45 protein-coding genes and 1 riboswitch (2 of these 46 cut by a window edge) are annotated in these 57,671 nt (G+C 58.1%); of the genes, 16 read left to right on the top strand and 29 right to left on the bottom strand.

Annotated elements, in window-relative coordinates; genetic code table 11:
* On the top strand, positions 1-1,404 hold the 3' portion of the coding sequence (locus tag FEZ62_RS09785) for an EAL domain-containing protein (RefSeq protein WP_172927519.1). It extends 666 nt beyond the left edge of the window; 1,404 of the gene's 2,070 nt are visible here — the last part of the coding sequence; the start codon falls outside the window, past its left edge; the stop codon is at positions 1,402-1,404.
* A gap of 89 nt (positions 1,405-1,493) precedes the next feature.
* On the opposite strand, the gene serB is transcribed toward FEZ62_RS09785, so the two are convergent.
* Positions 1,494-2,708, bottom strand: a complete 1,215-nt coding sequence (gene serB / locus FEZ62_RS09780) for a phosphoserine phosphatase SerB (protein WP_069898297.1) — start codon at positions 2,706-2,708, stop codon at positions 1,494-1,496.
* 304 nt (positions 2,709-3,012) lie between these two features.
* On the opposite strand from serB, the gene FEZ62_RS09775 reads away from it, so the two are divergent.
* Positions 3,013-4,584 carry a histidine kinase gene (locus FEZ62_RS09775; protein WP_069898298.1) on the top strand — a complete coding sequence of 524 codons (1,572 nt, stop codon included), beginning with the start codon at positions 3,013-3,015 and terminating at the stop codon, positions 4,582-4,584.
* Between the two features lie 62 nt (positions 4,585-4,646).
* Here the strand turns inward: FEZ62_RS09775 and FEZ62_RS09770 are convergent, their stop codons facing one another.
* The 9 genes from FEZ62_RS09770 to nudF form a co-directional block, all read right to left on the bottom strand.
* Positions 4,647-5,354 (bottom strand): ABC-type transport auxiliary lipoprotein family protein, encoded by a 708-nt coding sequence (locus FEZ62_RS09770; RefSeq protein WP_172927518.1) that lies wholly within the window; start codon positions 5,352-5,354, stop codon positions 4,647-4,649.
* 268 nt (positions 5,355-5,622) lie between these two features.
* Positions 5,623-7,887: a DNA topoisomerase IV subunit A gene (gene parC / locus FEZ62_RS09765; protein WP_172927517.1), complete on the bottom strand. Its 2,265-nt coding sequence runs from the start codon at positions 7,885-7,887 to the stop codon at positions 5,623-5,625.
* A gap of 7 nt (positions 7,888-7,894) precedes the next feature.
* A complete protein-coding gene (locus tag FEZ62_RS09760) occupies positions 7,895-8,419 on the bottom strand; it encodes a TIGR02281 family clan AA aspartic protease (RefSeq protein WP_069898301.1) in 525 nt (174 codons plus the stop codon).
* Positions 8,416-9,390, bottom strand: coding sequence for an esterase-like activity of phytase family protein (locus tag FEZ62_RS09755; RefSeq protein WP_242454936.1), 975 nt, complete (start codon positions 9,388-9,390; stop codon positions 8,416-8,418). The genes FEZ62_RS09760 and FEZ62_RS09755 overlap by 4 nt, the downstream gene beginning before the upstream one ends.
* A gap of 5 nt (positions 9,391-9,395) precedes the next feature.
* Positions 9,396-11,285 (bottom strand): DNA topoisomerase IV subunit B, encoded by a 1,890-nt coding sequence (parE, locus tag FEZ62_RS09750; RefSeq protein ID WP_172927515.1) that lies wholly within the window; start codon positions 11,283-11,285, stop codon positions 9,396-9,398.
* A gap of 80 nt (positions 11,286-11,365) precedes the next feature.
* Positions 11,366-11,992 (bottom strand): YqiA/YcfP family alpha/beta fold hydrolase, encoded by a 627-nt coding sequence (locus FEZ62_RS09745; protein WP_172927514.1) that lies wholly within the window; start codon positions 11,990-11,992, stop codon positions 11,366-11,368.
* A gap of 146 nt (positions 11,993-12,138) precedes the next feature.
* Entirely contained in the window at positions 12,139-12,954 is an 816-nt protein-coding gene (gene cpdA, locus FEZ62_RS09740) for a 3',5'-cyclic-AMP phosphodiesterase (RefSeq protein ID WP_172927513.1), read from the bottom strand.
* Between the two features lie 117 nt (positions 12,955-13,071).
* Positions 13,072-13,536 (bottom strand): DUF1249 domain-containing protein, encoded by a 465-nt coding sequence (locus FEZ62_RS09735; protein WP_069898306.1) that lies wholly within the window; start codon positions 13,534-13,536, stop codon positions 13,072-13,074.
* Positions 13,527-14,144 (bottom strand): ADP-ribose diphosphatase, encoded by a 618-nt coding sequence (nudF, locus tag FEZ62_RS09730; RefSeq protein ID WP_069898307.1) that lies wholly within the window; start codon positions 14,142-14,144, stop codon positions 13,527-13,529. Before nudF ends, FEZ62_RS09735 begins: the two co-directional genes overlap by 10 nt.
* A gap of 278 nt (positions 14,145-14,422) precedes the next feature.
* Between nudF and FEZ62_RS09725 the strand changes: the two genes are divergently transcribed.
* Positions 14,423-15,160, top strand: a complete 738-nt coding sequence (locus FEZ62_RS09725; protein WP_172927512.1) for an RsiV family protein — start codon at positions 14,423-14,425, stop codon at positions 15,158-15,160.
* Here FEZ62_RS09725 and cytX read toward each other — a convergent pair.
* Positions 15,120-16,418 carry a putative hydroxymethylpyrimidine transporter CytX gene (gene cytX, locus FEZ62_RS09720; protein ID WP_172927511.1) on the bottom strand — a complete coding sequence of 433 codons (1,299 nt, stop codon included), beginning with the start codon at positions 16,416-16,418 and terminating at the stop codon, positions 15,120-15,122. The genes FEZ62_RS09725 and cytX overlap by 41 nt on opposite strands.
* 111 nt (positions 16,419-16,529) lie before the next feature.
* The gene (thiC, locus tag FEZ62_RS09715; RefSeq protein ID WP_172927510.1) at positions 16,530-18,422 is read right to left on the bottom strand and encodes a phosphomethylpyrimidine synthase ThiC; all 1,893 of its coding nucleotides are present in this window, start codon (positions 18,420-18,422) and stop codon (positions 16,530-16,532) included.
* 99 nt (positions 18,423-18,521) lie between these two features.
* Positions 18,522-18,629, bottom strand: a riboswitch (TPP riboswitch).
* 207 nt (positions 18,630-18,836) lie between these two features.
* Between thiC and FEZ62_RS09710 the strand changes: the two genes are divergently transcribed.
* Complete coding sequence (locus tag FEZ62_RS09710) at positions 18,837-20,288, top strand: TolC family outer membrane protein (RefSeq protein WP_069898311.1); 1,452 nt, start codon at positions 18,837-18,839, stop codon at positions 20,286-20,288.
* Positions 20,289-20,350: 62 nt separating this feature from the next.
* Here FEZ62_RS09710 and waaA read toward each other — a convergent pair whose 3' ends face one another.
* Together waaA and FEZ62_RS09700 are read right to left on the bottom strand one after the other, a co-directional pair.
* On the bottom strand, positions 20,351-21,637 hold the full coding sequence (waaA, locus tag FEZ62_RS09705; protein ID WP_172927509.1) for a lipid IV(A) 3-deoxy-D-manno-octulosonic acid transferase: 1,287 nt from the start codon (positions 21,635-21,637) through the stop codon (positions 20,351-20,353).
* A gap of 33 nt (positions 21,638-21,670) precedes the next feature.
* On the bottom strand, positions 21,671-22,555 hold the full coding sequence (locus FEZ62_RS09700) for a LysR family transcriptional regulator (protein WP_172927508.1): 885 nt from the start codon (positions 22,553-22,555) through the stop codon (positions 21,671-21,673).
* 82 nt (positions 22,556-22,637) lie between these two features.
* On the opposite strand from FEZ62_RS09700, the gene FEZ62_RS09695 reads away from it, so the two are divergent.
* The 4 genes from FEZ62_RS09695 to FEZ62_RS09680 all read left to right on the top strand — a co-directional run bounded on the left by FEZ62_RS09695 (position 22,638) and on the right by FEZ62_RS09680 (position 26,058).
* Positions 22,638-22,970 (top strand): multidrug efflux SMR transporter, encoded by a 333-nt coding sequence (locus tag FEZ62_RS09695; RefSeq protein ID WP_069898314.1) that lies wholly within the window; start codon positions 22,638-22,640, stop codon positions 22,968-22,970.
* Between the two features lie 64 nt (positions 22,971-23,034).
* Positions 23,035-24,210, top strand: coding sequence for an FAD-dependent oxidoreductase (locus tag FEZ62_RS09690; RefSeq protein WP_172927507.1), 1,176 nt, complete (start codon positions 23,035-23,037; stop codon positions 24,208-24,210).
* Positions 24,207-25,016, top strand: coding sequence for an aldo/keto reductase (locus tag FEZ62_RS09685; protein WP_172927506.1), 810 nt, complete (start codon positions 24,207-24,209; stop codon positions 25,014-25,016). Before FEZ62_RS09690 ends, FEZ62_RS09685 begins: the two co-directional genes overlap by 4 nt.
* Before the next feature lie 85 nt (positions 25,017-25,101).
* Entirely contained in the window at positions 25,102-26,058 is a 957-nt protein-coding gene (locus tag FEZ62_RS09680) for a metal ABC transporter ATPase (RefSeq protein WP_069898317.1), read from the top strand.
* A gap of 47 nt (positions 26,059-26,105) precedes the next feature.
* Here FEZ62_RS09680 and hldE read toward each other — a convergent pair whose 3' ends face one another.
* Both hldE and msbA read right to left on the bottom strand, forming a co-directional pair.
* Complete coding sequence (gene hldE / locus FEZ62_RS09675) at positions 26,106-27,527, bottom strand: bifunctional D-glycero-beta-D-manno-heptose-7-phosphate kinase/D-glycero-beta-D-manno-heptose 1-phosphate adenylyltransferase HldE (RefSeq protein ID WP_150547792.1); 1,422 nt, start codon at positions 27,525-27,527, stop codon at positions 26,106-26,108.
* Between the two features lie 136 nt (positions 27,528-27,663).
* Positions 27,664-29,460, bottom strand: a complete 1,797-nt coding sequence (msbA, locus tag FEZ62_RS09670) for a lipid A export permease/ATP-binding protein MsbA (RefSeq protein ID WP_172927505.1) — start codon at positions 29,458-29,460, stop codon at positions 27,664-27,666.
* 195 nt (positions 29,461-29,655) lie between these two features.
* On the opposite strand from msbA, the gene FEZ62_RS09665 reads away from it, so the two are divergent.
* Positions 29,656-30,816, top strand: coding sequence for an O-antigen ligase family protein (locus FEZ62_RS09665; protein ID WP_172927504.1), 1,161 nt, complete (start codon positions 29,656-29,658; stop codon positions 30,814-30,816).
* Positions 30,813-31,478, top strand: coding sequence for a polymerase (locus FEZ62_RS09660; RefSeq protein ID WP_172927503.1), 666 nt, complete (start codon positions 30,813-30,815; stop codon positions 31,476-31,478). Before FEZ62_RS09665 ends, FEZ62_RS09660 begins: the two co-directional genes overlap by 4 nt.
* Before the next feature lie 34 nt (positions 31,479-31,512).
* Here the strand turns inward: FEZ62_RS09660 and FEZ62_RS09655 are convergent, their stop codons facing one another.
* The 12 genes from FEZ62_RS09655 to glnE all read right to left on the bottom strand — a co-directional run bounded on the left by FEZ62_RS09655 (position 31,513) and on the right by glnE (position 46,625).
* Positions 31,513-32,382: a glycosyltransferase gene (locus FEZ62_RS09655; RefSeq protein ID WP_069898321.1), complete on the bottom strand. Its 870-nt coding sequence runs from the start codon at positions 32,380-32,382 to the stop codon at positions 31,513-31,515.
* Positions 32,375-33,520, bottom strand: coding sequence for a glycosyltransferase (locus tag FEZ62_RS09650; protein WP_172927502.1), 1,146 nt, complete (start codon positions 33,518-33,520; stop codon positions 32,375-32,377). Before FEZ62_RS09650 ends, FEZ62_RS09655 begins: the two co-directional genes overlap by 8 nt.
* The gene (locus tag FEZ62_RS09645) at positions 33,520-34,437 is read right to left on the bottom strand and encodes a glycosyltransferase family 2 protein (RefSeq protein WP_172927501.1); all 918 of its coding nucleotides are present in this window, start codon (positions 34,435-34,437) and stop codon (positions 33,520-33,522) included. The genes FEZ62_RS09650 and FEZ62_RS09645 overlap by 1 nt, the downstream gene beginning before the upstream one ends.
* Positions 34,424-36,178 (bottom strand): carbamoyltransferase, encoded by a 1,755-nt coding sequence (locus FEZ62_RS09640; protein WP_090510270.1) that lies wholly within the window; start codon positions 36,176-36,178, stop codon positions 34,424-34,426. Before FEZ62_RS09640 ends, FEZ62_RS09645 begins: the two co-directional genes overlap by 14 nt.
* An 88-nt stretch (positions 36,179-36,266) precedes the next feature.
* Entirely contained in the window at positions 36,267-37,724 is a 1,458-nt protein-coding gene (locus tag FEZ62_RS09635) for a lipopolysaccharide kinase InaA family protein (protein ID WP_172927500.1), read from the bottom strand.
* A gap of 85 nt (positions 37,725-37,809) precedes the next feature.
* Complete coding sequence (locus FEZ62_RS09630) at positions 37,810-38,547, bottom strand: lipopolysaccharide kinase InaA family protein (protein WP_069898324.1); 738 nt, start codon at positions 38,545-38,547, stop codon at positions 37,810-37,812.
* Positions 38,540-39,373 carry a lipopolysaccharide core heptose(I) kinase RfaP gene (rfaP, locus tag FEZ62_RS09625; RefSeq protein ID WP_172927499.1) on the bottom strand — a complete coding sequence of 278 codons (834 nt, stop codon included), beginning with the start codon at positions 39,371-39,373 and terminating at the stop codon, positions 38,540-38,542. The genes FEZ62_RS09630 and rfaP overlap by 8 nt, the downstream gene beginning before the upstream one ends.
* Entirely contained in the window at positions 39,370-40,491 is a 1,122-nt protein-coding gene (locus FEZ62_RS09620) for a glycosyltransferase family 4 protein (protein ID WP_172927498.1), read from the bottom strand. Before FEZ62_RS09620 ends, rfaP begins: the two co-directional genes overlap by 4 nt.
* Positions 40,491-41,492, bottom strand: a complete 1,002-nt coding sequence (gene waaC, locus FEZ62_RS09615; protein WP_172927497.1) for a lipopolysaccharide heptosyltransferase I — start codon at positions 41,490-41,492, stop codon at positions 40,491-40,493. Before waaC ends, FEZ62_RS09620 begins: the two co-directional genes overlap by 1 nt.
* Positions 41,492-42,526 carry a lipopolysaccharide heptosyltransferase II gene (waaF, locus tag FEZ62_RS09610; RefSeq protein ID WP_069898328.1) on the bottom strand — a complete coding sequence of 345 codons (1,035 nt, stop codon included), beginning with the start codon at positions 42,524-42,526 and terminating at the stop codon, positions 41,492-41,494. Before waaF ends, waaC begins: the two co-directional genes overlap by 1 nt.
* Before the next feature lie 134 nt (positions 42,527-42,660).
* Positions 42,661-43,587 (bottom strand): branched-chain-amino-acid transaminase, encoded by a 927-nt coding sequence (gene ilvE / locus FEZ62_RS09605; protein WP_069898329.1) that lies wholly within the window; start codon positions 43,585-43,587, stop codon positions 42,661-42,663.
* Positions 43,588-43,679: 92 nt separating this feature from the next.
* On the bottom strand, positions 43,680-46,625 hold the full coding sequence (glnE, locus tag FEZ62_RS09600) for a bifunctional [glutamate--ammonia ligase]-adenylyl-L-tyrosine phosphorylase/[glutamate--ammonia-ligase] adenylyltransferase (RefSeq protein ID WP_172927496.1): 2,946 nt from the start codon (positions 46,623-46,625) through the stop codon (positions 43,680-43,682).
* Positions 46,626-46,893: 268 nt separating this feature from the next.
* On the opposite strand from glnE, the gene aceE reads away from it, so the two are divergent.
* From aceE to msrA, 4 genes are all read left to right on the top strand, one after another.
* Positions 46,894-49,539, top strand: coding sequence for a pyruvate dehydrogenase (acetyl-transferring), homodimeric type (gene aceE / locus FEZ62_RS09595; RefSeq protein ID WP_069898331.1), 2,646 nt, complete (start codon positions 46,894-46,896; stop codon positions 49,537-49,539).
* An 11-nt stretch (positions 49,540-49,550) separates the two neighbouring features.
* The gene (aceF, locus tag FEZ62_RS09590; protein ID WP_172927495.1) at positions 49,551-51,506 is read left to right on the top strand and encodes a dihydrolipoyllysine-residue acetyltransferase; all 1,956 of its coding nucleotides are present in this window, start codon (positions 49,551-49,553) and stop codon (positions 51,504-51,506) included.
* A gap of 452 nt (positions 51,507-51,958) precedes the next feature.
* Positions 51,959-54,013, top strand: a complete 2,055-nt coding sequence (locus tag FEZ62_RS09585) for a GGDEF domain-containing phosphodiesterase (RefSeq protein ID WP_172927494.1) — start codon at positions 51,959-51,961, stop codon at positions 54,011-54,013.
* 122 nt (positions 54,014-54,135) lie between these two features.
* Entirely contained in the window at positions 54,136-54,783 is a 648-nt protein-coding gene (gene msrA, locus FEZ62_RS09580; RefSeq protein ID WP_172927493.1) for a peptide-methionine (S)-S-oxide reductase MsrA, read from the top strand.
* A gap of 89 nt (positions 54,784-54,872) precedes the next feature.
* Here msrA and rlmJ read toward each other — a convergent pair whose 3' ends face one another.
* Positions 54,873-55,709, bottom strand: coding sequence for a 23S rRNA (adenine(2030)-N(6))-methyltransferase RlmJ (gene rlmJ, locus FEZ62_RS09575; protein ID WP_069898334.1), 837 nt, complete (start codon positions 55,707-55,709; stop codon positions 54,873-54,875).
* 192 nt (positions 55,710-55,901) lie between these two features.
* Here rlmJ and FEZ62_RS09570 point away from each other — a divergent pair, with 192 nt between their 5' ends.
* Together FEZ62_RS09570 and FEZ62_RS09565 are read left to right on the top strand one after the other, a co-directional pair.
* Positions 55,902-57,089 carry a YbfB/YjiJ family MFS transporter gene (locus FEZ62_RS09570; RefSeq protein ID WP_242454920.1) on the top strand — a complete coding sequence of 396 codons (1,188 nt, stop codon included), beginning with the start codon at positions 55,902-55,904 and terminating at the stop codon, positions 57,087-57,089.
* Positions 57,089-57,671, top strand: partial view of a nitronate monooxygenase gene (locus FEZ62_RS09565; protein WP_172927492.1) — the 5' portion only. The gene runs 461 nt beyond the window's last position; only the first 583 of its 1,044 coding nucleotides appear in the window; the start codon lies at positions 57,089-57,091; its stop codon lies off the right edge, out of view. The genes FEZ62_RS09570 and FEZ62_RS09565 overlap by 1 nt, the downstream gene beginning before the upstream one ends.

Raw genomic sequence — 57,671 nt, 5'->3', positions numbered from 1 at the left:
ACCGCGCACAACAAGCAATTCAAGGCGCGCATGAGCCTCGTGCCGGCCACCTACGACAGCGAACCCTGCACACAGGTGGTGATCCGCAAGGAATCGAATAACGCCGAGCTGGAAGAAAAGCTCCGTGAGATCAGCAGCCAGGATCTGGTCACTGGGCTGTACAACCGAACCTACTTCCTTGAGTTGCTCGAAAGCGCCGCCAGCCGCGCAATCAGCACCGGCCAACCGGCCTCTCTGGCTTACGTTCGGGTCGATCATTATTCCAACCTGCTCGGCAAGATCGGCCTCGCCGAAATTGATATGCTGCTTGCCGATCTGGCCAACCTGCTGCGCTCGCACTTTGCAGAAGACGTACATCTGGCGCGCGTTAGCGATGATGCTTTTGCCGTGCTGCATCCGGGTCTGACGCCCGAAGATGCCGGCCCTTCGCTGGCCAGTCTGGTCAAGAAAGTGGATGCGCACCTGTTCGATGTCAGCGGTGTCTCGGTGCAAACCACCCTGAGCATCGGCGCCGCCGGCCTCAGCGAAAAAACCGCCAACGTACTGGAAGTTGTCGATCGCGCGCATCATTGCGCCGAAGAGCTTAGCGACGGCAATGCCCTGAAAATATTCGACCCGGCAGACGAACTCGCCGCCGCAGCCAACCGCGGCAACATGGTTGCGATGGTTCAGCAGGCGCTCGACAACAACGGTTTCCGCTTGCTGTATCAGCCGATTATCAGCTTGCGCGGCGATACCTCCGAGCAATACGAGGTGCTCCTGCGACTGCTCAGCCCACAGGGCGAAGAGCTGCTCCCGGAGGCCTTCCTCGAGGCTGCCAATACCGCCGGGCTCGGCGCCAAGCTGGATCGCTGGGTGATTCTCAATGCGGTCAAATACCTCACCGAGCATCGCAGCAAAGGCCATGAGACGCGCCTGTTCATCCACCTGACCAGCGCCAGTTTGCAGGATCAGACGCTGTTGCCGTGGTTGAGCGTGGCCTTCAAGGCAGCGCGGCTGCCTTCGGATGCGCTGATATTCCAGTTCAAAGAGCCGGACGCAATCACCTACCTCAAGCAGGCCAAGGTATTGAGCCAGGGCCTGAATGAGCTGCACTGCAAAGTGGCCCTGAGCATGTTTGGCTGCGCCCTCAACCCATTCAATGCGTTGAAACACCTGCATGTCGACTTCGTCAAACTCGACAGTTCCTACTCGCAAGACCTGAGCAATCCGCAGAATCAGGAAACCCTCAAGGAAATGCTCGGCAGCCTGCACGCTCAGGCCAAACTGACCATCGTGCCCTGCGTTGAAACAGCTGGAATGCTCTCGACACTGTGGCAGGCCGGGGTCAATTACATTCAGGGCCATTACGTGCAGTCGCCAAGCCCGACGATGGACTACGACTTCTCAGCCGAGGATATGTAGCCGCCACGCGCTGCACGCCACCGGAGTCAACAAACTGCACACGTAAAAAAACCGCTATCAAGCGGTTTTTTTACGTGTCTGCTAACAGCTCAATCCAGCCCGTCGCGGTCGCGATAACCGAGCAGGTAGAGAATGCCGTCCAGACCCAGCGTCGAGATGGCTTGCTTGGCGGACTGTTTGACCAACGGCTTGGCCCGGAAGGCTACGCCCAAACCGGCAATGGCCAGCATTGGCAAATCATTCGCGCCATCGCCCACGGCAATAGTCTGCTCCAGACGCAAACCTTCCTGAGCCGCCAGCTGGCGCAGCAAATCAGCTTTACGCTGCGCGTCGACAATCGGTTCGACCGCCACGCCGGTGACTTTGCCATCGACAATTTCCAGCTCGTTGGCAAACACGTAATCGATACCCAGCTTGGCTTGCAGCTGTTTGGCGAAGTAGGTGAAACCGCCAGACAGAATCGCCGTCTTGTAACCCAGGCGACGCAATTCGCTGAACAGCGTTTCAGCGCCTTCGGTCAAGCGTAGCGAGGCGCCGATATCGCTCAGCACATCCTCGGACAAGCCTTTGAGCAGCGCCAGACGCTCCTTGAAGCTCGCGGCAAAATCCAACTCTCCACGCATCGCCCGCTCGGTGATTTCAGCGACCTGATCGCCCACGCCTGCGGCCTTGGCCAGCTCATCGATGACCTCTGCTTCGATCAGAGTCGAGTCCATGTCGAACACGGCAAGGCGGCGATTGCGTCGGAACAGCGAGTCCTGCTGGAAGGCGATATCCACATTGAGCTCTTGCGCCACACCAAGGAACTCAACACGCAGTGCGGCTGGGTCTGCCGGCTCGCCGCGTACCGAAAACTCGATGCAGCCTTTGCCCTGCTCATCCGGCATGTCGAGCGGCATGCGCCCAGACAGGCGGTCAATGTGATCAATGTTCAGGCCGTACTTGGCCGTAATCGCACTGACGCGCTGCAATTGCTCAGCCGTGACCTTGCGCGTCAGCAGGGTCACGATATGCCGCGGTTTACCCTGCGCGCCGACCCACTGCTGGTAATCCGCTTCGGAGACCGGGGTGAAACGCACCTGCTGGTCGAGTTCATAGCCGCAGAACAGCACATCCTTGAGCACCGATGAGGCGCGCTCGGTATCGGGAATTTCAACCAGAATGCCGAAAGACAAAGTGTCATGGATAACCGCTTGGCCGATATCCAGAATATTAACGCCGCCTTGCGCCAAAACCCCGGTAATGGCGGCCGTCAGCCCCGGACGATCTTCGCCGGTAATGTTGATCAGGACGATTTCGCGCAAAGCGCACTCTCCAGGCAGGTTAGTGGTGAAAGTGAGTGGACAGCTGCTGCTGTCCGACTCAATAAATAGAGCTAATAGTGGCGCGCAAGCACCTATTAGCTGTGAATCTGCGGGTAAAACACCCGTTAAATCTCACCGTTTGCTGGCAGTTAAGAATTTTTCAGTAACGGTAATCCCCAGTCAGGCTGGGCAGAGGCACACATTCTACCCATTTTCCTGACTTTCCGGCCATTCTGGGTGCTTTGCCACATGCCTGCTCATCGCTATACTGCGCGGCATCTATAGTCGACAAGAGCCGAGCTCTGTGAACCGGCCCGCCCCCGTGAAATCCGATAACTTCTTCGTATTGCTGTTTCAGGCCCTGCGCCAGCGTCGCGTGCCGTTGCCGCTGCGTATCGCCAGCCATAGCTTGCTGCTCGTCGTTATGGCGCTGGCGATCTATGCGTGGGTGATTGGCATGCAGTTCAAGCAAGCCATGCAGCAACAAGCTGACGCGCTGGGCACCAGCCTGATTATCCAGACATCCGCTTCGGCGACCGAGCTGCTGGTTTCCAACGATATTCTCAGCCTTAACGTGCTGCTGAATAATCTGGTGAAAAACCCGCTGGTTGCGCATGCTGCCATTTACAGCGTCGATAACCGTATTCTCGCCGAAGCCGGCACGCGCCCGAGCCAAAGCATTCTCGGCGAAACCGACGGCCTCTACTCGACCGCGATCACCTTTCAGGATGTGATTGCCGGGCAGTTGCGCATCAGCCTCGATATGCAGCAGTTCCAGCAACCGATGACGATCAGCCTGCAGAGCATGGGCATTCTCAGCCTTATTCTGCTGGCCCTGACCCTGGCCTTGAGTCTGCGCCTGGGCCGGCACATTTCCACGCCGCTGATGCAGTTGCGCATCTGGCTGCGCGACCCGGATGATCACGCGCCAGGCGCGGGCCGTAATGATGAAGTCGGCGATCTCGCCCGTCAGTTGCAAGCGCGTCTGGTCCCTGAAAAACCGGAGCCCGAGCCGGTCGAAGAGCCAGAACCTGCGCTGGATGACATCGACGACAGCTTCCTTGATGAGCCTGAGGCTGCCGCGCAATCCTTTCATGTTCCCGACCTCAGCGCCGATCGCGATGAGTTCGATATTGACGACGCTCCTGCGGACCGGACACCGTCGCAGCCACGGCCTGCCGTGCGCCGTGCGCCGGTATTCACCGCCCTCGACGATGGCGATGACGACGATGCCTTCGACGGCTTGCAGCCCGAACCTGAGCCCGTTGCCCAGCACACGCCAGTGGCGCCAGCGCCGGTTAAATCCACTTTGCCAAGCGCGGTGCTGGCGATTCAGCTCGGCGCGCAGGACCAGCTCAAGCGCCTGCCCCGCAGCCGCTTGCTGGAATTGCTCAAGCGCTATCGCGGCTGCCTTGATCAGGCATCGGCCTTGTATGAAGGCGAGCTGTATACCCTGAGCGACGGCAGCAGCCTGATGCTGTTCCATTGTCAGGAAGGTGACGACGATTACCTGACCCATGCCATTTGCTGCGGTGAGCTGATGCGCGCGCTGGGCCACGCCCTGCAGATAGAAGTCGCCGACAGCGGCATCACACTGCAATTGCAGCTCGGCATGACTCAGGGCAAGAACCTCACTGGCCTGAGCCAGGGTGAGTTGCTGCTCAATGAACACGCGCAAGATGCACTCGCGCTGTCGCAACACAGCCGCAATCTGCTGCTGGTTGAGCGCAGCATTGCTGAAGACCCGCTGGTACGCCAGCGTGCGCGCATTCGTGCGATTGCCAGCCCCGAGGGTGCCAGCTGCGTTGAGCGTCTGCTGGAGCCTTACCCGTCGTTGTTGGAACGCCAACTGGGCCGGATGCACGAAACCCAGTGATGCCAGATCCCGGATAAAACAAAACCCGCAATTGCGGGTTTTGTTTTATCCGGGCAACGCTATCAGAAGCGATAAACCTCGGAATCTATGCGGATCGGCTGGGCCATCGGTATCTTCGGCGGAGGCTCTTTCGCCGCCGGGGTTGGCGCAGGCTTCTTGGCCGCTGGCGGCGTCACCGCTACAGGCGTTGCGCTGTTGGTCTTGATCGCATCGGCCAACTGGCCAACCAGTTGCTGCACCGCCAGGCTTTGCGCCCGAACCTGATCAGCAATGCTGCCCTCATGCGCCTCTTCGATGTGCACCATGCGGCCATCAATCAACTGGCCATCCTTGCTCATCAGGCGCCACTGCGCATCCAGCACGGCAGGCTGCTGCGGGCCTGAGTCGAGCCGGGCGATGGTCAGCAGAACCTGTACTTGCGGGGTGAAGCCCGGCTCCGCTGGCGACAACACCAAACGCTGGCTGTCGAGGCGTGAAGCCAGTTGACGCAGCAGTTGCTGATCCAGCTCGGCAGCCAGGCTGCCTGCCCAACGCACACCGCTGGCCGCGATCAAGCTACCGTCAGCCTGACGCTGCAAAAGGGTTTCACGCTGCAAGTAATCCGCAATCGACACCGGGCCCAGCAGAACAGCAATGCCGTCCTTGTCCGCTGGCACACTGATTTTGCCGCTATCCAACTGATACAAAGGCACCGGTTGCTGACTTACACAACCTACAAGACTAACCAGGCCTGTCAAAAGTAATACTAAAGGGAGGCGCACTAGGCTCATCACTCTCATCCAGCCGGCAAACTGTACCGGCATCCAAATAATCGATTGGCTAGCGGGGCATAGACGGCAATTAAGCAGTTATCCGAACTTCGACGAAATACTGCATATAAACCGCCATAATCGGTGGATTTACGCCCGCAGATGAAGAGTCAAAAGGTCGTCATTACCGCTGAGTCATGCACGGATGATGCCCTCGGCGCTAGCCGAAGGCGCATATCATCCGCTAAAGCGCGCCATGACTCCAGCCTTGTACTCATACAAGCTGTTATCAAGCCGGTGTAATCCGCTCGACCAGCAACCCATCAACACGCTGGAATCCGCGCGGAAGCTTGTTCCCGCGACGCCCGCGTTCACCTTTGTAGTGCTCAAGATCATCGGCTTTCAGCGACAAGGTGCGCTTACCCGCTTGCAGCACCAGCGTTGCGCCCACCGGCAACACAGCCAGATCGGTCAGATACTCTTCACGGCTGGCCACCCGGTCACCAGGAATGCCAATAATCTTGTTGCCCTTGCCTTTGCCCAACTGCGGCAGATCCGCCACTTTGAACAGCAACAGACGGCCTTCGGTAGTGACGGCAGCCAGCCAGTCCTCTTCGCGGCTGGTCAGCGGCTTGGGCGCAACAACCTTGGCACCGGCAGGCAGACTCAGCAGCGCCTTGCCCGCCTTGTTCTTGGCTTGCAGGTCTTCACCTTTAACCACAAATCCGTAGCCGGCATCCGAGGCGATCACGTAGAGCGCGTCGTCTTCTGGCATCATTACCGCTTCAAACACGGCGCCAGGCGGCGGCGTCAGGCGGCCGGTAAGCGGCTCACCCTGACCGCGGGCTGATGGCAACGAGTGGGCAGGCAACGAATAGCTACGCCCTGTCGAGTCAATGAACACCGCGTACTGATTAGAGCGTCCCGGCGCTGCAACTTTGAATCCGTCGCCGGCTTTATAAGAGAGGCCGGTGGCGTCGATGTCATGGCCTTTGGCACAGCGCACCCAGCCTTTTTCAGACACCACCACGGTGACCGGCTCGGTCGGCAACAACTCAGTCTCAGACAACGCCCGCGCTTCGCTGCGCGCGACGATTGGCGAGCGGCGGTCGTCGCCATAGGTTTCGGCATCCTTGATGATTTCATCACGCACCAGCTTCTTCAGCTTGGCTTCGCTGCCCAACAGTTTGAGCAACTTGTCGCGCTCTTTGGCCAGCTCATCCTGCTCGCCGCGGATTTTCATTTCTTCGAGCCGCGCCAACTGACGCAAGCGCGTATCGAGGATGTAATCGGCCTGCACGTCAGTCAGCGCAAAGCGCTCGATCAACACTTGTTTGGGCTGGTCTTCGGTACGGATGATATGAATCACTTCATCCAGATTGAGGAAGGCAATCAACAAACCTTCCAACAGGTGCAGACGCTTCTCGACCTTGTCGAGGCGGAACTGCAAACGACGGCGTACGGTGTTGGTCCGGTAAGCCAGCCATTCGCGGAGCATTTCGCGCAGGTTTTTCACCTGCGGCTTGCCATCCAGGCCAATCACGTTGGTGTTGACCCGGTAGCTGGACTCCAGCTCGGTGGTGGCGAACAGGTGCTGCATCAGCTCTTCGCAATCGACGCGGTTGGAACGCGGGATAATCACGATGCGGCACGGGTTTTCGTGATCAGACTCGTCACGCAAGTCCGCGACCATCGGCAATTTCTTGGCCTGCATCTGCGCGGCAATCTGCTCAAGCACCTTGGAACCCGAGACCTGATGCGGCAGGGAGGTGACGACGATATCGCCATCTTCGATGCGATACACCGCACGCATGCGCACCGAGCCTTTGCCTGTCTCGTAGACCTTGAGCAGCTCGCTGCGCGGCGTGATGATTTCAGCTTCGGTCGGATAATCCGGCCCTTGAACATGCTCGCAGAGCTGTTCGACCGTGGCGTTTGGCTCATCGAGCAGGCGCACACAGGCTGCTGCCACTTCACGCAGGTTATGCGGCGGTACATCGGTGGCCATGCCCACGGCAATGCCGGTGGTGCCATTCAGGAGCAAGTTCGGCAAACGTGCCGGCAAAGTCGCCGGCTCGTTGAGTGTACCGTCGAAATTCGGCACCCAATCAACCGTGCCCTGGCCCAACTCAGTCAGCAAGACCTCGGAATAGCGGGACAACCGCGCCTCGGTGTAACGCATGGCCGCGAATGACTTCGGATCATCCGGCGCACCCCAGTTACCCTGGCCGTCGACCAGCGTGTAGCGGTAGCTGAACGGTTGCGCCATCAGCACCATCGCCTCGTAGCAGGCAGAGTCGCCGTGCGGGTGGAACTTACCCAGCACATCACCGACGGTACGCGCCGATTTCTTGTGCTTGGAATCAGCGTCCAGGCCCAGTTCGCTCATCGCGTAGATGATGCGCCGCTGCACGGGCTTCAAACCATCACCGATATGCGGCAGCGCGCGATCCATGATCACGTACATCGAGTAGTTGAGGTAAGCCTGCTCGGTAAAGTCGGCCAACGAACGGCGTTCTACGCCATCCAGGCTCAAGTCGAGTAAATCGCTCATGCGGGCCTCATTGCAAAGTTGATTGGCGCAGCATCAAGGTGCCGTCGCGCTGGGTAAATTCGAGTTGTTTGAGGGCGCTCATACCGAGCAGCACCTCATCGCCATGCATGCCAGGCGCAATTAACGCCGGCACGTCGCGCAGTTCAATTGCGCCCAGTTTAAGCCGGTCGAGCCGGGTTTTGTGGGCGGTAGCCCGGCCATTTGCGGTGCGGATCACAATCGGCGCGCCCGCTTGCAGGCCAAGCTGTTCAGCCACTGCACTCGGCACCGCCACCTGCGTGGCGCCGGTATCGAGCAAAAAGGTCACATCATTGCCGTTTATCTGCCCCGCCGAGACGTAATGCCCATCACGGGAGCTGACCAAGCGGACTTCAATATAGTCGTTGCCCTGAACCGACACCGGCGCCTGATTGGGGTTGTACTGAGCCGTTTCCCAGTCGCCGAAAAAGCGTGTCGCCAGCAAAATGCCTGCGCCCCACGCCAGCACCCACATCACCCGCCCCGCGCGTTTGCCCGGCGTCTGCTCAGTCACTCCGCTTGCTCCCAGCCACCTTTTGGCGCGGCAAAACGCCAGACGATTGACCGGTCTTCGCCATCGGCGCGCGTGTGAGCACCGGTATCCAGACCAATCCAGGCGCCTTCGGGATCAATCCACAGCGCCTCGGCCATGCCGTATTTACTGTCGTAGCGGCGGGCGTCGGTCAGTGCCTCTTCGGCAAAGGACCAACAGCGCTCGACGGCACCAGTTTCAAGTTCACGGCGACAGATCTGATGCGCCTGACGTTCCAGGGTGAAGAGTTTTTCCTGATAAAAGCTCAGATCGGAATAATCCTTGGGCACTGGTCCCGCGCCAAGTTTGGGCGCAACCACAACCCCGCTCTCGCTTTGCAGCACGCAAGGGCCCTGACAGCGCCAGTTGTTGGACTTGCCATACAACGCCAGCAAACCCCGCCGCTCACGCTCGGCAGCCAACCACATGCGCTCGCCTGCCGGATCAATCGCAATCCCTTCAAGCATGGCGTTAAAGTGCAGCAGCAAGCCACTGGCTCGCGCCTGTCGCATGAATGTTTTCGGCAGGGTCAGCCACTCGGGCTCCCCCGCTGGCGGCATTTTCAACACACCAGCATGCGCCTCGCTGAGCAGGTAACGGTTGCCAGCGGAATCACAGGAAATGCCTTCGAAGTCCAGATCGCCACCGCGGATCAGGCCGGTGATCCAGCCGCGCATTTTCATGCCCCAAGGCCGCATGTTGTCCGGCAGCGGCGGCGCAACAAATGTCTCAGCCTCGGCTTGCCACGGACTCACATCGGTGTTGAGCCGATAAACGCGCCCGTCTTCACGGTCGGAAACCGCCCACAAGGCATCACCGCACCACGCCAGCCCGGACAGGTTGCCCTGCTCCATGCCGGCGACTGGGTTTTCACTGAGCAGCTTGAGTTCTTCGGGGGCCTCGGTCGCCGCAAACAGCGGCGCCGAGATAAACAGGGTCAGGGTAAATAACAGCTGCCTCAAAGCAGAACCTCAGCCAGATTTCCTTTCGACTCCAGCCACGACTTGCGATCAGACGCACGTTTTTTGGCCAGCAGCATATCCATGATCTCTTCCGTACCGGCGAAGTCTTCCAGCGTGAGCTGAACCAGACGACGGGTGTTCGGATCCATGGTGGTTTCACGCAGTTGCGGCGGATTCATCTCGCCCAGCCCCTTGAATCGCGTGACTTGCGGTTTGCCGCGACGCTTCTCGGCGACCAGTCGATCAAGAATACCGTCGCGCTCGGCATCATCCAACGCGTAGAAAATCTCTTTGCCTTGGTCAATGCGATACAACGGCGGCATGGCCACGAAAATGTGCCCGGCGTCGACCAACGGACGGAAGTGCCGAACAAACAACGCGCACAACAAAGTGGCAATGTGCAGACCATCAGAGTCGGCGTCGGCAAGGATGCAGATTTTGCCGTAGCGCAGTTGCGTCAGATCAGTGGAACCTGGATCGATACCGATCGCGACGGCAATATCGTGAACTTCTTGCGAGCCCAACACCACGCTGCCATCGACTTCCCAGGTGTTAAGAATCTTGCCGCGCAACGGCATGATCGCCTGAAACTCTTTATCGCGCGCCTGCTTGGCCGAACCGCCAGCAGAATCACCCTCTACCAGAAACAGCTCAGAACGCTTCGGGTCCTGCCCAGCGCAATCGGCCAATTTACCGGGCAGCGCCGGACCTTGGGTGATGCGCTTGCGCTCGACCTTTTTCGCAGCCTTGAGGCGACGGCTGGCATTGCTGATAGCCAGTTCAGCCAACTGCTGACCCAACTCAGGGTTGGCATTGAGCCACAGGCTAAACGCATCTTTGACCACGCCCGAGACAAACGCCGAGGCTTCTCGCGACGACAGACGCTCTTTGGTCTGCCCTGAAAACTGGGCGTCCTGCATTTTCATCGAGAGGACGAAGGCAATACGTTCCCAGACATCTTCCGGCGCCAGCTTGACGCCACGCGGGATCAGGTTGCGGAATTCGCAGAACTCGCGCAGGGCATCGAGCAAGCCCTGACGCAGGCCGTTGACGTGCGTGCCGCCCTGCGCTGTCGGGATCAGGTTGACGTAACTTTCCTGAACGCTGTCGCCGCCTTCCGGCAACCACAGCAGCGCCCAATCAACGGCTTCTTTATTGCCGCTCAGGCTGCCGCAGAACGGCATATCCGGCAGACGCTGGAACTCGCTGACGGCATCGACCAGATAGGAGCGCAGGCCGTCCTCATAAAGCCATTCAACCCGCTCGCCGCTGGCTTTGTCTTCAAAGCTGACAGCCAGACCCGGGCAGAGTACTGCCTTGGCCTTGAGCACGTGCTTGAGGCGGCTGATCGAGAACTTCGGCGAATCAAAATATTTGCCATCCGGCCAGAAGTGCACGCTGGTGCCCGTGTTGCGCTTGCCAACCGTCCCCACCACTTGCAAGTCGCTGGATTTAAAGCCATCGGCAAAGGTCATCTGGTATTCGCTGCCGTCACGCTTGACCCGCACTTCAACGTGGGTCGAGAGCGCGTTGACCACCGAGATGCCCACACCGTGCAAACCGCCTGAGAACTGGTAGTTCTTGTTGGAGAACTTACCGCCGGCGTGCAGCTTGGTGAAAATCAGCTCGACGCCGCTGATGCCTTCTTCAGGGTGCATATCGACCGGCATACCGCGCCCGTCATCGCTGACTTCGAGCGAGTTGTCCTGATGCAGGATGACCTGGATCGAACGGGCATGACCGGCCAGCGCTTCGTCGACACTGTTGTCGATGACTTCCTGAGCCAGGTGATTGGGCCGACTGGTGTCGGTGTACATGCCGGGACGTTTACGAACCGGATCAAGACCGGAAAGGACTTCGATGGCGTCTGCGTTATAACTGGCCATAGGTCTCTTAATCTTCTTCAGTTAATCGAGGTACTTCTAAACAGAGCGCGAGGTGCAGGGTTCGGCCATCAACTGGCTAATCACTGCACATCCAGCGCGCAAAAATTGGTATCACGCCAGTATTGTGGCGCGATCCCCGCAAAAGCAAAGAGCATTGGCAGGCGCTCAGCAAATCCCTGAAAGCCGTGATCGCCGCCAGCCTGAATACGCAAGGCACACTGGCGATAAAATACGCCTGCGTCGCGATAATCAAGGGTTTCATCAGCCGTTTGCAACCAGACCTGATAACGGCTTCCATCCGTCGGCGGCGGCACATCAAGCTCAGCCAACGCGCTCACATGATCGGCGGTCAGATCCCAGGTTTCATTGCTGTAAAAGTTGGTCTGCGGGCCTAAATAACCATCAAAGCGTAAATGCGGACTCACAGCAGGATTGATCAGCAGCGCTTTAAGCCCATGCCGCTCAGCCAAGTGGGTCGCATAGTAGCCGCCCAGCGAGCTACCGACCAGCACAGGCCGCCCGAGGGTTTCGATCAGCGTCTCTATCTGCGCGATTGCCACACGCGGATGATGATGCAGAGCCGGTATCGCCAACTGTTCGGCCAGCCCCATGTGCTGCATTGCCCGCTGCAACTGACTGGCTTTGTGCGAGGCTGGCGAGCTGTTCAGACCGTGTAAGTAGAGGATGCTGGGGTGACTGGCAGGCATGGATTTTCGAGTGAATTGATTAATAAGGCCAAACGGTAGCAGCTTTACAGGGTCAGGCTCTAGCCCAAGAAGTTGCAAAGCGTAAGCCTGATGCACCGCCAGCCCTGAGAAACAGACCAGACGTGCAGGCGCACGACGGCTAGCGGTTAATAGCCTTTAACGCTGTAGTCGACCACGTAATCGATCCCGGCCACCCGTGACACGCCGGTTTCCAAGCGGCCGTCGTCGTACAAGCGCAACCAGCGATACCCCGGTTCGGTTGTGTCGACCTGAAAGTCTTCACTGCCCGGCATGAACTGCACGCAGGTGGACGGCGACGCCAGCAGACGCAGGTTACCGCGCATCTGGTCGAACTCCTGATGCACATGCCCCCAAAGTACGGCGCGCGCCTGTGGAAAGCGGTCCAGCACAGCAAACAGCGCGCCCGGATTGCGCAAGCCAATCGGCTCCATCCAGCGGCAACCAATGCTCACAGGGTGATGATGCAGGGTAATCAAGTGATGGCGCTCTGGCGCCTCGCTCAAGGCACGTTCCAGCAGCGCCAATTGTTGGTCACCCAGATAGCCAGGCACAGCGCCAGGGACTGAGGAATCCAGCACAATGACCCGCCAGTTGCCGACATCCACGACCGGGTCAAGCAGATGAGTCGCAACGCAGGCGGCCTGCATCGCCGGCACTTCATCATGATTGCCTGGCAACCAACGCGCAGGCGCATCAATGGCCGAGCTGACCTCACGGAAGCGCTGATACGAGGCTTCGCTGCCATCCTGTGAGAGATCGCCCGTGGCCAGCACAAGATCGACCACCGGCTGCTCTTGCAGAACCCGGTCGACCACTTGCTGCAAACTGTCGTAAGTATCCATGCCCAACAATCTGCCGCCCTCTTCCTCAAGAAGATGACTGTCTGAAAGTTGCACGATGAGTACGGAAGAATCGGTTTTAGACATCGGCGCGCTCGGCAAAAGCCATCTCCTTGAGCGGAATAGCTAAAGTATGGAGGCTAGCTTAGATGGCAGTAAACCCGCTAAGCGGGCCTGTATCACAGAATTTCAGACTGTTCTGAATGTAGGCCGGTCTGCCTAGCGTGAGCCCACTAAAACCGGCTCCGGCTCATGCCCGCATTCAAGGCAATGGCTGAGCCACTCACCCAAAAACACGTTGAGCTGGGTTTTCTCGTCCGGTTGGTGCATCGCCGCATTGGGATACGGGTAAATACTGCGGAAGCGCCGGGCGCTCTGCGCACTGATGACTTCAGCCATGCGCGCATCGTGATACACCCGAACCTCCAGGGTTGGCACCGGCATCCACGACAGATTATGTTCCTGACTCACCTCGATGGTGGAGGTGTAAGGGCAGTTTTCCAGCACGTTGAGCGCCAGCATGCCCATGGAGTGTTGCTCGCTGGTGATAGCAATCCGGCGCACGCCCTCCTCCTGGCGCATTGCCGGGAGCAAGCGCATCAGCCGAGCATAATTCGCCTCACAGGTGGCCTGCAGTTCCAGCAGGTCTACCCGGTAGCGCTCACGTAGCAAATTTAAACCCACATCCCCCTCACTTCGGCGCGGTTAAGCGCCAGCCATTGCAGCGCAATAATGCTCGCTGCATTGTCGATAATGCCATTTTTAACGGCCTGCAAGGCATCTTCGAATGCCCACACATGCACCTTGATATCTTCACCCTCTTCAGCAAGACCGTGCACGCCACCAGCGTTGGAACTGTCGCAACGGCCGATAAACAGATGAACACGTTCGTCCGACCCACCGGGTGAAGGATAGTACTGAGTGATGGGCCACAGCGCCCCAAGCTCAAGCGCGGCTTCCTCTACCGCCTCACGGCGTGCCACCTCTTCAGGCTGCTCGTCTTTGTCTATCAAACCGGCCACAAGTTCAAGTAACCACGGGCTGGCGCTTTTATCGGCCGCGCCAACGCGAAACTGCTCGATCAGCACTACTTCGTCGCGTTGCGCGTCGTAGGGCAGCACGCAGACCGCATCGTGGCGAACAAACAGCTCGCGACTGATCTCAGGCCCCATCGCGCCGCTGAACTGGCGATGACGCAGACGCAGCCGGTCGAGCCGGTAGAAGCCCTTGAAACAGGTTTCACGCTGCAGTATTTCCAGCGAGTCCGCATCGGCTTTGAACAGTTCACTCATGGTTGTCTCATCTCATTCATCAGCTGCTTTCGCGCATCCTAACTCTGCGCGCCCAGCTATGCAGCCAATTTACGTGGTACGCCGGTGCAAGCCACAAGCCGTTGGCGGGCAATGGGCCAGATCAGGTAATGTGCTGCGAACTCGTGCACGCTTGTGCAGTCAAAACGCACCATCAGCAGATAACCTGTGGATCATGTGAAGCCCTTTGCGCCCTTGCCCAAACCTTCCAACACCCTTGTAAACTCTGCATTCTCTTCATTCAGCCAACGAAGAATTCAATGTCCCTGAGCAAATTACTCGCAATAGCAGGTTTCGGCCTGATCCTCGGTGGCTGCCAAAGCCTGCTGCCGCAACAAGAACCCCTGCAGCCTAAACGCGTGGCGTGGGAGCACCGTCTGCCAGGCTGCGCGGGTGAATCTTGCCCGCTGGTGAACATCGACACGCTGAAGTTCGCCAACAATCCACAACTGGATGAACTGGTTGAAAAGCGCCTGCTCAGCATGACCCAAAACTCACCGGACGCGCCGCAGCCCACCTCGCTGGAGTCGTTTGAAAAGGACTTCCTGCAAAACGCCGAGCCAGGCTGGAAAACCTATCTGCAGGCCAAACTAATTGATCAACATGACGATGTTGCGGTGATTGAGTTCTCCAGCTACATCGACACGGGAGGCAATCACGGTATGCCCGGTCGCGGTTTCATCAACTACGACCGCGACACAGGGAAGGTGCTGACCCTCAACGATATTCTGCTGCCGAGCCGGTCCGGGGCATTCTGGGCTCAAGTCGAGCAAGCCCATAAGCGTTGGCTGGCGAAGAATCAGCTGGATAAAGACCCAAGCTTTGTAAAGGACTGGCCGTTCCGCGAAACGCAAAACATTGCGTTGACGCGCGACCAGTTGCTGCTCAAATACGATGTACTGACCCTCGGCCCGTACTCGAATGGCCATCCGTCGCTGACCATTCCGTACGCTCAGCTCAAGGGGATACTGAAACCAGAGTTTTTGCCTGAGAGCTGAGTTTTCCCAGCACGAACTGCAACCCCGCCGCCGCTAACAACGCCGGCAGGGTTGCACCCACGTCCGGCCAGAAATTGCTCAGCAGGTGATAAATCACCGCACCACAGCCCCAGGCTGCCACGGTATCCCAGCGTAATGCTGGCAACGCTCCCTGCGGAACCTGCCGACGGCGCAGAATAAAGTGATCAACCAGCACCACGCCAAACAACGGCGCGAACACCGAGCCGATCAGCAGCAGAAAATTCTGGTATTCAGCCAACGGCGCAAACAGCGCGATCAAGGTGCACAGCGCGCCAATCGCCAGCGCCAGGTACTCGACCTTGAACGCCAGCAGAATCCCGCTGGAAACCGCCGCCGAGTGAATATCGGCAAAGGCATTCTCGGACTCGTCGAGCAGGATCAGCAATAACGGTATCCCCAGCCCCGCGCCCGCCAATGCCAGCAGCAAGGTGTTGACCTCGGCATCTGCCGCAAACGCCAGCGTATAAGCAACGCCGAGACTCATCAGCCAGAAGTTGCCCAGGAAGAATCCGCAGGCTGTGCCGCCAAATACGCTGCGCGCACTCTTGCCGAAGCGCGAGTAATCGGCGATCAACGGCAGCCACGACAGTGGCATGGCGATGGCAATATCAAAGCCCAGCGCAAACGGCATCGAACCATCACCGGTGCGCGCCCAAAGCGCGGTCATGTCGGCTTTGTCGAACAGGTTCCAGGTCAGCCAGACGCACGCCCCGAGCAACAACCAGATGCCCCACTTGCGCAGAATCCGCCGCACGAACGTCAGTGGGCCACTTACTGCCAGCAGTGTTGCCAGCGCACCAAACAGCAGGGTCCAGAGCATCGGCTCGGTGAGCAGGCTGTTCTCACCGAATGCACGGCCCGCCAGCAGGCTGGCAGCGTCACGCATGACGATAATCTCGAATGCACCCCAACCAACCAGTTGCAGCAAATTGAGCAGCGCTGGCAGCACTGCACCCTTGCTGCCCAGCGACAGTTTGAGCGCTGCCATCGAAGCCAGCCCGGTATCGCTGCCGATGACCGCAACCGCGCCGAGCAGCAGCACGCCGACCGCGGTGCCGCAAGCAATGGCCAGCATAGCGCCGCTCATGCCCAGGCCCGGCGCGAGCAAAGCGCCAAGCTGCAAGACCATCAAGCCGATGCCCAGAGAGAACCACAGCGAGAACAGGTCACGGCCGCCGAATACGCGCTGCCCGGCCGGAACCGCCAGATGAGGTGAATAAGTATTGGGAGTTTTCATGCGCAAGGCATCTCAATCAACAGATAAGCAAAAGCCGGAGTCAGTAACCCCGGCGCTCTAAAACCACGAATCAGGTGCGCGGCGATCAAGCCGACGCACCTTTTATTGGGATCAGACCTGACGGTAGATCACCGAGCCTTCATCCTTGAACCGCGCCGATTGCTCCTTGAAGCCGGCCTCGACTGCCTTGCTTTCATCAGACAAGCCGTTGACCTTGGCATAGTCGCGAACTTCCTGAGTGATTTTCATCGAACAGAACTTCGGCCCGCACATCGAGCAGAAATGCGCGACCTTGGCGGAGTCCTTCGGCAGCGTCTCATCGTGATAGCTGCGCGCCGTGTCCGGATCCAGCCCGAGGTTGAACTGATCTTCCCAGCGGAATTCGAAACGCGCTTTCGACAGCGCGTTGTCGCGAATCTGCGCGCCGGGATGGCCTTTCGCCAAGTCAGCGGCATGCGCGGCAATCTTGTAAGTGATGATGCCGGTCTTGACGTCATCCTTGCTCGGCAAGCCGAGGTGCTCTTTCGGTGTCACGTAGCACAGCATCGCGCAGCCGAACCAGCCGATCATTGCCGCACCGATACCCGAGGTAATGTGGTCATAGCCAGGCGCAATGTCGGTGGTTAACGGGCCGAGGGTATAAAACGGCGCCTCGTCACAGCACTCCAACTGCTTGTCCATGTTCTCTTTGATCATGTGCATCGGCACGTGGCCGGGGCCTTCGATCATGCACTGCACATCATGCTTCCAGGCGATCTTGGTCAGCTCGCCGAGGGTTTCCAGTTCGCCGAATTGCGCCGCATCGTTAGCGTCGGCAATCGAGCCGGGACGCAGGCCGTCACCCAGCGAGAAGCTGACGTCGTAGGCCTTCATGATTTCGCAGATTTCGTCGAAATGGGTGTAGAGGAAGTTCTCTTTATGGTGCGCCAGGCACCACTTGGCCATGATCGAGCCGCCGCGGGAAACAATGCCGGTCACACGCTTGGCTGTCAGCGGCACGTAACGCAGCAGCACACCAGCGTGAATGGTGAAGTAGTCGACGCCCTGCTCGGCTTGCTCGATGAGCGTATCGCGGAACAATTCCCAGGTCAGGTCTTCGGCCACGCCGTTTACCTTTTCCAGCGCCTGATAAATCGGCACCGTGCCAATTGGTACTGGCGAGTTACGGATGATCCACTCGCGGGTTTCGTGGATGTGCTTACCGGTCGAGAGGTCCATGACCGTATCGGAGCCCCAACGGATTCCCCAGGTCAGCTTGGCCACTTCCTCTTCAATCGAGGAGCCCAGCGCCGAGTTGCCGATGTTGCCGTTGATCTTGACCAGAAAGTTACGGCCGATAATCATCGGCTCAAGCTCGGTGTGGTTGATGTTGGCGGGGATAATCGCCCGGCCACGCGCAACTTCTTCACGAACGAATTCGGCGGTGATCTGCTTGGGAATCGCCGCGCCAAAGCTCTGCCCGGCGTGCTGCGCATCAAGCAGGCCGGCGGCACGCGCTTCCTGCAGTTTGAGGTTTTCGCGGATGGCGATGTATTCCATCTCAGGCGTGATGATGCCTTTGCGTGCGTAGTGCATCTGGCTGACGTTATGGCCAGGCTTGGCGCGACGCGGATTGCGCACATGAGCGAAGCGCATCTTGGTCAACTCAGGGTCGGCAAGGCGTTCCTGACCGAAGCGCGAGCTGAGGCCCTCAAGCAATTCGGTGTCATTACGCTCGGCAATCCAGACAGAGCGCACATCAGCGAGGCCTTTGCGCACATCAATCTGCACGGCAGGATCGGTATACGGACCCGACGTATCGTAGACCAGCACCGGCGCGTTGATTTCACCGCCGAACTCGGTCGGGGTTATGTCCAGGCTGATTTCGCGCATAGGTACACGGATGTCCGGGCGCGAACCTTCCACGTAGACTTTTCGCGACCGCGGGAAGGGCTGAATCGACTGTTGATCGACCTTGGCTGATTCGCTGAGGTTCTGCAGGCTATTTTGTTGTTGTACGCTCATCGACTAACACTCTCCTGAGTAGTATGTCGGAGCGAACTTGAACAGAGACGGGTGGCGCGGGGGGCACGGATTGAGTGCCGAGAGACTCATCATGGCAGGTGATGAGGACATCTTGTTCCCTACGCAGGCCTTAACCTGATCAGGTTCAACGGGATCCGGCAATATGCCAATCTCAGCCCCTCAATTAGGGCACCCCGACAAGAACGCGCTCAGTCTAAACAACTGTGCAGGTGAAAACCAAGCCCCTTGAGGCCAATTCGTCGTAAAGTGACTCACCGGCCGAGTTTTCATTGATTGTTGCTGTGAAGCAACATAGCTTGTTGCAAACTACACTCTCTGCGGCAGGGCCTCATCTTGACCCTTATGGCAGCTAACCTTAGCCTTGCTGACTAACATCGAACCTAGGAAAAACCAATGCTGCGCAGACTCACCTTGGCACTCGCTGTTGCCTCTGCTTCGGTAGGCTCGGCTTGGGCAGAACAAGCCCATGTCCCGCTGACAACTAAAACGGACCTGGTATCGGTCTATAACGAAGCAGCCAACAACAACGCTGATCTGGCAGCTGCGCGCGCTGACTATCAGGCGCGCCGCGAAGTTGTTCCTCAGGCGCGGGCTGGCTTACTGCCAAATCTTACGGGTGGTGCAACCGTGGGTAATACCCGGACCTCGCTCGACCAGCCTTCAACCACGCTGTCGCGCAGCGGCACCAGCTATCAGGCCAACCTGAGCCAGCCGCTGTTCCGTGCGGATCGCTGGTATCAACTGCAAGCTGCCGAAGCGACCAGCGAGCAGGCTGCACTGGATTTGTCCGCCACCGAACAGAACCTGATTCTTTCGAGTGCCGAGACTTACTTCGCCGTGCTGCGCGCGCAGGACACACTGGCATCAACCAAGGCCGAAGAAGCGGCGTTCAAGCGCCAACTCGATCAGTCCAATGAGCGCTTTGAAGTTGGCTTGTCAGACAAAACCGACGTGCTCGAAGCGCAAGCCGGTTACGACACCGCACGCGCCAACCGGATTATTGCGCAGCGCCAGGTTGATGATGCTTTTCAAGCCTTGATGACCCTGACCAACCGCGACTACACCTCGATCGAAGGCATCAAGCACACGCTGCCAATCCTGGCCCCGACGCCAAATGATGCCAAGGCCTGGGTCGATACGGCTGCCGCGCAGAACCTCAACCTGCAAGCCAGCAACTTTGCCGTGGACGCCGCCAATGAAACCCTGCGTCAGCGCAAGGCCGGTCACGCGCCGACACTCGATGCAGTGGCCAGTTACGAGCAAGGCGACAACGACAGCCTTGGCTTTACCAATACCGGCATTCCGACAGGCGCTCAGCCGTACGGCAGCGATGTTTCGCAAACCACGCTCGGCCTGCAGTTGAATATCCCGATCTACAGCGGCGGCCTGACCAGCTCGCAAGTGCGCGAAGCCTATCAGCGCCTTGACCAGACCGAACAGCTGCGCGAAAGCCTGCGTCGCAAGATCGTTCAGGACACGCGCAACTTCCACCGCGCCGTGAACACCGACGTAGAAACTGTACAGGCGCGTAAGCAGTCGATCATCTCCAACCAGAGCGCACTTGAGGCGACTCAAATCGGTTATCAGGTGGGCACGCGCAACATCGTTGACGTACTCGACGCCCAGCGTCAGCTGTACAGCTCGGTGCGCAACTACAACGATGCCCGTTACGACTACATCCTCAACAACCTGCGCCTCAAGCAGGCCGCCGGCACCCTCAGCCCGGGCGATCTGGAAGCGCTGGGTGCTTACCTCAAGCCCGACTACAATCCGGATAAAGACTTCCTTCCGCCAGATCTGGCCAAAGCCGCCGAGGCGCAAATGCACGGCAATCCGCAGTACTGATTACTGCCGGTTGAAACAAAAAACCCGACTGCTGTCGGGTTTTTTATGCGCGGCTGTTTTGATCAGCGTTTGAGTAAGGCATCCAAGCCGTCAAGCAAGCGCTGCAGCGCGCCCTGATTAGCCTGCATCACCGCCAGACCGGCGCTGTGCATTGCCTCAGCCTGCTGCGGCTGCTGCCATAACTGCTTGAGTTGGACCGCCAGTTGCTCGCCACTGTCGACATCGAGCAAGGCGCCAGCACTGCGCAGCAACGCAGTGATTTCGAGAAAGTTGAACACATGCGGGCCCATCAGAATCGGCTTGCCCAGCGCAGCAGGTTCAAGCGGATTGTGCCCACCGCTGGCAATCAAGCTGCCGCCGACAAAGGCCAGGTCGGCCAGCGCGTACAAAAACAGCAGCTCGCCCATGGTGTCACCCAGCAATACCTGATGCTCGGCAGTCACAGCGGCAGCGGTTGAACGCCGCTGAGTGTTAAAACCTTCGCGTCGGCACAGCTCGAACACCGAGTTGAAGCGCTCGGGATGACGCGGCACCAGAATCAACAGCGCTCGCGGATCACCTTCAAGCACCTGACGATGCGCCAGCAGTACCTGTTCATCCTCACCTTCGTGAGTACTCGCTGCAATCCATATCGGCCGATCCTGAGCCGCCCACTGCGCGCGTAACTCAGCCGCCCGGGCCAACAGCGCCGGGTCGATACGCAGATCAAACTTGATTGAACCGGTGACATCCACACACTCGGCGCGAGCGCCCAGATCACGGAAGCGCTGCGCTTCGGTCTGCGTTTGCACCGCAATCAGATCCAACTCGGCGAGCATCGGCGCTGTCAGTTTGGCGAAGCGCGCATAACCACGCGCCGAACGCTCGGAAAGCCGCGCATTGGCCAGCGCCACCGGAATACCGCGGCGCGCACATTGATGAATATGATTAGGCCACAGCTCGGTTTCCATGATCACCGCCAGCTTGGGCTGCAGTCGTTTAAGAAAACGCGCGGCCGCCCACGGCAAGTCATAAGGCATGTAGCAATGCTGCACACGGCCCTGATACTCGGCACCAGAAAACATGGCCTGAATACGCTCGGAACCGGTCGGCGTCATGCAGGTAATGGTGAGCGGCAGCTGTGGATAACGTTCCAGCAATTGGCGAATCATCGGCGCCGCGGCAATGCTTTCACCCACCGACACCGCATGCACCCAAATGCCGCCTGGCTGCAGCGGCGGCAGGCCAAAAGCAAACCGCTCAGCGATGCGTTTGGCGTACGCCGGGGCACGCCATGCACGCCAAGCCAGACGCACAGCGATCAGCGGTAAACCGAGATAAAACAACAGACTATAAATTGATCGATTCATGGGCGCGCAGCTTAGCAGAGCGATCAATTTCCATCAGCCGATTGCCCGCAGATGCTCGGCAAAACTTTTACCCAGCCACTGCGCAGCCGGCCCAAGCGCTTCATCCCGGCGCCTGACCAGTTCCACCACCAAAGGCGGCGGCGTCCAATCGCAGGGCAGTTCAACCAATTGACTGAGATACGTCGGGTAGCTTGCAACGTGGCGCGGCAACCAGGCCCAGCCCAGATTGCGCATCACCAGCTCGGCCATGGCGTAAAAGCTATCCGCCCGCCAGACAGAGGGGCTGAGCTGTTCACCGCCCGGATACTGGCCCTCTTGTGGCGCCATGAGAAGCTGGCGGTGACGCGCCAACTCACGGCGGCCAATGTGCGTCACTTGAGCCAGAGGGTGATTGGCTGCGCATACCGTTACCATCTCAATCGTGCCCAAACGCTGACGCTCAAGCGCATCGGGCATCTTCTCGTGGTTGAACAACAAGCCCAGATCGGCCCGGCGCTCCAGCAGCTTATTGGCAACTTCACCTTGAGCGCCGCTTGCCAGCTGCACCTCCAGCAGCGGAAACGCCTGAGACAGTGACTCCAAACTGTCGAGCACCGGCTGATAAGGCATGGCCTCATCCTGCGCCAGGCGCAAGCACGCCTCCTCACCCCGGCTCAGGCCCAGCGCTCGTCCTTCAAGGCGCTGGCATTGGTGCAGCACATCCCGCGCTTCGGCCAACAACGCACTGCCTGCGGCGGTTAACACGGGCTGGCGGCCACTGCTGCGCTCGAACAGGGTTACACCCAGATCGGCCTCCAGCATGGCAATCGCCGAACTCACCGCCGACTGCACGCGATTCATCTGCCGCGCCACAGCCGAAAACGACCGGCCCTCGGCGACCCCAACAAACAGACGCAACTGTTCAAGATTCCACTGCATACCCATCTCCATAGCAGATAGGTAATCACTTTATCCCATCATGTAAATGACTAGAATCGCTCAATCGAAAAGGAGACTGATTATGTCCGGTTACTTGTATCTGGCGATTGCCATAACCGCTGAAGTGATTGCGACGACCTCGATGAAAGCGCTCAACGGCTTCAGCAAGCCATTGCCGTTGCTGCTGGTGATCGTTGGCTACGCGATTTCGTTCTGGATGCTAAGCCTGGTGGTCAAAACCATTCCTGTGGGCGTGGCCTATGCCGTGTGGGCCGGTCTGGGCATTGTGCTGGTGAGTATTGCTGCTGCGGTGCTTTACCAGCAGACGTTGGATTTAGCTGCAATAGCGGGCATGGCGCTGATTATTGCGGGGGTTGTGGTTATTCAAATGTTTTCTCGGTCAGTCGGGCACTGAGATCAAGAGTTGTAACCGTCGCCCGCGCTATACTGGGAGCCTGTTTGACTGTTGAGGCGTTCACATGTCCCAAGCTCTGAGTACCGACGTGCTAATCGTTGGTGGCGGTATCGCAGGCCTATGGCTCAATGCGCGGTTGCGCCGTGAAGGCTATGCCACGCTGCTACTGGAAAACGCCACACTGGGTGGCGGCCAGAGTGTAGCTTCGCAAGGCATCATCCACGGCGGCGCGAAGTACGCGCTGCACGGGGCACTGACTGGCGCCTCCGAAGCCATCGCCGATATGCCACGGCGCTGGCGCGAAGCGATTGCCGGCAACGGCGAAATCGACCTGAGCGGTGTACGCCTACTTTCCGATGCGCATTATTTATGGTCGCCAGGCAGCCTTGCCGGCAATCTCACCAGCTTCTTTGCCAGCAAAGCCGTGCGCGGCCGGGTTGATCAGGTCAAAGGGGATCAGTTGCCACCGGCCCTGCAAGACCGCAAGTTCAAGGGCAAGGTTTATCGCCTGGCCGAGTTGGTGCTGGATGTGCCAAGCCTGATTACCCGGCTCGCCGAACTCAGCGCCAATAGCCTGCTGGCCTGTAAGGTGATTGAACCGCTGCACGAAAACCAGCAACTGGTGGGCCTGCGCGTAGACGGCCGGGAAATTCGCGCCCAGCGCATCGTGCTCAGCGCCGGCAGCGGCACTGCTGAACTGCTGACTGCGCTCGGCCTGAGCAAGCCTGAGCAACAATTACGCCCTCTGCACATGGTGCTGGCCAAAGGGCCATCGCTAAAGCCCTTGTATGCCCATTGCCTGGGTGGCGGTCCCAAACCACGCGTCACTGTAACCACTCATCCTTGCTCAGACGGCGAATGGGTGTGGTACATGGGCGGCGACATCGCCGAAGCCAGTGGCGTGGCGCGCTCGCCTGAAGAACAGATTCAAGCGGCACAAACTGAAATAGCCTCGTTGCTGCCATGGATCGACCTGAGCACCGCCAAATGGGCGACGTTCCGGGTTGATCGCGCCGAGCCGGCACAATCCAGCCTGATGCGGCCAGACAATGCGTTTCTGGCTGATGAAGGAACACTGATCGTCGGCTGGCCGACCAAGCTGGCGCTGGCACCAGACTTTGCCGACCGGGTAATGGCGAGCCTGAAACGCGATGCCATCGTCCCAGCCGAGCATCCAGCATTACCTGTACTCAAGCAGCCTGAAGTCGCCCAGCCAATCTGGGAGCACATGTTCGCATGAGCAGCCTGCATCATTTGCACCGGCCACTGGGCAGCAGCGGCTTGCAGGTTTCTCCGCTAGGCCTCGGCACCGTCAAGATTGGCCGCGATCAGGGCGTCAAATACCCGAATGGTTTCACCATTCCCGACGACGCCAGCGTGCGCCAGTTACTCGCCCAGGCGCGCGATCTTGGCATCAACCTGCTCGACACCGCGCCCGCTTATGGCAATAGCGAAAGCCGACTCGGCCCGCTGCTACGCGGGCAACGTCAGGACTGGGTCATCGTCAGCAAGGTTGGCGAAGAGTTCGACAACGGCCTCTCCTCTTTCGACTTCAGCCCGGCCCACACCCGCTACTCCGTCGAGCGCAGCCTGCAACGGCTGGAGACGGACTACATCGACATGCTGTTGGTGCATTCAGACGGCAACGACGTCGATATTCTGCAAAACAGCGGGATCTACCAAACCCTGCAAGCACTGAAACAGGAAGGCAAGATTCGCGGTTTCGGCCTGTCCGGAAAAACCGTGGCGGGCGGGCTGCTGGCGCTGGAGCAAGGCGACTGCGCGATGGTCACTTACAACCTTAATGAGCAGGCCGAATTGCCGGTTCTCGATTATGCGGCCGAGCACGGCAAGGCAATCCTCATCAAGAAAGCCCTCGCCAGCGGGCACGCCTGCCTCGCTCCTGGTGCCGATCCAATACGCGCCAGCTTCGAACTGATATTTGCCCATCCGGCGGTTAGCAGCGCAATCATTGGCACCATCAACGCAAAACATCTATCTTCGAATGTCGCAATGGCCGCCGAGGTGATTCAGGCTTTACGCTGAGACACAGCCCTCGGAGCTGACTGAATACCGGCGCACGCACTCACGGGCGCCGAAAACAACAGAGCAGAAGCCTAAAGGAGCGCAAATGTCGCGTACGTTAATTCGCAAAGATCCTAACGCCTTTAAAACATTGCCACTGTTTGTTGAGGCCGACCCGGACGGGCTGGCTTATTCGAGCCTGGGCCGCCCGCTTAACTTCAGGGAAATGCTTGAGCGGCGCACCACCATTGAAATCGAAGACAACCAGCGCTTTGCCGTGGAACTGGCGAATCTCGGGGTCTCCGTACGCTTGACGCTGAACTGGCAAGGGCGTGATTACTGGGTGCTGGTACGCCAGCGCCGAGCCGACCGCGGCGATGTCGTGCTCAAGCTGATTTCCGGCTACGTGCCAGCCCACGAACTCAACTTGCCGCTGCTCACCGCCATTCAGGAAGTCGCTGAAGAGTGCCTGATGGAAACGCCCGAAGGCTGGCTGGCCGGACGCTTTGGCGAGACCTGGCTGCCGACGCCGTATCAAGGCGTGCTGCACTACCGTGAAGCGGTTAATTTCCGTCTTGGATCGTTATCGGGGGCTGCGCGCCCGGTGCGTTGCAGCAATCTGACGCTATTGGAGCGCCCGCGCGCATATGTGCACTTGCCAACGGCCTCGCTGCAACTGGTGTACGACATGCGCATGGAGCTGCCCAAAGAGGTCAAACAGCTGAGCCTGTTCCATGCCGATGAATGCCTTGAAGATGGCACCCTGGTCGCACGTCTGGACCGCAGTAAGCCAGACCTGTATCTGATCGCATTGGAAGACGGTAAACCCACCGCCGAATTGCTGACCTTGAAAAAGGGCGAGCTAAGCCCGGCGAGTACCCGCGGCGTCTGGCTGGCAGAGAGCTTTGCCGCTCAGGACGGCTGGGTGGTTCGCGATGAACGAATCCGCTGGAAGGACTGGGCAAAATCGCAACAACTCAAGGCGCCAACTGCCAAGAGTCCGGCAAAGCCCAAGCCGGCAGGAGCCGCCGATTTCAAACAACCGCAAGCGCGTCAGGGCTAGTACCTGACGCCGGTAATCCGCAACCTAGCGGGTTACCGGCACAGCATTTAGCGGTTGCGGATTTTCTCGACGATGGCTGTGGTCGAGCTGTTCTCAACCAGGCTCAGTACCCGCACTTCGCCGCCGTAGGCATTTACGATGTCCGCCCCAACGACCTGATCGATCGAGTAGTCGCCGCCCTTGACCAGCACATCAGGCTGCACTTGCTTGAGCAGGCGCTCGGGCGTGTCCTCGCTGAAACTCACCACCCAATCAACCGCGCCCAAGCCCGCCAAAACAGCCATACGCCGATCGACCGAGTTGATAGGTCGGCCCGGCCCTTTCAGGCGACTGACAGAACCATCATCGTTAACTGCCAGCACCAGACGATCACCTTGCGCACGCGCCTGCTCAAGGTAAGTCACGTGGCCTGCATGCAGAATGTCGAAACAGCCATTGGTGAATACGATCTTCTCGCCATGCGCGCGCGCATCCTCAATCGCAATCAGCAACTGATCGAGGCTCAACACGCCGCGCTCAGAACCTTGTTCCCGCTGCACAGCGCGACGCAACTCCGGCGCACTGATCGCCGCCGTACCCAGCTTGCCAACCACGATACCGGCAGCCAGATTGGCCAGGGCAACGGCTTGCGGCAACTCTTCGTCGGCCGCCAATGCCGCTGCCAGCGTGGAAATAACCGTATCGCCGGCGCCAGTCACATCGAACACTTCACGCGCCCGCGCAGGCAGATGCAGCGGTGCATGGCTTGGACGCAGTAAGGTCATGCCGTGTTCACCACGGGTCACCAGAAGCGCGCCCAACTCCAGTTCACGCATCAGCGCGGCACCTTTGCTGACCAATTGCGCTTCATCTTCACAACGCCCGACTATCGCCTCGAACTCGCTGAGGTTCGGGGTGATCAGGCTCGCGCCACGGTAGATGGAGAAATCTTTACCCTTGGGGTCGGCCAGCACCGGAATATTGCGTTTGCGCGCCAACTGCACCAGCGCCTGATGGTTTTTCAGTGCGCCCTTGCCGTAATCCGACAACACCAGCACTTTGACCCCGTCGAGCAGGGAATCGACCATTTTAGCCAACGCATCGGTGTCGGTATTGAAGGGTTCTTCGAAGTCCATGCGCAGCAACTGCTGATGACGGCTCATGACCCGCAGCTTGACGATGGTGGGCTGGTCTTCGATACGCTGGAAGTGGGTTCTGACGCCAATCGCCTCAAGGCTGTCGGTGAGGCTTTCAGCGGCTTCATCCTCACCAGTGACACCGACCAGGATTGCCGGTGCGCCCAGCGCCGCGATATTCAGCGCAACGTTGGCAGCGCCGCCGGGACGGTCTTCGATCTGCTCAACCTTGACCACCGGAACCGGCGCCTCTGGCGAGATACGTGAAGTACCGCCATGCCAGTAGCGGTCGAGCATGACATCGCCAACCACCAGAACCGGGGCTTGATCAAAACGGGGCATGGACAACTTCATGTGAACTCCGAAGCCTTTAAGTAGCGGTTTCTTAGTTTATCAGGCGAATCAGCACAGGCCAGTACAAACCTGGTGATCAGGATCAGCCGGCAAGCTGCGCCAAATGGCAGGACGTACGCAGCTTGCCGTTGTGGTGTTAGACGTTTTCAGACTCGGGCTCATCCAGTCCCAGCGCATGCAGGCGGGCGTAATAGCCATTCATCGCCAGCAGCTCGGCATGAGTGCCGCGCTCGACAATCTGCCCCTGCTCCATCACCAGAATCTGATCGGCCTTCTCGATAGTCGACAAACGGTGAGCGATCACCAGCGTCGTCCGGCCTTTCATAACCGAATCCAGCGCGGCCTGAATATGCCGCTCAGATTCAGTATCCAGCGCCGAAGTCGCTTCGTCGAGCACCAGAATCGGTGCATCTTTCAGCAGCGCACGGGCAATCGCCAAACGCTGGCGCTGACCGCCAGACAGCAGCACGCCGTTCTCGCCTACTTCTGTGTCGAGGCCTTCGGGCAGCTTATCGATAAACTCTTTGGCATACGCTGCTTCTACCGCATGCTCAATGTCTTCACGCGGCGCACCGGCCAGATCACCGTAGGCAATATTGTTGGCGACGGAATCGTTGAACAGCGTCACTTGCTGGGTCACCAGCGCGATATGCCGACGCAGGTTACGCAGGGTGTACTCTTCGATATCGACGCCATCTAGCAGGATCTGCCCGGTTTCATGGTGATAGAAGCGCGGAATCAGGTTGGCCAAAGTCGACTTGCCGCTGCCGGAGCGACCCACCAGAGCAATCATCTGGCCGGGCTCCGCGACAAAATTAATGTCGTGCAGCACGGCCTTCTCGGTACCTGGATACTGGAAGCTGAGGCCTTTGACCTCCAGACGACCGGTTGCCTTTTCGACCTCGACTGAACCGCTATCGACTTCCGGCGATTCATCAAGCTGCTCAAAGATGCTGTCCGCCGCTGCAAGGCCTTTCTGGATGGTGGCGCTCACCTCAGACAACTGGCGAATCGGCTTGGGCAGCAGACCGGCGGCCGTGATGTAAGCCACCAGATCACCGGCAGTCGCATCACCGCGAAGATACAAGACCAGGAACATCAGAACAGCCATCGCAACGTAGATGACCAACTGCAGCATCGGCGTGTACACCGCGCCAGTCTTGGTCATTTTCAATTGCTTGAAGGTGTTGTCACGGCTGGCAGTCTCGAAACGCTCAGACTCATAAGTCTCGCCGCCAAAGCTGCGCACTACGCGATAGCCCTGAATGGTTTCCGAGGCCACGTGAGTTACGTCCCCCATCGCCACCTGGATTTTCTTGCTCTGTTTGCGGAATTTTTTGCTGGCACTGCCAACCATCAGCGCAATAACCGGCAGGATCGCCAGCATGACCATGGTCAACTGCCAGTTCATCCACAACAGGTAGATAAACAGGAAGACCACCGTCAACCCTTCGCGAATAACCACCTTGATCGCATCAGTGGCAGCGCCTGTGACCATGGTCACGTTGAAGGTGATGCGTGAGATCAGATGACCCGAGTTGTGACTGTCGAAGTAACGATTGGGCAGGCTTAACAAGCTGTCGAATAACGCCGTGCGCAAATCGTGCACCAGGCTCAACGACACCTTGGCCAGATAATAGTTACCCAGAAACGAGCCAAGACCCTGCCAAGCTGCAATCAAGACGATTAGCAGCGGCACCGCCTGCAGCAGTTCGAGGTCTTGCAGGTAAGGGACTGTAGGGAAAAGCACCGCTTGCGGATTGGACAAGCCATCAACGAAGTACTTGAGAATTCCAGCGAGCATCGGCTGCGTCGAAGCAAAAATCACGTAGCCGACGATACTCAACCCAAAGTAGCCGACGTAAGGTTTTACGTAGCTGAGCAGGCGGAAATAAATTTTTAGACTGGTAGAGACAGGGGTTTTATCGCTCATAGGGCTCGACGCGCCGGTAGGGTAAAAAAGTATATCACAGGGCCTCAAAGACTAGAGCCAAGCATGCTGCCAGCAACGAAATTGCAGCACAAACTGCAAACTAAGCCGACAAAGGCTTCATCTTGCGGACAGATCAATTATGCTACGCCCCTTTCTAACAACCCCTTCCAGACAATGCAATCTTCCCCAAAGCTCATGGCAGCAACTCAAACTCGGCTATATACGTTGATCGCCCAGTACTGGCTGCCCCTTGGCTATTTTTTGCTGCTGACCGGGATGATCTGGCTGCCGGAACTCAGTACCCACACCAAGCTTTACTATGGCTTCTTTGCATTTCCGGCGTTGCTGGGACTGATAGTTAAGCCGAGTTTGTTCAAGACGCTGTTACGCGAGCCGATCATAGTGTTCTTTTTGCTGCTGGCCGCACTGATGATTCTGAGCCTTGACTGGTCGCACGAGCACAGCCCTGCAAGCCTGACCAAGCGGCCACTGTATATATTCATGCTGTTTGCCGGCTGCGCAATCATGGCCTGCCGGGATGTAAAACTCTTGCTGACAACCCTGCGCGTCAGTGCTGTGGTCATGTCATTGGGCGCGGCTTACAACCTCATCCAGTTTCTGCCTAGCGCCACTGCGGACGCACGCTTGGTAGGCACTGGGACACTGCGCAACCCACTGCTTTCTTCGCACGTATTTGGTTTCTTCTGCGCCTACTGGCTCGCGACATGGGCAACGTCTCAGGGCCGTAATAGCTGGATCGCAATTCTACTAACGCTGCCGTTGCTGGCAGTTGTGCTTGAGACCGGCTCACGAACGCCACTGCTGGCAATTTTTGCAGTAGCGCTTTGGCTGATGATGATTACCGGCAAAAAAGGCCTGTACGTGTTCGCCGCTGTTTGTTTGGCGGGTGTTGCGCTGTACTTTGTTGCGCCCGATATCCTGATGGAGCGCGGTTTGTCTTACCGGCCACATATCTGGCAACAGGCCCTAGAGCAGGCGCAGGAAAAACTCTGGTTTGGCTACGGTTATCAGAGCGAGTTCATATTCACGATTCCCGGCATGCAACAACTAGAAGACCCGCACAACGTTGAACTTGCCGTACTGCTACATCTGGGGCTTATCGGGCTGATAATCTGGGCGGCGATGTACTTCGCCCTGTTGCGCAAAACCCTGCAGCTTCGCCACGACGCTGCGATTCAAGTGGCGTCTGCACTGGTTTGCTACGGCGTATTCGCAGGATTAACCGAAGGCAGTTCGTTTATCTCGCGCCCGAACGAGAACTGGTACCTGATCTGGATTCCACTCGCGCTGTTTGCCGCCCTGTCCATTCGCCAACGCGTGCAGAACGACACATGACGACCCTGACCCAAGCACAGCTGAAAGCCAAACTAGAAGGCTCACAGACTATCGAGGAAGACGGCTACGGTCTTAAAGTTGCCCGGCTTGCCGATGGCAGCTTCCTTAAGCTCTTTCGTCGCAAGCGTCTTTTGTCGTCTTCGTTGTGGGCACCGCCGTCAGTGCGCTTTGCACGCAATGCCGCACGCCTGATAGCACTGGGTATCCCAGCACCCATCACGCTCGATTTGATTGTTGTGCCCGAGTTGCAACTCAACGGTTTGCAGTACGAACCAGTCGCTGGCGAAACCCTGCGCAGTTACTGGCGCACTTTGACCCAGGAGCAGTTGCCAAACGAGCTGTTTCGGTTCGGCAACTTCCTCGGCCAGCTGCATGAGTCCGGGGTTTACTTCCGCTCGCTACATCTGGGCAACGTACTGATCATGCCCGACCAGCAATTTGCCCTGATTGATGTGTCCGATATGAAGATATTCTCGCGCCCGCTCTCATTCTGGCAGCGCACGCGAAATGTCCAGCATATGGTGCGGTACAAGGAAGACACGACCTGGCTGGCCGACGAACATCTCGACTCGCTGGTGCAGGGCTACGCCCAATCCGCCGGCAACAAAGCCGCTGCCCGGCTAAACCACGCGTTTACCAGCCGCAAGCAAGCAGCCAAGTAACCGCCAACAAAATCAGTCAGCAGCTTGAGATTGCCTACGCCGGTAGCAGGTAACGTCCTGCTGCCCGAAGCGTCTTGCTGTTCCAGGCGCTCACCGGCAAGCGCTTGAATAGCTCGCGAGCGAGCGGTTTGTCGGTACGCGCGCACTTCAACAACATCGAATTGATGAAGCGATTACACACCTCAGAGTACTGCGGGTGATCGCTGAACAGCGCGTAAGTCGTCAGCACGCTGTCGATCATGAAACGCAGGTTCTTGTAGGTGTTGGTGTCGTGTGTCCGGTACTTGGCGAGAACCGGCTCCAGCACATCAATGAAATAACCCGCCCGGGTTATCTTCAACTCGATGTACAAGTCCTCAAGGCGGATTTTAGGGTCAAAGCCGCCAACCTTTTCGAGCGCCTCGCGCCGGAACAATAGCGTCGGTGCAGGTGCTCCGGGCTTGGTCTGCAGAAACACATCATCAAAATTCAGCCGCCGTGCCGGGCGCAGACGCTGACGATCCTTAACCTTGCTCTGTGCATCGATCTTTTCGATATTGCCGGCGCAAATACCGACCTCCGGAGCGTGCGCCATGTGCGCCACTTGCAGTGCAATGCGCTCGGCAACCATGACATCGTCCGAACCAAACGGCGCGATGAGGCTGCCTTTGGACATCGCAATCGCGTCATTCAACGTGCTCGAAAGCCCTTGGTTTTTCTGCACCTTGAAGTAAAAGCCGTGCTGATTTTGCAATGCAGTGATGCGCTCTACGCTGTCATCGCTAGAGCCATCATCAATCACCAACAACTCGATATTCGGGTAGGTTTGATTGAGAACGCTGAGAATGCTTTCTTCAATGTACTGGCCATGGTTATAAGAGGCGATGATCACCGTAACCAGAGGGGATTCAGCGTTCTTATCCATGATTTGCAGGCTCCGGATTCAACGCCTGCTCGATCAACTGCCGATAATTCTGCCGATAATCGTCAATCGAATGAGCGTGGCACAGGTACTCGTAAGCAGTGTTTCCCTTGGCCGTAAGCTCTTCAGCGCTAAGCTCAAGAACCCTGACCATTTGCTCGGCCAGCGCCGTGACATTCTTCACCGGGAAAATATAGCCGCCACTGTCTTCAAGGAGTGGTTTGAGGCTGTCGATGTCTGAGCCGATCACTGTCAAATGTCCGGCCATCGCCTCCAGCATCGCCAGCGGCAGGCCTTCCGAAAGCGACGGCATGACAAACACATCGAAAGCCCGCACATACTGCAGCGCATCATTACGGGCGCCCAACAGGTGCACACGTCCGGCCAGTTGCAACCGATTGATGGCGGCTTGCAGATCCGCGCGTGAACGCCCTTCACCGATAATCGCCAGTTGAGCGTTAGGGTAACGATCCTTGAGGGTGGCAAAGGCTTCGACCATATAGATCTGGCCTTTCACGGGAACCAGTCGACCAATCGTGCCGAACACGAAAGCCCCAGCCTCCAGAGCCAGCGCTTCACGCGCCTGCTCGCGAGGCAACAGCAGACGCTCCGCTCGCTGAATATCAATCGCGTTATTAATCTTCAAACTATTACGCGGCGTGAACCCTCCGCCACACCCCAGCAAGTACTCATGCACGGCACGTGAAACGCCGACGACCCGCCAGTTATCAGTGAGCAGCAGGCGTGACTCAAAGCGCCGGTAAGCCCGGTCAAAATCACCGATACCGTGCTGCACGCCGATGCACAGCGGTATTTTCAGCCAACGATTAAGTAGCATCAGCATGTTCATGGACTTGAAGCGATGAGCAATCACCACATCAAACCCCTCTTCGCGGCAGAACTGATAAAGCCGATACATTGCCTTCAGTCGCAACCCCTTGAGCTGCGACTGCGGAAAATCAAAATACACTGAGCGCGAAGCCACGCTATGCGGTTCACCTTCTCCAGGCGCGCCGCGTAAAAAAGCTGTAACGACCTCAAAACGATCCGCAGGCAAGCCCTTGATAATCTGTTCTGCAAGGTCCGATGCATTGACGTTGTAGCGCCCCTGAAGCTGCAAAACCTTGAGCTTACGTGACATTAACGCCCTCTCAGCAAGAGCTTGATCGCCTTGCGGGTATATGACCAATTGGCAATCAGGCGCCAGTCGGCGCGCAACGCATCTTTGTAGAACTCAAGCGCCGTATCTCGCTCGCCGGCACTGTAAAACGTACGAAACAATGAAGCGCAGCGCTGCGCGACAAAACTGCGTTTAAGGTCCTGCAGTTCAGCGGGCATACGCTGCTCTGAAAACACCTCATCAACCAGCGCCAAGCCAGACTCACGGGCGAACTTCAGATTATGCCGCAAGCTTCCCGCGTGCTTGTGAATCAGCACCAGCGGTTGCTCGACTGTAGTACAGGAAAAACGCGCCAGCGCCTGAGCAAAGACGGGGATGTCTTCGGCGCTGCGAAAATTCTCGGGATAAACGCCGTGGGCAAAAATCTCACGGTGCATTGCACACGCGCCATTGCTCAGCACCACGCTCTTTTTCAGCAAATATGCCTGCACCCGCTCACGTGCACCGCTCGGGAAGTTCGACGCCGGACGCAGTCGCTGTTTGCCACTGTCGAATACTGACCAATAAGCACCTGCGACCATTCGGGTCGTCGGATATCCTTCGATATGCTGGGCCAGCACTGCAAGTGCGCCTGGCGCCATCTCATCATCAGCATCAAGGAAGATCAGGTACTGGCCTGAGGTTTCCTCGATGCCGCGGTTACGCGCTGAAGCGGAACCGCCATTGGCCTTGCTGATGACACGAAAACGCCCATTGTGCTTGGCTTGTAGCTGCTCAAGCACCTCTAAGGTCTGATCAGTGGAGCCATCATCGACCACCAGTAAATCGGCAGAGGCTTGATCCAGCTGAGCCACTACCGATTCGACTGCCCGCGCTATTTTTTCTGCATAGTTATAGGCGGGGATGACCACACTAAAAAGCGGTTCAGACACCGTCATACCAATCCATACCTTCCTTAACCACCAGGATATCTTCCATGATGAGGTACTGCAGGTCAGAGCCGTAGAACATGTTCAGCGCATCAGTCGGCGAGCAGATCATTGCTTCACCCCGGCGGTTAAGCGAGGTGTTCAGCGATACGCCATTGCCGGTGAGGTTTTCCAGCTCTTTCATCATGTCGTAGTAACGCGGGTTGTACTCACGCTTGAGCACCTGCGCACGCGAAGTGCCGTCTTCGTGGACCACTTCAGAGACGCGGGTTTTCCACTCGTCATTCACCTCAAAGGTGAAGGTCATAAACGGTGACGGGTGATCAACCTTGAGCATTTGTGTGCCGACCGTGTCGAGCATCGACGGGCAGAATGGGCGCCAGCGCTCGCGGAACTTGATCTGCTCGTTAATCCGGTTGGCAACGCCGGGAATGCTTGGGCAACCGACGATTGAGCGACCGCCCAAGGCGCGAGGACCAAACTCCATGCGCCCCTGGAACCAGGCAACGGGATTGCCATCGACCATGATCTTGGCGATGCGCTGCGGCATGTTGTCGATTTGCTTGAAGGTCGGCTTGCTCGGGTGCTTGGCGCACGCTGCAATCACATCTTCGTTGGAGTACGACGGGCCGAGGTAGACGTGTTCCATCTTCTCGACCGGAACCCCGAGCTTGTTCGACACGTACGCGGCGGCGCCAACAGAGGTCCCGGCGTCGCCGGAGGCAGGCTGAACGAACAGCTCTTTGACTTCGGGACGGGCGATGATCTTCTGGTTGAGTTTAACGTTGAGCGCGCTGCCGCCGGCATAGGCGATCTTGCCGGTTTCCTTGATGATGTCACCGAGGTAGTAATCCATCATCTGCAGGGCAAGTTTTTCAAACAGTGCCTGAATGCTTGCTGCGTAATGGATGTACGGATCGTCGGCGATATCGCCTTCACGCTTTGGCCCGAGCCAGTCGATCAGCTTCTTCGAGAAGTAGAAGCCCTTACCATTCTCTTTGTAACGGCGCAGGCCGATTACGTTGGCGTACTCGGTGTTGATCACCAGTTCGCCATTTTCAAAGGAAGCCAAACGCGACAGGTCGTACTTGGACGCATCGCCGTATGGCGCCATGCCCATGACTTTGAATTCGCCGTCAAGCATCTCGAAACCGAGGAACTCGGTCATCGCGCCGTAAAGGCCGCCAAGCGAATCCGGGTCGTAGAATTCTTTGATCTTGTGGATCTTGCCATTCTCGCCGTAGCCGAAGAATGTAGTGGCGTACTCGCCCTTGCCGTCGATCCCGAGGATCGCCGTCTTCTCGGTGAAGCCCGAGCAGTGGTAGGCGCTGGAAGCATGCGCCAGGTGGTGTTCAACGGCTTCGATCTTGACCTTCTTCAGGTCAAAGCCAAGCTGCTCCAGGCACCATTTGATCTTGGTGCGGTAGCGCTTGTAGCGACGGTTGCCGGTAAGAATCGCATCGAGGGCGCGATCCGGCGCGTACCAGTAGCGCTTGGCGTAGTGCCAACGGGCTTTATCGAACAGGCTGATCGGGGCAAACGGAATGGCCACCACATCGACGTCCGCCGGCTTGATACCCGCCTGCTCCAAACAGAACTTGGCCGACTCGTAGGGCATGCGGTTCTTAGCATGCTTGTCGCGTACAAAGCGCTCTTCTTCAGCGGCCGCCACCAGCTTGCCATCGATATAAAGTGCTGCCGATGGATCGTGGCTAAGCGCGCCAGAAAGTCCAAGAATCGTCAGTGCCACAGGGAAAACCTCTTTAAAGCTGCTGAGTACTCAACACTCAGCGGTTATTTAATGACCCAGCTCCAATCGGGAGCAATCGCTGCCGGCATCAATGCCCGGGCAACTCAGAGGTCTTGGGTATACGTTGGTCGAGCAGTTGATACAACTCACTTTGCTGCGGCCAGTTTCGCAGAAATCTGGCCCTGTCACGGCTGTAAGCGCCGGAAAAGCTGTGGGCGCTGCTGTGCTGCTGCATGGCGTCCAGATCAATCAACAACCAGCGGCCATCTTGCCAAAGCACGTTCGTCCCTTTGAGATCTCCGTGACTAATACGTTCGCGCAGCATTGCACTAAACAATTGATCCAGCGCAGCCAACTCGGCATCAGATGGCCTGGCCGATAAACCAGTCGCTTCGGCATAAGGCCTGAATCGGCTGATTATATCCTCACCTGAGCAATGCTCGGTAACCAGATAAGCGCCACGGCGCAACCAGAGCGTCCTGCGCTCGACAATCGCCAGCGGGCGCGGCGTGCCAATGCCGAGAAAATCGAGGCGGTTTCCCTCCTGCCAGCTATGCCAGGCGCGGCTTGGGCGCCAGAAACGCTTGAGCCAGTGAAAGAAACCTTTGATGTTGTAACGCTTTATAACCAGCGACCGTCCGGTATGCTCAATTTGCGCAACGGTTGAGGAACAGCCGAGTTTAAGTGCCTGACCTTCTGCTATCGCGCTGTCGAGGCGGCTCAGTACTGGCGCAAGGTTGTCGACCTCTTCGCGGCGAACCACCTGCAAAATGGCGGCGCTACTGCGCGCGCAAAACAACGTGCAGTCTCGACCGATTTTCTTCAAGTAGTCGCGCAAGCGCCACCGACGAACCCTGGCGACCTCTTTGAGTAGCGCCTCCAGCGGCAATGCATGCTCGCCATTTACCAGCAGGTAATGCACCAGCAGCTCTTCAATCGAGTCATCAATCGCCGCAGGCAGTTGGGCGAAAAACACCCCGAGATTGCTTAGCACCTTGTCGCGGGGCAGCGCCTGACCCGGCTGCTCGGCGCGCACACCGCCGCCATCAATCAAATACAACTGGCCTTCGCGGCGCATCAAGTTGTCGAGATGCAAATCGTCCTGCCAAAGGCCCTGTAGATGCAGGCGTGCGATCACCTTCAAAGCCTCGCCCAACAGCGTTTGCTGGGCGTCACTAAGCAATGGTTGCGCGCTAAGCGTCTGCCACTCATCGCCGAGGTTTTGTGCATTGTCGAGGAACTCAAACAGCAGCCAGCCACCTTCGCCCCGACGAAAGCCATGTTCGAGCAACTGCGGGGTTTGCATGCCTTGCGCTGCTAGCAACTGCGCGCCCGCCAGCTCTTGCTGATAGTTGCGCTCGGCACTGGAGCCGACCAGAAATTTGGCAAGCACTTCACGCCCGGCCCAACTGGCTTTGCCAACGTAGCGCTTGTTGGGCAATACGCGCAGAGTGCTCAGCAACTGTAAGGGCTGCGCGGTGGCGCCCTGCACTTGCAGCGGCAACTCAAGCGTGCGGCCGGCATGCTGCAAATCAGTCAGCTTCATACGCTGCCAACCTTTGCTGCACACTGTTGTCCGCCACAGAACAGAAGTTGAGGCGTTGTTGGCGAGCATGGCAAACCAAGATCAATCACTCGCGGCCCTCGAAAAAATTGATGATGCGCCACAGGTACTTCTTGTCCCGTGCGTCTAACTTGTCGTGCCCGCAGTACTGCAAATAAAAGCGCAGGCGCTGGGTACGGGTGAGGTGATACTTGGCAACCTTATCAAGGCACGCCAGATCCTTGATGATCCGGTAGCGCAGAAAAGGCCCCCACCAAAAGCTACCAGCGGGACAGTCGATGAGAAACAGTTCTTTCGCATCATTTACCAGCAAATTACGCCATTTTAAATCATTATGAGCGAAGTTGTGCTCATGCAGAGTACGCGTGGCGTCTGCCAGTTGAGCGCTGACGGTTGCAACCCACGCACCATCACGCAAACACGGCGCGTTGCGCTGCGCCAGCTGGGCCATGTCCTCGGTGGCTGGCAACTCGCGGGTAATCAACGCACCGCGGCTAAACGCCCAACCTTTGCGCTCCAGGCCAAAGCCGACGACGGGCGCAGTCGGCACCCCCCACTTGATAAAGTTTTTGAGGTTTTGCCACTCAGCCTTGACCCGCGGACGCCCGATAAACCGGCGCAGGCCTTTACCCGCGCCGAGATAACGCTTGATGTAATAGCGCTGGCCGTCCAGTTCGCAAAGAATCACCTCGGAGAGCGGGTCACGGGTAATTTCGCGGCCCTGAGTTGCAAATACCGCTTCTAAACTCGCAAATGCCTGAACTTCAGCAGGTGTTGCGCCCTCACTCAGACGCCACTCACTCATTGCCAGCCCCCGGCGCGTATTTGCGCGCGTAACGCTGCATCAGTTTGTCAGCCTTGCGCTGCAACCACGCCAGTAACGGCGCTTCATCGCGCAGAATCTGACGCAACGAAGGGGCAGCAGAAGCGCTGCGAAAGTAGGCTTTGATAAAACGTAATTTGTCGCGCTCGGTCAGGCCGATATTCAATGCAGAAAAATACAATCCAGCCAAATCCTTATTGCGCCAGCGCACTGGGGTGGCGCTGCGTACCTGAGCCCGGTGTAAATCGATCACCGAGAGCCTGAAATCATCAAAGCGAACGGCCTTGTCGGTGTGCAGCAAAAAGTGGCAAATGTAGCAATCGCGGTGATTAACCCCGGCGCGGTGCATTTCGCCAAGCATCTGCCCCACTCGCTCGATCAATGCGCGCTTGAGTTTTACCTCGGGCGGGTTTTGCGGCCAATCGAGGCTGTAATCTTCCAGGCTCTCGGTCGGTGCCAGCTCTTCGGTGATGATGAATGAATGCTGCGCTGCCGGATTATTACCGCGCTCGCCAAACGCCACAGCGGTCATGGTCGGCACGCCGACTTGCTGCAAACGCGAAATCGCCTGCCACTCCTGACGAGCGCCAAGCACCGGCAATTTGGCGGTGGATAAGTTCTTGAAGATTTCACTCCAGCCAATGCCACGGTGAATCTTGACGAAATAGCCGCGCCCCGCGACTTCTGTACGCAGCGTGCGGCGCCCTTCCAGCTCACGGTAAACCTGGCCTTGCAACTGCTCGACCTCGACAAACGGATCTTTGCCGGCCCACAGGCTTTTGAATGGCTCGTTAAGCATTAACTTCATGAACGCTCCGCAAGAATCACATCGGCAGCATATTGCGGCATGCTGTAAAGGTCGGCGGAGTCCGCAAAAGCCAGTCCATTGCGCTGCCACAACGTACGCTGCTGGGCATCGGCGAGCATTTCAGCGAGCATCGTATTCAGTTTGTCCTGATTGAATGGGCTGGGCACGACGCGCCCGGCATCGGCTTCGGCGATGTAATGGGCGTAGCCACACACATCGGTAACCAACACCGGCAAACCGGCCACCACGGCTTCAAGCAAAACCGTGCCGGTATTCTCGTTGTAAGCCGGATGAATCAATAAGTCAGCGCCCAGCAGGAAGCGCGGAATATCGCTGCGACCCTTGAGTATCTGCACCTGATCGGACAAACCCAGCGCCTTGATCTGCAACAGGAATGGTTTGGGGTCATCCTGCCCAATAACAATCAGCCGGGTGCGCTTGCGCAGTTCGCGCGGCAATCCAGCTAACGCCTTGAGGCTGCGGTCGAGCCCTTTGGTCTTGAAGCCCGAGCCAATCTGCACCAGCAGCAGATCATCATCCGCCAGCTTGAACTCCTGCCTGAATTGCCGACGAATCTCATCAGCGTTGGCCGGCGCACGCCTGTCGGCAGTAATCCCCGGCGGCAGCAGATGGAAACGCTCAGCGGGCGTCCCGTAGTGCTTGACGAATAGCGGCTGCTGAACCTCGGATATCATCAGAATCTCGGTCTTCGACTCGGGCGCAAAAACAGCGCGCTCGTAATCGGCAAAGTGTTTGTAGCGGCCCCACTTGCGGTAAATCGAGTTGCGCAAGTTTTGCGCCTTGTCTTCAAAGCAGCCGTCGGCGGCGTAATAGACATCCAGCCCGGGCATCTTGTTGAAGCCCACTACACGATCAACCGGGCGCGTGGCCAGATCGGCCTTGACCCAGGCGGTGAGTTTCTCGTTGCGTTTGTGGTTGAACAGCGCCCTGACAGGCACCACGACCACTTCGAAACCGGCGGGTATTTCGCCTTCCCAGATCGGCGTATACACCCGAATATTGTGCCCGCGCTGCTGGCATTCAAGGGCAATGCGCATGAAATCGCGCTGCAATCCGCCGAACGGAAAGTATTTGTAAAGGATGAACGCCAACTGCATCAGACCGGCTCCTGCTGTGACAGTAATTGCTCCAGCGCAGCGACAACCTGCGGCGGCTTGAGATCATCGAAACACGGCAGGTTACGATCACCTTTGCCTGCATTCCGGCCGCTGGCACACAGATGCACCTGCGAGCGACCATAAGCGCCAACGCGACCAGGCAGCGTTGGGCCGTACAAAGAAATACTCGGCACATCGAGCGCGGCGGCCAGATGGCCGAGCCCGGTGTCCACTGCGACACAGGCCTTGGCGCCGGCAATGACCCGCGCCACACCGGCCAGATTCAGCTTGGGCAATACCGCCGCGTTCTCCAAACCGACAGCGATACGCTCGGCGCGGGCTTTTTCCACCTCGTTACCCCAAGGCAGGCGAATGGCAAAACCCTTGGCACTCATTTGCTCGGCCAATTGCCGCCAGTAGGCCTCCGGCCAGTGTTTGCTGGCCCACGTGGTGCCGTGCAGGAACAGCAAATAAGGCTGCTCGACCACACCGGCCATCTGCTGACGATCAAGGCCGTAATCTCCCAGCCCGTCAGGCAACTGATAACCCAGCGCCTGGGCAAATAACTGGCGAACACGCTCCAGCGCATGCTGCTCACGGGGCACCGCATAGAGCTTGTCGTAAAAGCGGCAGGCAATCGGCTCACGCGCAGAGTTACGATCCAGCCCCGCCACGGGTGCTTTGACGTAGCGCGTCAGCAGCGCACTTTTCAGCAGGCCCTGCGCATCAATCACCAGATCGTAGGGCGTTTCACGCAGGCGCGCCTTGAATCGGCTCCATTCACCGTTCCTGAGGGTTTGCATCAGGTTCTTGCGCCAGCGGCGAATCGCCACCGGAATCACCTGCGCAACAGCCGGATGCCACGCAGGGATCTCGGCAAAGCCTTCTTCCACCACCCAGTCAAACTGAATACCGGGAATAGCCCGCGCCGCGTCAGTGAGCGCAGGCAGGGTGTGGATAACATCGCCAAGCGATGAGGTTTTAATTAACAGAACCCGCACTATTGAACCTCGACCGGATCAGCCACCAGGCGCTCAAGTGCCTCAACCACCGGACGCGGCTTGAGCTCACGCAAGCAATTGTAGTGACCAAAACGACAGGTACGGTCGAAGCAAGGGCTGCACTCAATGCCCAAGCGCACAACCTCGACCTGATCCGCCAAGGGCGGGGTGAACTGCGGTGAAGTTGAACCATAAACGGCGACCAGCGGCCGGTTCAATGCCGCGGCCACATGCATCAGGCCGGAGTCGTTCGACACCACGGCAGCGGCGCATGACATCAAATCTATTGCCTCGGCCAGGCTGGTTTCGCCGGCAAGGTTCATCGCCTCTTCGCGCAGGCCCGGAATCAGCCGCGCACGAATTTCTTCGCCAACGGCATGATCATTCTTCGAGCCGAACAGCCAGACTTGCCAGCCAGCGCGGATTTTCAACTCGGCGACCTTGGCGTAGTGCTCACTCGGCCAGCGCTTGGCTTCACCAAACTCGGCGCCTGGACACAGGGCCAGCACCGGCCGGTCGAGCATCAGGCCGAACTTGCCAAGCGCACTCTCGCGACTGGCAGGGTCGATTTGCAGCAATGGCTGCGGATACGGCTTGACCAGTTCAGCGCCTGGCTCATAGGCCAGCGCCATGAAGCGCTCGATCATCAACGGGTAGCGTTCTTTATCGAGAATCCGTACGTCGTTGAGCAGGCCGTAGCGCATCTCGCCCTTCCAGCCCGTGCGCACTGGAATACCGGCAAAGAACGGCACCAGTGCCGACTTCAGCGAGTTGGGCAACAAAATTGCCTGGTCATACTGACCGGCCAGCGACTTGCCGATTTTGCGCCGGGTTTTAAGCTCCAGCACGCCATGCCCCAGCGGAAAGCTGAGCGCCTTGCGCACTTCGGGCATGCGCTCAAGAATCGGCCGACTCCAGTCAGGCGCCAAAACATCGATTTCGGACTCGGGATAACGCTGCTTGAGACACTGAAAAAGTGTCTGCGCCATCACCATGTCGCCCACCCAGCTTGGACCTACGATCAGTATTTTCATGCTTATTCCAGAAACGATCAGGGAGGCTCACGCCTCCCTATCACTCTAATTCATCAGCGAATCGCTGCCAAAACAGCGACGCGCGAGGGCGGGCCGAGTGAAACCGCCCGCCTGATTAGCTGTTAATCAGCTAATCACTTGCTTACCAGCGTGCGCCAATCTGCGTGCGCGGCTGTTTTGCCGGTCACCAGATCAAAGTAGGCGGTTTGCAGTTTTTCAGTTACCGGACCACGGCGGCCCGCACCGATCTGACGACCATCCACTTCGCGGATTGGCGTTACTTCTGCAGCCGTACCGGTAAAGAACGCTTCATCGGCGATATACACCTCATCACGGGTGATGCGTTTCTCGATTACCTTCAGGCCCTGCTCTTCAGCCAGCGTGAGGATGGTATTGCGGGTGATCCCGTTGAGGCACGAAGTGACTTCCGGGGTGTAAACCACGCCATCCTTGACCAGGAAGATGTTCTCGCCAGAACCTTCGGCCACATAGCCTTCGGTGTCGAGCAGCATGGCTTCGTCGGCACCGCCGGAAATCGCTTCCTGCAAGGCCAGCATCGAGTTGATGTAATTGCCGTTGGCCTTGGCGCGCGTCATCGAGATGTTCACGTGGTGACGGGTGAACGAGCTGGTACGCACTTTGATGCCGACCTGCAGGGCTTCATCGCCCATGTAGGCGCCCCAGTCCCAGGCGGCAACAATCACCTGAACCTTCAGGCCGCTGGCGCGCAGACCCATGCCTTCAGACCCGTAAAACACCATCGGACGGATGTAGGCGCTTTTCAGGTTGTTTTCACGCACAGCCGCGCGCGTAGCTTCGTTGATCTCTTCTTTGCTGAACGGCATCTTCATGTTCATGATGTGCGCAGAATCGAACAGACGATCAGTGTGAGCCTGCAAGCGGAAAATCGCCGTGCCCTGAGGGGTATCGTAGGCGCGCACACCTTCAAACACGCCCATGCCGTAATGCAGGGTGTGGGTCAGTACATGGGTTTTCGCGTCACGCCACGGCACCAGTTCGCCGTCATACCAGATCACACCATCACGGTCGGACATCGACATAGTTGCAAGCTCCTCAATTCGATTGGTACAGACTGTTCGTACTCACCTGCCCGGAGGCGCAAACCACCCGACAGGCCAACATTCATTCAGGCTCAGCTCAGACCCAGCGCCTGCCAGATACGCATCACGCTGCGCCGTTGCTCATGAAACTGATCGCCACTGACTACTCCCGGCTGCTTCTGCAGCGCCTGCCGGTGAGCGGCTGAGCGATAGGTTTTGTAGGCCTCTTGCAACAGGCCGACATCTTCACTTGCCAGCACGCCTATTTGCTCAAGCCCCTCCAATATGCGGATATTGTCAGTGAACTCGAGCAATGAAGGGTGCTCGTGCGACCACGCCAAGGCCGCGTATTGCACCATAAATTCAATATCGACGATACCTCCCGCATCCTGCTTGAGGTCGAAGGCTTGCGCGGCGTCAAAGGCATTATCAGCCATACCGGCCTGGGTGGCGCGGGTCCCCAGATTGTCGCGCATCTTCGCGCGCATCTCACTGACCTCGGTGCGCAATTGCGTCAAGTCGCGTTTACGGCCCAAAACGGCGCCGCGCACGGTCTCGAATTTCGCCGCCACATCTTCACAGCCCACCAGTACCCGGGCACGCACCAGCGCCTGATGCTCCCAGGTCCAGGCCTCGTTTTCCTGATACCGCTGAAAGGCCCCAAGCGAGCTGACCAGCAGGCCAGAAGCTCCGGAAGGTCGCAGGCGCATATCCACTTCATAGAGCTGGCCAGAGTTGGTTTGCGTGGTCAGCAAGTGAATAATCCGCTGGCCAAGGCGGGTGAAAAACTGCGCGCTGTCGATCGACTTGGGCCCATCGGTTTCAGCTTGCGGGTCGCCATCGTGGATAAACACCAGATCCAGATCCGAGCCGTGGCCAAGCTCGATACCGCCAACCTTGCCATAGCCGACAATAATGAAGCCGGGATCACAATACGTGCCGTCGATGCGTTTAGGCGTGCCGTATTTTTGCTGGGTATGGCGCCAGGCCAGTGCCAGCACCTCCTCAAGAATGGCTTCGGCCAGCCAGGTCAGATAATCACTGACCTTCATCAGTGGCAGCGTTCCGGCAATCTCCGAAGCGGCTACACGCAGCCGATGCGCCAACTTGAAGTGGCGTAACGCCTCCATCTGCTGTTCGAGATCATCTTCGGGAATTCGCATCAGCCGTTCGCGCAACTCGGCAACCAATTCAGGTGCCTGCGGCGGGCTGAACAAGCGCCCTTCGTTTAGCAACTCATCGAGCAGCAACGGGAACCGGGTGATCTGTTCGGCAATCCACGGGCTTCCCGCACAAAGCGTGAGCAGGCGCTGCAAGGCACCGGGGTTTTCGGTGAGCAGCACCAGATACGCCGAACGCCGGGCGACGGCCTCGATTAACGGCATAACCCGCTCAAGTACTAAATCCGGATTGTCATGCTCCGCAGTCTGGGCCAGCAGGCGCGGGATGAATGCATCGAGCCGCTCACGCCCCAGACGCTGCATGGCGCGCACCTGATTACTGCTGCGCAGGCCAATCAAACGCTGCCACGCCGACTGCGCATCAGCAAAGCCGGCCTCAGTCAGCTGTCGGCAAGCGGACTCCTCATCCTGCGAATCTTCCCAGAGCGGAATCCAGTCGCCGCCAACAACTTCATCGGCATCGATACTTTCGTCTTCATCGGGATCGGCAATAACCTGACGGAAATGCCAGTCGATCCGTCCACGCCAGTGCATCAGGCAATCATGAAATGCCTGCCAGCTATCAAAGCCGACTATTAATGCAACCCGCGCACGATCGCGGTCATTATCCGGCAGCATCTGCGTTTGCCGGTCATCAATGGCCTGCATGGCGTGTTCGGTATAGCGCAAGAATTCATAACCCTGACGCAGCTCATCAGTGACTGCTGCCGGCAAGTAACCCTGCCCTTCCAGTGTTGCCAGCACCTTGAGCAGTGGTCGCTGCTGCAAGCTCAAATCACGGCCACCGTGAATCAGCTGGAAGGCCTGGGCGATAAACTCGACCTCACGAATGCCGCCAGAGCCGAGCTTGATATTGGCCGCCATGCCTTTGCGTCGCACTTCCTGCTGAATCAGCTGCTTCATGCTGCGCAGCGCTTCAATCGCCGAGAAATCCAGATAGCGGCGATAGACGAAAGGCCGCAACATTTCCAGCAGTTGCGCGCCAGCGGCCAGATCACCGCCCACTACGCGCGCCTTGATCATGGCGTAACGCTCCCAGTCACGCCCCTGATCCTGATAATACTGTTCCAGCGCATTGAAGCTCAGCACCAGCGCGCCCGACGAGCCGTATGGGCGCAAGCGCATGTCAGTACGGAACACGAAGCCATCAACCGTAATCGCATCCAGCGCCTTGATCAGTCGCTGGCCGAGACGGATAAAGAATTCCTGATTATCCAGCGAGCGCTTCACGCCTTCCGTTTCACCGCCCTCGGGATAACCGAAGATCAGATCGATATCGGAAGACAAATTCAGTTCGTGCGCGCCCAGCTTGCCCATGCCGAGAATGACCATGTGCTGCGCTTGTCCGGTACGCCGCCCGATTGGCGTGCCGAATTGCTCGCAATGCCCGACATAGAGCCACTGATAGGCCAGATCAATACAGGCGTCCGCCATATCTGAAAGATCGGCGCAGGTTTCCTTGAGGTCGGCCTGGCGGCTGATGTCGCGCCAGATAATCCGCACCTGCTGGCGGGCACGGAAGCGCCGCAAGCGGCTGCCCAAATCGTCTTCACTGGCGCAATCGGCCAGCCAGTCCTGCAACTGCTGGCGCATTTCACCGCCAGCCTTGCGCCGTTCAAGTTCACCGTCATCGGCCAGTTGCAGGAGCATCTGTGGATCACGCAGGCTTTGTTGCAAAACAAAATCACTGGCCGCCAACACGCGGCGCAGCGCTTCAAGGCGCTCAGCGGGCCAGGCAGCAAATTGCGCCAGGGCGCTATCACCCAACTCGGCCACGGCTGTACGCATGGATTGTTCGGCCGCAAGGGCAACCGATTGCAAAGAAACCGGTAAAGAGACCAGCACGGGCAAGCTCATGGTCTATCCTTTTTGTCGAGTTGTGAGCGCCAGTATTTATCACTGAACCCCTTGCAAACAGGGACTTACACTCAGAACGCAGTAATTAAATTGTAGTTTTGCTACTAAAGTTTGTAAGCAAAGGGCTGAAATTCGCGTAAATATGTAGTAAAACTACACAGCGCCGGTCCTACCCCCGGTACACCCAAGAATTGATGTGGCCCACTCACGAAGCCGGCCACGCATCCTGGCATCCGATTCTGGAAGCCTTTGAGCCCTGGAGCAAGCCATGCAAGACCTCGATCCCGTCGAAACCCAGGAATGGCTGGACGCCCTTGAGTCAGTCCTCGACCAAGAGGGTGAAGACCGCGCACATTACCTGATGACCCGTCTGGGTGAACTGGCAACGCGCAGCGGTGCACAGCTGCCTTACGCGATCACCACGCCATACCGCAACACAATCCCGGTAACCCACGAAGCACGCATGCCTGGCGACCTGTTCATGGAACGCCGCATTCGCTCGCTGGTTCGCTGGAACGCAATGGCAATGGTGATGCGCACCAACCTGACCGACCCCGATCTAGGTGGCCACATTTCCAGCTTCGCCTCCAGTGCGACGCTGTATGACATCGGTTTCAACTACTTCTTCCAGGCGCCGACTGATGAACACGGCGGCGACCTTATCTACTTCCAGGGCCATGTTGCGCCAGGCATTTATGCCCGTGCGTTCATGGAAGGCCGGATCAGCGAAGAGCAGATGATCAACTTCCGTCAGGAAGTCGACGGCAACGGCCTGTCATCTTATCCACACCCTTGGTTGATGCCTGACTTCTGGCAGTTCCCGACCGTGTCGATGGGCCTTGGCCCGATTCAGGCGATCTACCAGGCGCGCTTCATGAAGTACCTGGAAGACCGTGGTTACATCCCAGCTGGCAAGCAGAAGGTCTGGTGCTTCCTGGGCGATGGCGAATGTGATGAGCCGGAATCGCTCGGCGCCATTTCGCTGGCTGGCCGCGAGAAGCTCGACAACCTGATCTTCGTTATCAACTGCAACCTGCAGCGCCTCGATGGCCCGGTTCGCGGCAACGGCAAGATCATTCAGGAACTCGAAGGCGTATTCCGCGGTGCTCAGTGGAACGTCAACAAGGTTGTATGGGGCCGCTTCTGGGACCCACTGCTGGCAAAAGACACCGACGGCCTGCTGCAGCGCCGTATGGATGAAGTGATCGACGGTGAATACCAGAACTACAAGGCCAAAGACGGCGCCTTCGTTCGTGAGCACTTCTTCAACTCGCCAGAACTCAAGGCGATGGTTGCAGACCTTTCCGATGACGAAATCTGGAAGCTCAACCGTGGCGGCCACGACCCGTACAAGGTTTATGCGGCTTACCACGACGCGGTCAACCACAAAGGTCAGCCAACTGTCGTTCTGGCCAAGACCATCAAAGGTTACGGCACCGGTGCTGGCGAAGCCAAAAACACCGCGCACAACACCAAGAAGGTGGACGTCGACAGCCTGCGCAAATTCCGCGATCGCTTCGACATCCCGGTCAATGACGATCAGCTGGAAAACCTGCCGTTCTTCAAGCCGGAAGAAGGCAGCGCCGAAGCCAAGTACCTGTCCAAGCGCCGCGAAGCACTGGGCGGTTTCGTGCCGCAGCGCCGCGCCAACAGCTTCAGCATTCCAACGCCGCCGCTCGACACCCTGAAAGCGATTCTGGATGGTTCGGGCGACCGTGAAATTTCGACCACCATGGCCTTCGTGCGGATTCTCGCGCAGCTGGTCAAGGACAAAGAACTCGGCCAGCGCATCGTCCCGATCATCCCGGACGAAGCCCGTACCTTCGGTATGGAAGGCATGTTCCGTCAGCTCGGTATCTACTCGTCTGTAGGCCAGCTGTACGAGCCGGTCGATAAAGACCAGGTAATGTTCTACCGCGAAGACAAGAAAGGTCAGATTCTCGAGGAAGGCATCAACGAAGCCGGCGCGATGTCCTCGTTCATCGCCGCGGGCACCAGCTACAGCTGCCACAACCAGCCGATGCTGCCGTTCTACATCTTCTACTCGATGTTCGGTTTCCAGCGTATTGGCGACCTGGCCTGGGCCGCTGGCGACAGCCGCACCCGTGGCTTCCTGATCGGCGGTACTGCTGGTCGCACCACGCTCAACGGTGAAGGTCTGCAGCACGAAGACGGTCACAGCCACATCATGGCGGCGACCATTCCGAACTGCCGCACGTTCGATCCAACCTATGGCTACGAGCTCGCGGTGATCATCCGTGAAGGCACGCGCCAGATGATGGAAGAGCAGCAGAACATCTTCTATTACATCACCGTGATGAACGAAGCCTACCAGCAGCCAGCCATGCCTGAAGGTGCCGAAGAAGGCATCATCAAGGGCATGTACCTGCTCGAAGAAGACAGCAAAGAAGCCGCGCATCACGTCCAGCTTCTGGGTTCCGGCACGATCCTGCGTGAAGTTCGCGAAGCGGCGAAAATCCTCCGCGAAGAATTCAACGTGGCATCTGATGTCTGGAGCGTTACCAGCTTCAACGAACTGCGCCGCGATGGCCTGGCTGTAGAGCGTCGCAATCGCCTGCACCCGGAGCAGAAGCCAGAGCAGTCTTATGTCGAGCAGTGCCTGACTGGCCGTAAAGGTCCGGTTATCGCCAGCACCGACTACATGAAGTTGTTTGCTGATCAGATCCGCCAGTGGGTCCCAAGCAAAGAGTACAAAGTGCTCGGCACCGACGGTTTCGGCCGCAGTGACAGCCGCAAGAAGCTGCGCCACTTCTTCGAAGTCGACCGTAACTGGGTCGTGCTGGCAGCTCTTGAAGCCTTGGCAGACCGCGGTGATATCGAACCTAAAGTAGTGGCTGAAGCCATTGCCAAGTTCGGCATCAACCCTGAAAAAATCAACCCACTGGACTGCTAAGGAGCGAAACGATGAGTGAATTGATTCGCGTACCCGACATCGGCAGCGGTGAGGGTGAAGTTATCGAGTTGTTCGTCAAGGTCGGCGACCGCATTGAAGCCGACCAGAGCCTTTTGACCCTTGAGTCTGATAAAGCCAGCATGGAAATCCCGGCGCCTAAAGCCGGGGTTATCAAAAGCATCAAGGTCAAACTGGGCGACACCCTGAAAGAAGGTGACGAACTGCTTGAGCTCGAAGTAGAAGGCGCCAGCGAAGAACCTGCCAAAGAAGCCGAGCCTGCCGCACCTGCGCAGGAAGAGGCGAAAGCAGAGACCAAAGCTGAGGCACCTGCTCCGACAGCGGCTGGCTCCAGCGTTGAAGAAGTACGCATTCCGGACACCGGTTCAGATGCCAAGGGCAAGATCATCGAGATCTTCGTCAAGGCCGGCGACACCATCGAAGTTGATCAATCGTTGATCACCCTCGAATCGGACAAAGCCAGCTTTGAAGTGCCGTCCCCGTCTGCGGGCGTGGTTGAAAGCGTTGAAGTCAAACTCGACGACGAAGCCGGCACCGGCGACCTGATCCTCAAACTGAAAGTGGCAGGCAGCGCTGCACCGGCTGCGGCCGCCGCCAGTGAGCCAGCTAAAACACCCGCCGCCGCGCCTGAAAAAGCAGCTGCTCCGGCCAAGGCTGCAGGCTCTTCGGTTGAAGAAGTACGCATCCCGGACACCGGTTCAGACGCCAAGGGCAAGATCATCGAGATCTTCGTCAAGGCCGGCGACACCATCGAAGTTGATCAATCGCTGATCACCCTCGAGTCGGACAAAGCCAGCTTTGAAGTGCCATCGCCGTCTGCAGGTGTGGTGGAAAGCGTTGAGGTCAAACTCGACGACGAAGCCGGCACCGGCGACCTGATTCTCAAGCTGAAAGTGGCGGGCTCTGCTGAAAGCGCACCTGCTGCTGAGCAAGCGCCTGCTGCCGCGCCTGAAAAAGCCCCGGCGAAGGCTCCAGCGCAAGCGCCTGCTGCATCAACACCAGCACCGGCTGCTTCACCGGCAGCCAAAGGCGCGAAAGTGCACGCAGGCCCGGCAGTGCGTCAGCTCGCTCGCGAGTTCGGCGTTGAGCTTGGTGATGTGCCTGGCACGGGCCCTAAAGGGCGTATTCTCAAAGAAGACGTGCAGGTTTACGTCAAATCGATGATGAACAAGGCCAAGCAGGCGCCTGCGGCAGCAGCGGCTACTGGCGGTGCTGGTATCCCAGCGGTTCCGGCAATCGACTTCAGCAAGTTTGGTGAAATCGAAGAAGTTCCGATGACTCGCCTGATGCAAATTGGCGCTGCCAACTTGCATCGCAGCTGGCTCAACGTGCCTCACGTCACCCAGTTCGACTCGGCAGACATCACCGAGCTGGAAGCCTTCCGCGTTGCGCAGAAAGCGGTCGCGGAAAAGGCCGGCGTCAAGCTGACTGTGTTGCCACTGCTGCTCAAGGCTTGTGCTTACATGCTCAAGGAAATGCCGGACTTCTGCAGCTCGCTCGCGCCTAGCGGCAAAGCGTTCATCCGCAAGAAGTACGTGCACATCGGCTTCGCTGTAGACACCCCGGACGGCCTGCTGGTACCGGTTATCCGTGATGTTGACCAGAAGAGCCTGTTGCAGCTTGCAGCCGAAGCAGCAGACCTTGCTGACAAGGCCCGCAACAAGAAACTGTCGCCGGATGCCATGCAAGGCGCCTGCTTCACCATTTCCAGCCTCGGTCACATTGGCGGCACCGGTTTCACACCGATCGTCAACGCCCCTGAAGTTGCGATTCTGGGTGTCAGCAAAGCCACCATGCAGCCGGTCTGGGATGGCAAAGCTTTCCAGCCAAAACTGATGCTTCCGCTGTCTCTGTCCTACGATCACCGCGTGATCAATGGCGCTGCTGCAGCCCGTTTCACCAAGCGCCTCGGCGATGTGCTGGCGGATATCCGCACCATGTTGCTGTAACGCTACCCTGTTGTACCTATCGAGCATGCCACGCTCGTTCCTCAGCCCCGCCTATTGGCGGGGTTTTTTATGGGCTATTTATCAATCATGGCGTCGAGCGCCGCACACTCTGAACAGTTGAGTTTTGCCGTGTTGCTTGGCGTGATGGCGGTCAACCAAGCCGGAACCGATGTGCGAGATACTTGAAATCAAGACCAGACAGACACGACCACGCCAACAGCGTGATTTTTTACAGAGCACCGCAAGGGCTCTAGCCCGTGCGTGACTGGGAAAGGGTCTTGCAGAGGAAACATTCGGCTAAACATATTCCGCCATGCGCCACCTCTGACAACTGCACTATTGTTGAGACCTTCTGCCCCACAGTGACGTGGGAAGCCAATTTGTTTGGCCAGCATATGGAACGTGAAGCCAGCATGAGAAATGTCCCAAGATCGCTATCAGATCCGCCTACAGTGAAAGCTGCGCCGCCGGAAGCATCACCGGGGCTGGATATCATCAGCTTCGAACGCCGGAACCTGAAAACCTGGCCGATGCTCAGCATTGATAACGCCTGCAAAAACAAGCTGGGGTTATCGGCCGCGCAACTCTGCACAGACGCCAATCAGCAACAACCGCCCACGGCGTTCGCCAGCCTGATGGACTCGGATACGCGCGAGCACTTGCATAAGGTGATTCAGGAACAGTTGCAGCAGCAGTCGCTGTATCTGGTGAGCTACACCGTGAATACCGCCAATGGGCAGCTGCATCTCAAGGAGCGGGGAGAGCTGATCGTGCAGGACGGGCAACCGGTATTGCGCGGCTACCTGTTGATCGACCTGCCCCTGACGCCCGAGCTTGGCAGTTGGCCGATTCAATTTCGCGATATTGAGAGAAGCCCCCGCGCCGTGGTGATCTTCAACAAAAACGCGCAAATCGAATACGTGAACCCCGATTTCACCCGGATGACCGCCTACACGGCGGCCGAAATGCACGGGCAGCCCATTCGTCAGCTGATTGCCGCAGACGCTGAAAGCCAGGCACTGGATATCGAGGCGCATTTCAACGCCCGCAATAACTGGCAAGTGGAGTTCAATTGCCGGCGTAAAGATCAGCTGCCACTCAGGTGTCTTCTGTCGGTTTCCAGACGCGTCAGCGCCTGTGGTCGCTTTACCTACTTCGTAGGCACCTATGAAGATGTGGGTGAGCAGCACAACGAACAGGAAAGCATGGACAAGCTGGCGTTCACCGACCCGCTCACCGGGCTGGATAATCGCTACGGCTTTATCCGTGAGTTGGAACAGCATTGCGCGAACAGCGGCAGAACCGTGCTCGGTCTGCTGCTGGTGGATATCGATAATTTCAAGCGCATCAACGACAGCATGGGCAATGACGCGGGCGATCAATTATTGGCCAGTCTGGCCGAACGGTTGCGCAGCAGCGTCACTGGCAACTGCGTGATGGCGCGCATCGCCAGCAATGAATTTGCCATCCTGCTCGACGGTTTCAGTACCCGCCAATGTCAGGCGATTGGCTTGCAGATACTGCACACGCTGGAGATGCCGCTGACGCTGGACAACCAGCAGATAGGCGTGACCGCATCCATTGGTCTGGCCATTGATACCGGCACCCAAACCAAGCCACAGGCGCTGATGCGACATGCCGGGCTGGCGCTGCATAAAGCCAAGGCCAATGGCAAAAATCAGCTCCACACCTTCACTCCCGAGCTGCATACCGCGGCAGACTACAAGCAGTTCGTCGAAAACAACCTGCGCCTTGCACTGGGCCAGGATGCGCTAAAGGTTTTCTACCAACCCAAGTTTTGCCTGAAGCGCGGCCGTTTGGTTGGTCTGGAAGCGCTGTTACGTTGGTATCACCCGCAGAAAGGCCTGATCAATCCCGATCAGTTTATTGGCGTCGCCGAAGAGACAGGAATGATCGTGTCCATCGGCAAATGGGTCGCGCGTCAGGCCTGCAAAATGAGTGCGCAACTGCGCGATGCCGGATTCGTCGATTTGCCGATTGCGATAAACATGTCGCCACGCCAGTTTGCAGATCCGGATCTGGTCGACTGCTTGAAGTCGATTCTCATGGAAGAGCAAATGCCGGCGAAACTGCTGGAAATAGAACTCACCGAGAACCTGCTGCTGGAAGCCACCCACAGCACCCACACCCAGTTGGCCGAACTCAAGAAATTGGGGATCACGCTGGCCATGGATGACTTTGGCACCGGCTACTCATCGCTCAGCTACCTGAAGAAATTCCCGATTGATGTGATCAAGATCGACCGCAGCTTCATCAAGGATATTCCGCAGAGCAAAGACGACCGTGAAATCACTTCAGCCGTCATCGCCATGGCCCACAAGCTCAAACTTACAGTCGTTGCCGAAGGCATCGAGACCCAGGCGCAATTGAAGTTTCTCCGTGACCAGCGCTGCGACATTGGCCAGGGCTACTTGTTTGATCCGCCCATATCCGGCAGCACACTCATCACTCACTTGCAGCACTACGCAACGACGCCCAAACGCTAGACAAGACAACCGTGCAGACGCCGCCAAACCTGCAGTACACTGGTCGATGAATAATCCGCATGTAACGCCACGCCAATGCAGTGGTCTACTTGCAGACAGACACATAGATTGAGGGATGGCACATGGTTCTGCGTTCGCAAATTCTGGCTCACAAACTTGAGCTGCCTACGGCCGAACAAGCATTGCCGGGGCGCGATACCCCGCTGGCAGTGCCCGACGCCCACTATGTCAATGGCAACCCGTTGCAGGCGCCCTTCCCGGCTGGCATGCAAATGGCCATTTTCGGCCTCGGTTGCTTCTGGGGTGCGGAACGCCGCTTCTGGCAACAACCTGGCGTTTATACCACCGCGGTGGGTTACGCGGGCGGCCATACGCCGAACCCGACGTATGAAGAAACCTGCTCGGGCCTCACCGCGCACGCGGAAGTTGTGCTGGTGGTTTTCGACCCGAAAGTAACCAGCTACTCGGCGCTGCTGAAAGTGTTCTGGGAGTCGCATAACCCAACGCAAGGCATGCGTCAGGGCAATGATCAGGGCAGCCAATACCGCTCAGCGCTATATTGCTTCAATGAGGAACAACTGGAACAGGCCGAAACCAGCAAGCAGGTTTACCAGGCAGAACTCGACAAGGCCGATGCCGGGGAAATCACCACCGAAATTGCTATGGCGCCGACGTTCTATTACGCCGAGATTTACCATCAGCAGTATCTGGCGAAGAACCCGGGAGGCTATTGCGGGATTGGCGGCACCGGTGTCTGCCTGCCAGCGTAACTGATGGCGCGCGCCCGCTTCGGGCGCCTACCTGCTACAGCGCACTCAGCTCAAGACCTGCACAAAGGCTTGAGCTGAGCGTGCCGAGATTACTCAGCGATCAGCCAGTCCAGACGCCAGCTGCTTTCACTTTGAGCCAGTCGTTTGGCAAGCCAGGGCAGAATTTGGCGCAGCTCGTCTTCCAGCCCCCAAGGCGGATTACTGATGACCAGACCAGAGCCGTTAAGGCGCTGAGCATCATCGCCCGGATGCACGAACAACTCTGCGCGCAGCAACTTCGGCGCGTTGCTCTTGCTCAAGTCGTTGTAGAAGCGGCGTAACTGGCGCTCATCCTTGATCGGGTACCAGATGGCGACGATAGCCTGACGCATACGACCGATTGCATCATTCAAGGACTCAACACAACGCTCCAACTCATCGGCCTGCTCAAACGGCGGATCGATCAGCATCACCATTCGTTTTTCCTGAGTAGGCAACAGCGCGCGCGGCACATACCAGCCCTCCCCGAGATGCACGGCTGTGCGCCGGTCATGCGCCATGTTCTCTTTCAGCAGGCGACCGTCTTCAGGGTGTTTTTCGTTGAACTGCAGGCGATCCTGCTCACGGCTCAGCTGGCGCGCCAACTCGGGCGAGCCCGGGTAATAGCGCAACTGACCGTCCGGATTCATCGCCCGCAGCACACCGAAGTACTCATTGAACGCCGCCGGCAGATCATCTGCCTCCCAGAGCCGGCCAATGCCGTCACGCCATTCACCGGTGCGGGTAGCCTGATCGGCCGTCAAATCGTACAAGCCAAGCCCGGCATGGGTATCGAGGTAGGCATAAGGCGCCTCCTTGCGAGACAGCAACAGCAACAGACGGCTGAGCACCAGGTGCTTGAGAACATCGGCGTGGTTGCCGGCATGGAAGGCGTGACGGTAATTCATGAAAAGGCTCCTTGAAGCCCGATAGTTTAACCGTTTGCTGAGTTTTCGCCTTGCCTGTTTGGCTGCAAAACCGATGAGCGCAGCGTCTGGACAACCTCAGGAGCCCGCGACTTAAGTCGTAAAACTGCGGAAAAATTGGCATCACCCGCACAACTGCCGTTATGGTTTAGCCCGCCAAAAGACGGACCTGCGATGAGAACACTGCCTGACACACTGCCCAAACACTCAATTTTCCTTGCCCTGCTGGCGGGTGCCAGTGCGCTGATGGTGGTTCACGGCCTCGGCCGTTTTGCCTACACACCGCTGCTCCCCTACCTGGTAAGCGATGGCCTGCTGACGCTGGAACAAGGTGCGCGGGTGGCGACCTCAAATTACATTGGCTATCTGCTTGGCGCCCTGCTCGCACTGGTTCTGCATGCACCGCAGCGAATGCGTATCGCCCTGCCATTGGCGCTGATCGTAAACACCTTGGTAACTTTTGCGCAGGTAGGTGCTGATTCTTACCAAAGCCTGCTCTGGCTGCGCCTCGCCAACGGCATCAGTAATGGCGTGGTGTTTGTGCAAGCGCCGGCATTGGTACTTGAATGGCTGGCCCAGCACCAGCGCACGCGGCTGAGCGGCCTGATCTATCTGGGCCTCGGCGGCGGTTTGTTACTGTCCAGCGCTACCGTTTCCTGGCCCGCACAATGGCTCAGCGGTGCGGCGCGCTGGTGGCCGATGGCGTTGCTGAGTATTCCGCTGGCACTCTTGAGCATCGTGCTGCTCAGGCGCCTGACGATCCAGCCGCAAGCAAACGTTCATACGCAGAGCCGTACATCGCTGTTCGACCGCGCCAGTATTCCACTGTTTCTGGCGTATACCGGGGCCGGGCTGGGCTACATCCTGCCGATGACGTTCCTGCCTTCACTTGCCCGCGAGCAACTACCCGCCAACGACCCGTTACTGAGTGGCGCCTGGGTATGGACCGCAACAGCCAGCCTGGTTTCGATAGCCTTATGGAATAGCCTCGGCGCGCGCCTGGGTGATCGCCGCGCGCTGGTGTGCAATTACGCAGCGCAGGCATTGGGCGCTGCTGCACCGATGATATGGCCGGGCGCATTCGGCATCGTGATGTGTGGCGTGCTGGTGGGCGGCAGTTTTATCGGCACGGTTTTCCTGACTCAGCGTCTGGCCCGCACCCTTCACCCGCATCAGGGCCCGCGCCTTTCCGCAGCACTGATTGCCCTGTATGGCGCCAGCCAGCTACTGGGGCCGTGGATTTGCGCGCAGGCGCTGGAGAGTGGCGCCACGCTCACTCAGTGCTTCGGCATTGGTGCCGGTGCGCTGCTTTGGGGGTTATGCTGGACGTTAATGATTCCACGCACAAAGGATGCAACCTGATGAGCCTGACCGAACTGCTTGGGGTAAAACTACCGATTATCCAGGCGCCGATGGCGGGCGCCCAAGACCATCGCCTGGCGGCAGCTGTATGCCAAAGCGGCGCACTCGGCTCCTTGCCTGCCGGCATGCTCGACGCCAATGGCTTGCGGCGGGAACTAACAGCCCTGCAGGCGCTCACAGACGTGCCCTGCAACGTCAACTTCTTCTGCCATCAAATGCCGGCCGCCGACCCGGTTCGCGAACAACAATGGCGCGAGTTGCTCCAACCATTTTTCACCGAGTACGCAATCGATCCTGAAAACATTCCTGCCGGCGCCAGCCGCCTGCCCTTCAGCAGCGAAATGGCCGACGTACTGGATGAATTGCGCCCTGCCGTGGTCAGCTTTCACTTTGGCCTGCCGGCTCCTGAGTTGCTGGCACGGGTAAAAAGCAGCGGCGCAAAGATTCTCGGTTGCGCCACGACAGTTGCCGAAGCGCGTTGGCTTGAAGCACGAGGCGTGGATGCGATTATTGCTCAGGGCCTCGAGGCTGGCGGACATCGCGGAATCTTCCTCGACATGGACCTCAGCACCCAGCTCAGCA

It is taken from the genome of Pseudomonas sp. MS19 (assembly GCF_013277615.1).
Taxonomy (GTDB): domain Bacteria; phylum Pseudomonadota; class Gammaproteobacteria; order Pseudomonadales; family Pseudomonadaceae; genus Aquipseudomonas; species Aquipseudomonas marincola.
The sequence above is the reverse complement of the archived record's forward strand: the minus strand, read 5'-3'. Positions and strand labels throughout refer to the sequence as shown.

Bases quoted from the DNA above. Each gene is read 5' to 3' on its own strand.
- hldE (WP_150547792.1), bottom strand. From the start codon at position 27,527: ATGAAGTTGTCCATGCCCCGTTTTGATCAAGCCCCGGTTCTGGTGGTT.
- FEZ62_RS09695 (WP_069898314.1), top strand. From the start codon at position 22,638: ATGTCCGGTTACTTGTATCTGGCGATTGCCATAACCGCTGAAGTGATT.
- FEZ62_RS09725 (WP_172927512.1), top strand. From the start codon at position 14,423: ATGTCCCTGAGCAAATTACTCGCAATAGCAGGTTTCGGCCTGATCCTC.
- FEZ62_RS09690 (WP_172927507.1), top strand. From the start codon at position 23,035: ATGTCCCAAGCTCTGAGTACCGACGTGCTAATCGTTGGTGGCGGTATC.
- parE (WP_172927515.1), bottom strand. From the start codon at position 11,285: ATGGCCAGTTATAACGCAGACGCCATCGAAGTCCTTTCCGGTCTTGAT.
- FEZ62_RS09620 (WP_172927498.1), bottom strand. From the start codon at position 40,491: ATGCAGTTGGCGTTCATCCTTTACAAATACTTTCCGTTCGGCGGATTG.
- rfaP (WP_172927499.1), bottom strand. From the start codon at position 39,373: ATGAAGTTAATGCTTAACGAGCCATTCAAAAGCCTGTGGGCCGGCAAA.
- glnE (WP_172927496.1), bottom strand. From the start codon at position 46,625: ATGAGCTTGCCCGTGCTGGTCTCTTTACCGGTTTCTTTGCAATCGGTT.
- waaA (WP_172927509.1), bottom strand. From the start codon at position 21,637: ATGAATCGATCAATTTATAGTCTGTTGTTTTATCTCGGTTTACCGCTG.
- msrA (WP_172927493.1), top strand. From the start codon at position 54,136: ATGGTTCTGCGTTCGCAAATTCTGGCTCACAAACTTGAGCTGCCTACG.
- FEZ62_RS09570 (WP_242454920.1), top strand. From the start codon at position 55,902: ATGAGAACACTGCCTGACACACTGCCCAAACACTCAATTTTCCTTGCC.
- FEZ62_RS09630 (WP_069898324.1), bottom strand. From the start codon at position 38,547: ATGAGTGAGTGGCGTCTGAGTGAGGGCGCAACACCTGCTGAAGTTCAG.
- FEZ62_RS09665 (WP_172927504.1), top strand. From the start codon at position 29,656: ATGGCAGCAACTCAAACTCGGCTATATACGTTGATCGCCCAGTACTGG.
- cytX (WP_172927511.1), bottom strand. From the start codon at position 16,418: ATGAAAACTCCCAATACTTATTCACCTCATCTGGCGGTTCCGGCCGGG.
- parC (WP_172927517.1), bottom strand. From the start codon at position 7,887: ATGAGCGATTTACTCGACTTGAGCCTGGATGGCGTAGAACGCCGTTCG.
- aceF (WP_172927495.1), top strand. From the start codon at position 49,551: ATGAGTGAATTGATTCGCGTACCCGACATCGGCAGCGGTGAGGGTGAA.
- FEZ62_RS09655 (WP_069898321.1), bottom strand. From the start codon at position 32,382: ATGGATAAGAACGCTGAATCCCCTCTGGTTACGGTGATCATCGCCTCT.
- FEZ62_RS09650 (WP_172927502.1), bottom strand. From the start codon at position 33,520: ATGTCACGTAAGCTCAAGGTTTTGCAGCTTCAGGGGCGCTACAACGTC.
- ilvE (WP_069898329.1), bottom strand. From the start codon at position 43,587: ATGTCGATGTCCGACCGTGATGGTGTGATCTGGTATGACGGCGAACTG.
- FEZ62_RS09660 (WP_172927503.1), top strand. From the start codon at position 30,813: ATGACGACCCTGACCCAAGCACAGCTGAAAGCCAAACTAGAAGGCTCA.
- FEZ62_RS09645 (WP_172927501.1), bottom strand. From the start codon at position 34,437: ATGACGGTGTCTGAACCGCTTTTTAGTGTGGTCATCCCCGCCTATAAC.
- waaF (WP_069898328.1), bottom strand. From the start codon at position 42,526: ATGAAAATACTGATCGTAGGTCCAAGCTGGGTGGGCGACATGGTGATG.
- nudF (WP_069898307.1), bottom strand. From the start codon at position 14,144: ATGAGTGAACTGTTCAAAGCCGATGCGGACTCGCTGGAAATACTGCAG.
- FEZ62_RS09635 (WP_172927500.1), bottom strand. From the start codon at position 37,724: ATGAAGCTGACTGATTTGCAGCATGCCGGCCGCACGCTTGAGTTGCCG.
- rlmJ (WP_069898334.1), bottom strand. From the start codon at position 55,709: ATGAATTACCGTCACGCCTTCCATGCCGGCAACCACGCCGATGTTCTC.
- FEZ62_RS09745 (WP_172927514.1), bottom strand. From the start codon at position 11,992: ATGCCTGCCAGTCACCCCAGCATCCTCTACTTACACGGTCTGAACAGC.
- FEZ62_RS09680 (WP_069898317.1), top strand. From the start codon at position 25,102: ATGTCGCGTACGTTAATTCGCAAAGATCCTAACGCCTTTAAAACATTG.
- FEZ62_RS09700 (WP_172927508.1), bottom strand. From the start codon at position 22,555: ATGCAGTGGAATCTTGAACAGTTGCGTCTGTTTGTTGGGGTCGCCGAG.
- msbA (WP_172927505.1), bottom strand. From the start codon at position 29,460: ATGAGCGATAAAACCCCTGTCTCTACCAGTCTAAAAATTTATTTCCGC.
- aceE (WP_069898331.1), top strand. From the start codon at position 46,894: ATGCAAGACCTCGATCCCGTCGAAACCCAGGAATGGCTGGACGCCCTT.
- FEZ62_RS09685 (WP_172927506.1), top strand. From the start codon at position 24,207: ATGAGCAGCCTGCATCATTTGCACCGGCCACTGGGCAGCAGCGGCTTG.
- thiC (WP_172927510.1), bottom strand. From the start codon at position 18,422: ATGAGCGTACAACAACAAAATAGCCTGCAGAACCTCAGCGAATCAGCC.
- FEZ62_RS09710 (WP_069898311.1), top strand. From the start codon at position 18,837: ATGCTGCGCAGACTCACCTTGGCACTCGCTGTTGCCTCTGCTTCGGTA.
- FEZ62_RS09770 (WP_172927518.1), bottom strand. From the start codon at position 5,354: ATGAGCCTAGTGCGCCTCCCTTTAGTATTACTTTTGACAGGCCTGGTT.